Source organism: Streptomyces sp. AF1A, assembly GCF_047340315.1.
Lineage (GTDB): Bacteria > Actinomycetota > Actinomycetes > Streptomycetales > Streptomycetaceae > Streptomyces.
The window spans coordinates 55,164-110,655 of record NZ_JBLEBI010000003.1 but is presented as its reverse complement, the minus strand read 5'-3'; the positions used below and the strand labels follow the sequence as shown (position 1 = coordinate 110,655).

At 71.8% G+C, this 55,492-nt stretch carries 54 protein-coding genes and 1 tRNA gene (2 of these 55 only partly in view); 33 read left to right on the top strand and 22 right to left on the bottom strand.

Going from position 1 to position 55,492, the window contains the following annotated elements; translation table 11 throughout:
* The 3 genes from ACLU3S_RS02195 to ACLU3S_RS02185 all read left to right on the top strand — a co-directional run.
* Positions 1–273, top strand: the final stretch of a protein-coding gene (locus ACLU3S_RS02195; RefSeq protein WP_413949963.1) for a GntR family transcriptional regulator. It extends 654 nt beyond the left edge of the window; only the last 273 of its 927 coding nucleotides appear in the window; the start codon falls outside the window, past its left edge; the stop codon is at positions 271–273.
* A 233-nt stretch (positions 274–506) separates the two neighbouring features.
* Entirely contained in the window at positions 507–2,795 is a 2,289-nt protein-coding gene (locus tag ACLU3S_RS02190; protein WP_413949962.1) for a phosphotransferase, read from the top strand.
* Between the two features lie 42 nt (positions 2,796–2,837).
* On the top strand, positions 2,838–3,317 hold the full coding sequence (locus ACLU3S_RS02185) for an HAD domain-containing protein (RefSeq protein ID WP_413949961.1): 480 nt from the start codon (positions 2,838–2,840) through the stop codon (positions 3,315–3,317).
* Positions 3,318–3,417: 100 nt separating this feature from the next.
* Here the strand turns inward: ACLU3S_RS02185 and ACLU3S_RS02180 are convergent, their stop codons facing one another.
* The 3 genes from ACLU3S_RS02180 to ACLU3S_RS02170 all read right to left on the bottom strand — a co-directional run bounded on the left by ACLU3S_RS02180 (position 3,418) and on the right by ACLU3S_RS02170 (position 8,366).
* Positions 3,418–5,787 carry an ATP-binding cassette domain-containing protein gene (locus ACLU3S_RS02180; protein ID WP_413949960.1) on the bottom strand — a complete coding sequence of 790 codons (2,370 nt, stop codon included), beginning with the start codon at positions 5,785–5,787 and terminating at the stop codon, positions 3,418–3,420.
* A gap of 252 nt (positions 5,788–6,039) precedes the next feature.
* Positions 6,040–7,116 carry a class I SAM-dependent methyltransferase gene (locus tag ACLU3S_RS02175; protein WP_413949959.1) on the bottom strand — a complete coding sequence of 359 codons (1,077 nt, stop codon included), beginning with the start codon at positions 7,114–7,116 and terminating at the stop codon, positions 6,040–6,042.
* A gap of 338 nt (positions 7,117–7,454) precedes the next feature.
* Entirely contained in the window at positions 7,455–8,366 is a 912-nt protein-coding gene (locus ACLU3S_RS02170) for a LysR family transcriptional regulator (RefSeq protein ID WP_413949958.1), read from the bottom strand.
* Between the two features lie 176 nt (positions 8,367–8,542).
* Here ACLU3S_RS02170 and ACLU3S_RS02165 point away from each other — a divergent pair, with 176 nt between their 5' ends.
* Positions 8,543–9,121 (top strand): DUF6817 domain-containing protein, encoded by a 579-nt coding sequence (locus tag ACLU3S_RS02165; RefSeq protein ID WP_413949957.1) that lies wholly within the window; start codon positions 8,543–8,545, stop codon positions 9,119–9,121.
* A 115-nt stretch (positions 9,122–9,236) separates the two neighbouring features.
* On the opposite strand, the gene ACLU3S_RS02160 is transcribed toward ACLU3S_RS02165, so the two are convergent.
* Positions 9,237–9,407, bottom strand: coding sequence for a hypothetical protein (locus ACLU3S_RS02160; RefSeq protein ID WP_413949956.1), 171 nt, complete (start codon positions 9,405–9,407; stop codon positions 9,237–9,239).
* A 157-nt stretch (positions 9,408–9,564) separates the two neighbouring features.
* Here ACLU3S_RS02160 and ACLU3S_RS02155 point away from each other — a divergent pair, with 157 nt between their 5' ends.
* The 4 genes from ACLU3S_RS02155 to ACLU3S_RS02140 all read left to right on the top strand — a co-directional run bounded on the left by ACLU3S_RS02155 (position 9,565) and on the right by ACLU3S_RS02140 (position 12,063).
* Positions 9,565–10,149, top strand: coding sequence for a DUF4240 domain-containing protein (locus ACLU3S_RS02155; protein WP_413949955.1), 585 nt, complete (start codon positions 9,565–9,567; stop codon positions 10,147–10,149).
* Positions 10,150–10,432: 283 nt separating this feature from the next.
* Complete coding sequence (locus ACLU3S_RS02150; RefSeq protein ID WP_413949954.1) at positions 10,433–10,924, top strand: helix-turn-helix domain-containing protein; 492 nt, start codon at positions 10,433–10,435, stop codon at positions 10,922–10,924.
* Positions 10,925–11,006: 82 nt separating this feature from the next.
* On the top strand, positions 11,007–11,600 hold the full coding sequence (locus ACLU3S_RS02145; RefSeq protein WP_413949953.1) for a hypothetical protein: 594 nt from the start codon (positions 11,007–11,009) through the stop codon (positions 11,598–11,600).
* Positions 11,601–11,718: 118 nt separating this feature from the next.
* Positions 11,719–12,063: a DUF2516 family protein gene (locus ACLU3S_RS02140; RefSeq protein ID WP_413949976.1), complete on the top strand. Its 345-nt coding sequence runs from the start codon at positions 11,719–11,721 to the stop codon at positions 12,061–12,063.
* A gap of 451 nt (positions 12,064–12,514) precedes the next feature.
* Here the strand turns inward: ACLU3S_RS02140 and ACLU3S_RS02135 are convergent, their stop codons facing one another.
* The 4 genes from ACLU3S_RS02135 to ACLU3S_RS02120 form a co-directional block, all read right to left on the bottom strand.
* Positions 12,515–13,816: a PP2C family protein-serine/threonine phosphatase gene (locus ACLU3S_RS02135; protein WP_413949952.1), complete on the bottom strand. Its 1,302-nt coding sequence runs from the start codon at positions 13,814–13,816 to the stop codon at positions 12,515–12,517.
* A 281-nt stretch (positions 13,817–14,097) separates the two neighbouring features.
* Positions 14,098–15,171, bottom strand: coding sequence for an NlpC/P60 family protein (locus tag ACLU3S_RS02130; protein WP_413949951.1), 1,074 nt, complete (start codon positions 15,169–15,171; stop codon positions 14,098–14,100).
* Positions 15,172–15,364: 193 nt separating this feature from the next.
* The gene (locus ACLU3S_RS02125; RefSeq protein WP_413949975.1) at positions 15,365–16,150 is read right to left on the bottom strand and encodes a class I SAM-dependent methyltransferase; all 786 of its coding nucleotides are present in this window, start codon (positions 16,148–16,150) and stop codon (positions 15,365–15,367) included.
* Positions 16,151–16,346: 196 nt separating this feature from the next.
* Positions 16,347–17,030 (bottom strand): LAETG motif-containing sortase-dependent surface protein, encoded by a 684-nt coding sequence (locus tag ACLU3S_RS02120; RefSeq protein WP_413949950.1) that lies wholly within the window; start codon positions 17,028–17,030, stop codon positions 16,347–16,349.
* Between the two features lie 257 nt (positions 17,031–17,287).
* Between ACLU3S_RS02120 and mshA the strand changes: the two genes are divergently transcribed.
* Positions 17,288–18,625 carry a D-inositol-3-phosphate glycosyltransferase gene (mshA, locus tag ACLU3S_RS02115; protein WP_413949949.1) on the top strand — a complete coding sequence of 446 codons (1,338 nt, stop codon included), beginning with the start codon at positions 17,288–17,290 and terminating at the stop codon, positions 18,623–18,625.
* Entirely contained in the window at positions 18,618–19,118 is a 501-nt protein-coding gene (locus ACLU3S_RS02110; RefSeq protein WP_413949948.1) for a YbjN domain-containing protein, read from the top strand. Before mshA ends, ACLU3S_RS02110 begins: the two co-directional genes overlap by 8 nt.
* A 91-nt stretch (positions 19,119–19,209) precedes the next feature.
* Here ACLU3S_RS02110 and ACLU3S_RS02105 read toward each other — a convergent pair whose 3' ends face one another.
* Entirely contained in the window at positions 19,210–20,007 is a 798-nt protein-coding gene (locus ACLU3S_RS02105) for an AraC family transcriptional regulator (RefSeq protein ID WP_413949947.1), read from the bottom strand.
* A gap of 49 nt (positions 20,008–20,056) precedes the next feature.
* Between ACLU3S_RS02105 and ACLU3S_RS02100 the strand changes: the two genes are divergently transcribed.
* Positions 20,057–20,500 (top strand): DUF2000 family protein, encoded by a 444-nt coding sequence (locus ACLU3S_RS02100; protein ID WP_413949946.1) that lies wholly within the window; start codon positions 20,057–20,059, stop codon positions 20,498–20,500.
* A 15-nt stretch (positions 20,501–20,515) separates the two neighbouring features.
* Here ACLU3S_RS02100 and ACLU3S_RS02095 read toward each other — a convergent pair whose 3' ends face one another.
* Entirely contained in the window at positions 20,516–20,989 is a 474-nt protein-coding gene (locus ACLU3S_RS02095) for a carboxymuconolactone decarboxylase family protein (protein ID WP_413949945.1), read from the bottom strand.
* A 107-nt stretch (positions 20,990–21,096) separates the two neighbouring features.
* Positions 21,097–22,359, bottom strand: coding sequence for an MDR family MFS transporter (locus tag ACLU3S_RS02090; RefSeq protein ID WP_413949944.1), 1,263 nt, complete (start codon positions 22,357–22,359; stop codon positions 21,097–21,099).
* Between the two features lie 179 nt (positions 22,360–22,538).
* Between ACLU3S_RS02090 and ACLU3S_RS02085 the strand changes: the two genes are divergently transcribed.
* Positions 22,539–23,300 (top strand): phosphoglyceromutase, encoded by a 762-nt coding sequence (locus tag ACLU3S_RS02085; protein ID WP_413949943.1) that lies wholly within the window; start codon positions 22,539–22,541, stop codon positions 23,298–23,300.
* Between the two features lie 401 nt (positions 23,301–23,701).
* Positions 23,702–24,508, top strand: a complete 807-nt coding sequence (locus tag ACLU3S_RS02080; RefSeq protein WP_413949942.1) for a GAF and ANTAR domain-containing protein — start codon at positions 23,702–23,704, stop codon at positions 24,506–24,508.
* A 150-nt stretch (positions 24,509–24,658) separates the two neighbouring features.
* Here ACLU3S_RS02080 and ACLU3S_RS02075 read toward each other — a convergent pair whose 3' ends face one another.
* Entirely contained in the window at positions 24,659–26,983 is a 2,325-nt protein-coding gene (locus ACLU3S_RS02075) for a SpoIIE family protein phosphatase (RefSeq protein ID WP_413949941.1), read from the bottom strand.
* Positions 26,984–27,340: 357 nt separating this feature from the next.
* Between ACLU3S_RS02075 and ACLU3S_RS02070 the strand changes: the two genes are divergently transcribed.
* Positions 27,341–28,531 carry a GAF domain-containing protein gene (locus ACLU3S_RS02070; protein ID WP_413949940.1) on the top strand — a complete coding sequence of 397 codons (1,191 nt, stop codon included), beginning with the start codon at positions 27,341–27,343 and terminating at the stop codon, positions 28,529–28,531.
* Between the two features lie 84 nt (positions 28,532–28,615).
* Here the strand turns inward: ACLU3S_RS02070 and ACLU3S_RS02065 are convergent, their stop codons facing one another.
* Both ACLU3S_RS02065 and phoU read right to left on the bottom strand, forming a co-directional pair.
* Positions 28,616–28,771, bottom strand: a complete 156-nt coding sequence (locus ACLU3S_RS02065; RefSeq protein ID WP_413949939.1) for a hypothetical protein — start codon at positions 28,769–28,771, stop codon at positions 28,616–28,618.
* A 136-nt stretch (positions 28,772–28,907) separates the two neighbouring features.
* Positions 28,908–29,576 (bottom strand): phosphate signaling complex protein PhoU, encoded by a 669-nt coding sequence (gene phoU / locus ACLU3S_RS02060; protein ID WP_413949938.1) that lies wholly within the window; start codon positions 29,574–29,576, stop codon positions 28,908–28,910.
* Between the two features lie 180 nt (positions 29,577–29,756).
* Here phoU and ACLU3S_RS02055 point away from each other — a divergent pair, with 180 nt between their 5' ends.
* Positions 29,757–31,001, top strand: coding sequence for a sensor histidine kinase (locus ACLU3S_RS02055; protein ID WP_413949937.1), 1,245 nt, complete (start codon positions 29,757–29,759; stop codon positions 30,999–31,001).
* The gene (locus tag ACLU3S_RS02050) at positions 30,998–31,678 is read left to right on the top strand and encodes a response regulator (RefSeq protein WP_413949936.1); all 681 of its coding nucleotides are present in this window, start codon (positions 30,998–31,000) and stop codon (positions 31,676–31,678) included. Before ACLU3S_RS02055 ends, ACLU3S_RS02050 begins: the two co-directional genes overlap by 4 nt.
* Positions 31,679–31,765: 87 nt before the next feature.
* Here ACLU3S_RS02050 and ACLU3S_RS02045 read toward each other — a convergent pair whose 3' ends face one another.
* Positions 31,766–32,479: a DUF461 domain-containing protein gene (locus tag ACLU3S_RS02045; RefSeq protein ID WP_413949935.1), complete on the bottom strand. Its 714-nt coding sequence runs from the start codon at positions 32,477–32,479 to the stop codon at positions 31,766–31,768.
* Positions 32,480–33,084: 605 nt separating this feature from the next.
* Here ACLU3S_RS02045 and ACLU3S_RS02040 point away from each other — a divergent pair.
* The 7 genes from ACLU3S_RS02040 (at position 33,085) to ACLU3S_RS02010 (ending at position 40,011) form a co-directional block, all read left to right on the top strand.
* Complete coding sequence (locus ACLU3S_RS02040; protein WP_003953493.1) at positions 33,085–33,567, top strand: CarD family transcriptional regulator; 483 nt, start codon at positions 33,085–33,087, stop codon at positions 33,565–33,567.
* A gap of 278 nt (positions 33,568–33,845) precedes the next feature.
* Positions 33,846–34,598: a 2-C-methyl-D-erythritol 4-phosphate cytidylyltransferase gene (gene ispD, locus ACLU3S_RS02035; protein WP_413949934.1), complete on the top strand. Its 753-nt coding sequence runs from the start codon at positions 33,846–33,848 to the stop codon at positions 34,596–34,598.
* Entirely contained in the window at positions 34,588–35,082 is a 495-nt protein-coding gene (gene ispF / locus ACLU3S_RS02030) for a 2-C-methyl-D-erythritol 2,4-cyclodiphosphate synthase (protein ID WP_413949933.1), read from the top strand. Before ispD ends, ispF begins: the two co-directional genes overlap by 11 nt.
* Before the next feature lie 56 nt (positions 35,083–35,138).
* Positions 35,139–35,543, top strand: a complete 405-nt coding sequence (locus ACLU3S_RS02025; protein WP_413949932.1) for a PPOX class F420-dependent oxidoreductase — start codon at positions 35,139–35,141, stop codon at positions 35,541–35,543.
* A 185-nt stretch (positions 35,544–35,728) separates the two neighbouring features.
* The gene (gene cysS / locus ACLU3S_RS02020) at positions 35,729–37,129 is read left to right on the top strand and encodes a cysteine--tRNA ligase (protein ID WP_413949931.1); all 1,401 of its coding nucleotides are present in this window, start codon (positions 35,729–35,731) and stop codon (positions 37,127–37,129) included.
* A 137-nt stretch (positions 37,130–37,266) separates the two neighbouring features.
* Entirely contained in the window at positions 37,267–38,205 is a 939-nt protein-coding gene (gene rlmB / locus ACLU3S_RS02015) for a 23S rRNA (guanosine(2251)-2'-O)-methyltransferase RlmB (protein ID WP_413949930.1), read from the top strand.
* A 153-nt stretch (positions 38,206–38,358) separates the two neighbouring features.
* The gene (locus ACLU3S_RS02010; RefSeq protein ID WP_413949929.1) at positions 38,359–40,011 is read left to right on the top strand and encodes a DoxX family membrane protein; all 1,653 of its coding nucleotides are present in this window, start codon (positions 38,359–38,361) and stop codon (positions 40,009–40,011) included.
* A gap of 149 nt (positions 40,012–40,160) precedes the next feature.
* On the opposite strand, the gene ACLU3S_RS02005 is transcribed toward ACLU3S_RS02010, so the two are convergent.
* The 3 genes from ACLU3S_RS02005 to ACLU3S_RS01995 all read right to left on the bottom strand — a co-directional run bounded on the left by ACLU3S_RS02005 (position 40,161) and on the right by ACLU3S_RS01995 (position 42,782).
* Positions 40,161–40,892 (bottom strand): nucleotidyltransferase family protein, encoded by a 732-nt coding sequence (locus ACLU3S_RS02005; protein ID WP_413949928.1) that lies wholly within the window; start codon positions 40,890–40,892, stop codon positions 40,161–40,163.
* A 100-nt stretch (positions 40,893–40,992) separates the two neighbouring features.
* A complete protein-coding gene (locus ACLU3S_RS02000) occupies positions 40,993–41,451 on the bottom strand; it encodes a hypothetical protein (RefSeq protein ID WP_413949927.1) in 459 nt (152 codons plus the stop codon).
* 194 nt (positions 41,452–41,645) lie between these two features.
* A complete protein-coding gene (locus tag ACLU3S_RS01995) occupies positions 41,646–42,782 on the bottom strand; it encodes an ABC transporter ATP-binding protein (RefSeq protein ID WP_413949926.1) in 1,137 nt (378 codons plus the stop codon).
* Positions 42,783–43,859: 1,077 nt separating this feature from the next.
* Here ACLU3S_RS01995 and ACLU3S_RS01990 point away from each other — a divergent pair.
* Positions 43,860–43,933: transfer RNA gene (locus tag ACLU3S_RS01990), tRNA-Thr, on the top strand.
* Between the two features lie 69 nt (positions 43,934–44,002).
* Here ACLU3S_RS01990 and ACLU3S_RS01985 read toward each other — a convergent pair.
* Entirely contained in the window at positions 44,003–45,640 is a 1,638-nt protein-coding gene (locus ACLU3S_RS01985) for an FAD-dependent oxidoreductase (RefSeq protein ID WP_413949925.1), read from the bottom strand.
* Positions 45,641–45,848: 208 nt separating this feature from the next.
* Between ACLU3S_RS01985 and ACLU3S_RS01980 the strand changes: the two genes are divergently transcribed.
* The 7 genes from ACLU3S_RS01980 to ACLU3S_RS01950 all read left to right on the top strand — a co-directional run bounded on the left by ACLU3S_RS01980 (position 45,849) and on the right by ACLU3S_RS01950 (position 51,132).
* Complete coding sequence (locus tag ACLU3S_RS01980; RefSeq protein WP_413949924.1) at positions 45,849–46,928, top strand: SchA/CurD-like domain-containing protein; 1,080 nt, start codon at positions 45,849–45,851, stop codon at positions 46,926–46,928.
* A gap of 72 nt (positions 46,929–47,000) precedes the next feature.
* Positions 47,001–47,453 carry a cupin domain-containing protein gene (locus tag ACLU3S_RS01975; protein ID WP_413949923.1) on the top strand — a complete coding sequence of 151 codons (453 nt, stop codon included), beginning with the start codon at positions 47,001–47,003 and terminating at the stop codon, positions 47,451–47,453.
* Positions 47,450–48,709 (top strand): beta-ketoacyl-[acyl-carrier-protein] synthase family protein, encoded by a 1,260-nt coding sequence (locus tag ACLU3S_RS01970; protein WP_413949922.1) that lies wholly within the window; start codon positions 47,450–47,452, stop codon positions 48,707–48,709. Before ACLU3S_RS01975 ends, ACLU3S_RS01970 begins: the two co-directional genes overlap by 4 nt.
* A gap of 7 nt (positions 48,710–48,716) precedes the next feature.
* Entirely contained in the window at positions 48,717–49,961 is a 1,245-nt protein-coding gene (locus ACLU3S_RS01965; protein ID WP_413949921.1) for a beta-ketoacyl synthase N-terminal-like domain-containing protein, read from the top strand.
* A gap of 75 nt (positions 49,962–50,036) precedes the next feature.
* The gene (locus ACLU3S_RS01960; RefSeq protein WP_413949920.1) at positions 50,037–50,291 is read left to right on the top strand and encodes an acyl carrier protein; all 255 of its coding nucleotides are present in this window, start codon (positions 50,037–50,039) and stop codon (positions 50,289–50,291) included.
* Between the two features lies 1 nt (position 50,292).
* On the top strand, positions 50,293–50,772 hold the full coding sequence (locus tag ACLU3S_RS01955) for an SRPBCC family protein (RefSeq protein WP_413949919.1): 480 nt from the start codon (positions 50,293–50,295) through the stop codon (positions 50,770–50,772).
* Between the two features lie 30 nt (positions 50,773–50,802).
* A complete protein-coding gene (locus ACLU3S_RS01950; protein ID WP_413949918.1) occupies positions 50,803–51,132 on the top strand; it encodes a TcmI family type II polyketide cyclase in 330 nt (109 codons plus the stop codon).
* Positions 51,133–51,211: 79 nt separating this feature from the next.
* Here ACLU3S_RS01950 and ACLU3S_RS01945 read toward each other — a convergent pair whose 3' ends face one another.
* From ACLU3S_RS01945 to ACLU3S_RS01935, 3 genes are read right to left on the bottom strand one after another with little or no spacing between them, the layout of a single operon-like run.
* Positions 51,212–52,240, bottom strand: coding sequence for a methyltransferase (locus tag ACLU3S_RS01945; protein WP_413949917.1), 1,029 nt, complete (start codon positions 52,238–52,240; stop codon positions 51,212–51,214).
* A 59-nt stretch (positions 52,241–52,299) separates the two neighbouring features.
* Complete coding sequence (locus ACLU3S_RS01940; protein ID WP_413949916.1) at positions 52,300–53,400, bottom strand: nitrous oxide reductase family maturation protein NosD; 1,101 nt, start codon at positions 53,398–53,400, stop codon at positions 52,300–52,302.
* A gap of 59 nt (positions 53,401–53,459) precedes the next feature.
* Positions 53,460–54,353: an aminoglycoside phosphotransferase family protein gene (locus ACLU3S_RS01935; RefSeq protein ID WP_413949915.1), complete on the bottom strand. Its 894-nt coding sequence runs from the start codon at positions 54,351–54,353 to the stop codon at positions 53,460–53,462.
* 10 nt (positions 54,354–54,363) lie between these two features.
* Here ACLU3S_RS01935 and ACLU3S_RS01930 point away from each other — a divergent pair, with 10 nt between their 5' ends.
* Both ACLU3S_RS01930 and ACLU3S_RS01925 read left to right on the top strand, forming a co-directional pair.
* Positions 54,364–55,029 (top strand): rhomboid-like protein, encoded by a 666-nt coding sequence (locus tag ACLU3S_RS01930; RefSeq protein ID WP_413949914.1) that lies wholly within the window; start codon positions 54,364–54,366, stop codon positions 55,027–55,029.
* A 10-nt stretch (positions 55,030–55,039) separates the two neighbouring features.
* Positions 55,040–55,492: the beginning of an NAD(P)/FAD-dependent oxidoreductase gene (locus tag ACLU3S_RS01925; protein WP_413949913.1), read on the top strand. The gene runs 954 nt beyond the window's last position; only the first 453 of its 1,407 coding nucleotides appear in the window; the start codon lies at positions 55,040–55,042; the stop codon falls past the right edge of the window.

Sequence of the window (55,492 nt, the reverse complement as noted above, 5' to 3'; positions counted from 1 at the left end):
TACGTCATCAACGGCTCCGAGGTGCTGCACGGTCCCTACATCCCGCTCGTCCGCCCGGTGATGCTCGACACCGGCGAGGAGGTCGAGGCGGTGGACGTCCTGGGACTCGGCGCGACCCTCACCCACCACGTCCGCGACGGCCGCGCCGACTCCCCGGGGACGACCTTCGTGGACGGCATGACGGCGTGGTTCGAGGCCACGTGGGAGCTGCTGACGGACGAGGCCGCGGGCGCCGGCGGCGCGCACGGCGCCGACGGGCGCAAAGGCCCGTGACCGGGCGGCCATGCGGTAACATCCGCGCAACCGTCTGAGCGACCGCTCGGATTCATGCGTAAGGGATGGCGAACGAGCCAACCTCGGCCGACCCGGGACGTACGAGCGGCGGACCACCCGCCCGGCTGCTCGTCCGGCCCTCTGGTCGTGTCGTCCGTCACCAGGGGAGTTAACGTTTCCCCGACCCGTTTCGTCCCCCTTCAGCGCAGCGCGATCGAACCACGGAGCGGCCAGTGGGCGCACCACCCGTCCCCCGCGACACGGCCGCAGGGCGTGCGGCATTCGAGCAGCCGCACGCCGTCCGCCAGGCGTTCCTGGCGGAGGCCGCGGCGCGGGGGCGCCCCAGCGGTGGTTTCCACAACCAGAACTACGTCATCGAGCTCACCGAGCCGATGGCCCGGCTGCTGGGCCGCAAGCCGGGCACCCTGGTGACCGTGCGGCTGCCGCGCACCGACACGCTGCCGGTGGTGATCCGCACCTGGCAGAGCGAGCCGGAGATCCTGCGGGCCATCCACGGCGTGCTGCCCAACGTGCCCGAGTGCCTGGCCGAGGGGGACGGCTTCGCCATCCACAGGTATGTGGAGGGAGTGCCGCTCTCCAGCGTCTGCGGAGACGGCAAACCGGTCGACGGCCTGCTGGTCGGGGCACTCGCGGACCTGCTCGCCCGGACGGCCCAGGTGCGCAGCGCCGCGCTGCCGCCCCTGCCGAGCCTGTGGCCGCGCAACCACACCGACAGCCAGGGTTTCCTGCAGACCCTGGCCCGCATGGCCGACCTGCAGATCCGCAGGCCCAACTGGCCTCGCTTCGGCGGCCTGTTCGCCGCACTCGGCATCCCCGAGGACGCACTGGCCCGGCTGGCCGAACGGGTCCCGGCCATGTCCCGGCGCCCCTACAGCCTGCTCCACGCCGACCTGCACCGCGACAACGTGATCATGTCCTACGGCGGGGACTCGCACCTGATCTGGGTGGACTGGGAGCTCGCCACCTACGGCGACCCGTTGCACGACCTCGCCGTCCACCTGGTCCGGATGCACTACCCGGAGCACCAGTGGGACGAGGTCGTCGAGGCGTGGGTGCGCGCCATGCGCGAGGTGCGGCCCGCGGCGGTCCACGGCGTGGGCCGGGACCTGCGCCACTATGTCGCCTTCGAGCGGGCGCAGTCCGTGTACCCCGACGTGATGCGGGCCGCGAAGTCGCTGGAGGAGTCCTTCGACCAGCAGGCCCTGGACGAGGCCACCGCGAGGGTGGAGCAGGCCCTGGAGGCGGGGGCCGAGCCGCTGCGGCTGGCCCATGTGCCGGGGCGGCGGGAGATCGAGCGGATCCTGTTCCGCTGGCGGGCGTCCGTGCGTCCGGTCGCACGGACGGCGACCGGTACCGCGGCGCCCGCCGCCGGCGGGGCGTGGCGGGGGCCGGTGGCCCGGACGATCGACTGGACACCGGACCGGCGCGTGCCGGAACACCCCGACTTCCCCCACTCCGCCGTCGCCGACGCGCTGATCCTGGAGGGCGCGGCCCCCGCGGACCGGGTGTTCAAGGGCACCGCGCACCTCACCACGGTGCTCCGGGTCCCGGGCATCGCGTTCCCGGTCGTCGTCCGCCGCAAGGTCGCGAACGTCACCCGGCGCGAGCCCAGCTTCCTCAGCGAGCACGTCGTCCTCCAGGCCATCGAGCGGGCCGGGGCGGTGGTGGCGCCCCGGGTGCTGGCGCTCGGGGAGAGCCACTCCGAGGGCCTGTCCGGCATCCGGACCTACTCCGGGGACGTCTTCGCCATCCATACCTACGAGGGCCCGCCCGACGTGGAACGGCGGCCCGAGCACCCGGTGCACGGGCTGCGGCCGCACGAGGCGGACTGCCTGGTCGACCAGCTGGCCGCGCTGACCGGGGTCGACCACGCCGAGATCGACCCGGTGGGCGACCGCCCCACCTTCTACTCCTGGCTGAGCGAACAGCTCGTCACGCTGGTCGCGGGCCTGCCCAAGGAGTCGCAGCAGCTGGCCCGGTTCCTCGGCCTGCCCGACGCGCCCCGGCTGCGCGAGATCCTCGCCCGGCACCACGTCACCGAGCGCGACGCCGCACTGCTGCACGGCGACCTCAACCCCTGGAACCTGGTGCGCCGCGACGACGGGCCGGCCCTCGGTCTGATCGACTGGGAGATGGCCCTGGTCGGGGACCCGCTGTACGAGCTGGTCCGGCACATGCACCTCACACCGACCCGGCCGGAGATCCGCGACCGCATGTTCCGCCGCTGGGAGAGCCGGCTGGAGGAGCGATTCACCCGCGACTGGCGGCGGGACTGGCGGGTGTACCGGTGGATCGAGATCGTCCGCTCGGCCTACGTCGACCTCGACCGCCTGGTCACCGGCGCGAGCCTGGACGCCCCCAACGTCCGCCGCGCGGTGGAGTCGTACGCGATGACCCTGGCGGCGGCCACCGCCTCCCTGGGGCTGTCGTCCCGGCGCCGGACCAACCCGTACCTCACCCGCGCCCTGGCCTGGCCGACCCGACCAGGCGGCGCTGCGTAGGCTCCTGGCCGCGCGCGCTCCACTGGCCGATCATGGACCGTGATGCTGCTCTTCCTCGACGTCGACGGACCGCTCGTCCCGTTCGGTGCACCCGACCGGGCCTACCCGGAGTACGACGGCCCGCCGGCGCCCGCCGGCCACCCGCTGCTGGCCCGCGTCGACCCGGCGCTCGGCCCCCGGCTGGCGGCGCTGGGCTGTGCGCTGGTGTGGGCCACGACCTGGATGGACGACGCCAACACCTGCCTCGCGCCCCGGCTGGGCCTGCCGCCGCTGCCGGTCGTGCGGTGGCCGGACGAGGACGAACCCCCCGGCCTCCTGCACTGGAAGACCCACCCCCTGGTCGACTGGGCGGCGGGCCGCCCTTTCATCTGGGTCGACGACGAACTCACCGAGGCCGACCGCGCCTGGACCGCCGTCCACCACCCCGCCCCCGCCCTTCTGCACCGCGTCGACCACCGCTACGGCCTGACGGACACCGACTTCGCCGTCCTGACGGACTGGCTCGCGGCGACCGGCCGCTGACCCGGGGGCGCGGCGGCGGGAGCGTCCGCGTCCGTGTCCGGCTCCGCCGGCCACGTCGGCCGGAGCGGCGGGCCCAGGGCCGCTGAGCCGTCCCCGGCGGTCAGGCGCCCACGTAGGCCGCCAGGTGCTCACCGGTGAGGGTGGAGCGGGCCGCGACCAGGTCGGCCGGTGTTCCCTCGAAGACGATGCGGCCGCCGTCGTGGCCGGCGCCGGGGCCGAGGTCGATGATCCAGTCGGCGTGCGCCATGACCGCCTGGTGGTGCTCGATGACGATCACCGACTTGCCCGAGTCGACGAGCCGGTCGAGGAGGCCGAGGAGCTGCTCCACGTCGGCGAGGTGCAGGCCGGTGGTCGGCTCGTCCAGGACATAGATGCCGCCCTTGTCGGCCATGTGCGTGGCCAGCTTGAGCCGTTGCCGCTCGCCGCCGGACAGGGTCGTCAGCGGCTGGCCCAGGGTGAGGTAGCCGAGGCCCACGTCGGCCATCCGCCGCAGGATCCGGTGGGCCGCCGGGGTGTGCGCCTCGCCCGCGCCGAAGAACTCCTCCGCGTCGGTCACCGGCATCGCCAGCACCTCGCTGATGTCCCGCCCGCCGAGGTGGTACCGCAGCACCGACGCCTCGAACCGCTTGCCCTCGCACTCCTCGCAGGTGGTGGCGACCCCGGCCATCATCGCGAGGTCGGTGTAGATGACGCCCGCGCCGTTGCAGGTGGGGCAGGCGCCCTCGGAGTTGGCGCTGAACAGCGCCGGCTTCACGCCGTTGGCCTTGGCGAACGCCTTGCGGATCGGGTCGAGCAGCCCCGTGTACGTCGCCGGGTTGCTGCGGCGCGAGCCGCGGATCGGGGTCTGGTCGACCGACACCACGCCCGCGTCGGCCGGGATCGACCCGTGCACCAGCGAGCTCTTGCCGGACCCGGCGACACCGGTGATGACGGTCAGCACACCGAGCGGGATGTCGACGTCGACACCCTGCAGGTTGTGCGTCCTCGCGTCCCGGATCTCCAGCGCGCCGCTCGGCTTGCGCACCGTCTCCTTCAGGGTCGCCCGGTCGTCGAGATGGCGGCCGGTGAGCGTGCCGCCCGACCGCAGCCCCTCGACGGTGCCCTCGAAGCAGACCGTGCCGCCCGCCGTACCCGCGCCGGGGCCGAGGTCGACGACGTGGTCGGCGATCGCGATGACCTCCGGCTTGTGCTCCACGACGAGCACCGTGTTGCCCTTGTCCCGCAGCCGCAGCAGCAGGTCGTTCATCCGCTGGATGTCGTGCGGGTGCAGGCCGATCGAGGGCTCGTCGAAGACGTACGTGACGTCGGTGAGCGAGGAGCCGAGGTGCCGGATCATCTTCACGCGCTGCGCCTCGCCGCCCGACAGCGTGCCCGCGGGCCGGTCGAGCGAGAGGTAGCCGAGGCCGATCTCCGTGAACGAGTCCAGGGTGTGCCGCAGCGAGGCGAGCAGCGGCGCCACCGACGGCTCGGCCAGGGCGCGCACCCAGTCGGCCAGGTCGCTGATCTGCATCGCGCACGCGTCGGCGATGCTGATGCCCTCGATCTTGGAGGAGCGGGCCGCCTCGGTCAGCCGGGTGCCCTCACAGTCCGGGCAGGTGGTGAACGTGACCGCGCGGTCCACGAACTCCCGGATGTGGGGCTGCATCCCCTCCCGGTCCTTGGCGAGCATCGACTTCTGGATGCGCGGGATCAGCCCCTCGTAGGTCATGTTGATGCCCGCGATCTTCATCCGGGTCGGCTCGCGGTGCAGGAGGTCGTGCAGCTCCCGCTTGGTGTACCTGCGGATCGGCTTGTCCGGGTCGACGAGGCCGGACTCGGCGTAGAGCCGGTGGTTCCAGCCGCCCGACTTGTAGCCGGGCACGGCGAGCGCGCCCTCGTTCAGCGACTTGGAGTCGTCGTAGAGCTGGGTGAGGTCGAGGTCGGTGACCGTGCCCCGGCCCTCGCAGCGCGGGCACATGCCGCCGGTGATGCTGAAGCTGCGGCGCTCCTTCACCTTCTGCCCGCCGCGCTCCACGGTGACCGCACCCGCCCCGCTGATCGAGGCGACGTTGAAGGAGAACGCCTTGGGCGAGCCGATGTGCGGCCGGCCGAGCCGGCTGAAGAGGATGCGCAGCATGGCGTTGGCGTCGGTGGCGGTGCCGACCGTGGAGCGCGGGTCGGCCCCCATCCGCTGCTGGTCGACGATGATCGCGGTGGTCAGCCCGTCGAGCACGTCCACCTCGGGACGCGCCAGCGTCGGCATGAAGCCCTGAACGAAGGCGCTGTAGGTCTCGTTGATCAGCCGCTGAGACTCGGCGGCGATGGTGTCGAACACCAGCGAGCTCTTGCCCGACCCGGAGACGCCGGTGAACACGGTCAACCGGCGCTTGGGGATCTCGACGCTGACGTCCTTGAGATTGTTCTCGCGTGCTCCGTGCACCCGGATCAGGTCGTGGCGGTCGGCGGCGTGCGGTGCGGTGGCGTCGTCCATGGCGGCCACGGTAGTCGGGGCCGCGACGCGGGCGCTTCTCGATTCCTGACCGATGCCCGACCGGTCGGTTTGTCCGCCCTCGGGAGAATCCGACCGAGCGGGCGAGCACGGCGAGCGGGTTTCAGCGGTCGAGGCTCGGTGCCGCGCCCACGAAGTCGTACACCGCCCAGTCGGTGAGCGTGCGCACAGCCGACTCGGGTCGGGTGGCGATGACGCCGGTCGAGTCTCTTGGGACCCACAACGGACCTGGGTTCAGACGCGGGCCTCGTAGAGCAGGTGGAAGGGTGTCTGCGCGGCCCGGCGGAACCGGCTGAACCCCGCCTCGGCGGCGACCTGGCGGGTCTGCGCCTCCCCGGCCTGGGCGCCGAGCGCGCGGCCCACCTCCTGGGACTGGGAGGCGGGGGTGCAGATCAGCGAGGACGCGCCGTAGAAGGCACGGCCGAGAGGGTTGAGGTTGTCGGAGAGGCTGTCCCCGGCGAAGGGTTCGACGAGCATGACGGTCCCGTCCGGGGCGAGCTGCTCCCTGGTGTGGGCGAGGGCTCCCACGGGGTCGCCCATGTCGTGCAAGCAGTCGAAGAAGGCGACCAGGTCGTAGGGGCCGCCACCGAAGTCCTTGTTTCCGGCGATCTCGAACTCGACCCGCTCCGCGGCGTTCGCGTTCGCGGCGAGCCGGCGGGCGGCGGCGATGGACGGTTCGTGGTAGTCGAAACCGGTGAAGCGGGAGTTGGGGAAGGCCTCGGCCATCAGCAGGGTCGAGTGTCCGAGCCCGCAGCCGACATCGGCGACCTTGGCGCCGGCTTCCAGCTTGGCGGTGACGCCTTCCAACGCGGGCAGCCACTCGGCCACGAGGTGGGCGCGGTAGGTCGGGCGGAAGAACCGCGCTGTCCCGGCGAAGAGCTCCGGCTGGTGCTCGTGCCAGCCGATGCCCTTTCCGTCCTGGAAGGCCCGGGTCAGGGCCTCGCGGTCGGCTGGTGCGGTGCAGGCGAGGAACGACTGGAAGCCACCGAGGACGAAGACGGGACTGTCTTCGTCGCTGAACGCGGCGATCTGCTCGGGCGCGAGGTGGAACCGCCCGTGCCCGTCATGGGTGACGTAACCGCTGGCGGCCATGGCGGACAGCCACTCCCGGACGTTGCGCTCCACGGTGCCGGTGCGGGCGGCGAGCTCGGCAGAGGTGGTGGACTGCCCGTCAGCCATCGCCCGGAACAGCCCGAGCCGTTCGCCGATCAGCGCGAGTGGCGCGATGGCCACCGCGCCGAGATCGGTGATGACCCGTCCGAGCAGAGCGTTCAGGCGGTCCGGGTCCAACGTGCTCATGTCCACAGCCATGCCCACGCCTCCTGCTTCAGGGCCCGCTTCGATACAGCAAGCGTGGCAGCAGGTGCAGATGCGGCAAAAGCGACACACTGGGCGGGCGAGGCGGCTGCTCGCTCCCCGGGAGTCGGCGGCTGTTGCGCCCGGCGGGCGACGAGTGGCTTCGGGAGGCGCTCGACGGCTGGGCCGGGACGCCGAACCCGAGCGGCTCTGCCGCGCCGACGAGGAGCGTCTCGCCGCCTCGCGGGGGCCGGGGCCGCCAGTTCCCACAACTCGTCGATGCGAGGGGAAAGTGGGCTGTCAAGACTCATGGGCCGAGCGTACTGATCAATGTCGGCAGGGCAGGCGGGCCGCTACCGGTGTGTATCGGCCGCCCTCTGCGTGCAACTGCCGGCGACGGTATCGGCGAAGACCTGGGCGAGCGGGGTGAGGGCGTCCCATCGGCGTACGGCCCAGCCTACGGGGAGCGGGGGCAGCTTGGGGATGGGGATGAGCCGGAGAGGGCCATCGTCTCCGGGTACCTGCCGGCCCGGCAGGGCGGGCACCACGGCGTGGCCGAGGCCGAGTTCCGCCAGCAGCAGGGCTGTGTCCCAGTCGGCGACGCTGGTGTCGGAGCTGCTTCGGACGCCCAGTTCGGCGAATGCTGCGTCGAGGCGGCCACCTGAGGTGGAGTTCTGCGGCAGCCGGATGAGGCGGATGTCGGCGAGGTCGGCCACGTTGATACGAGTCCGGCGTGCGAGCGGATCGTCGGCGCGGACGGCCAGTACCCAGGGCAGGTCGACGACGGTGCGCTGCTCGATGCCGCGCACCGGGTTGCCGATGGTGACCCAGGCGAGGTCCAGGTTGTCGGCGGTGAGGGCGTCGAAGCAACTGCGGCTGGAGGTCTCTGTCTGGAACTCCAGGTTCACCTTCGGATAGCGCTGCCGGAAGGCGACGATGGCTTCGGACATGAAGTGTCGTACGGTCGTTCCGCCCGTGGTGACGCGCACGGAGCCGCTGTCGCCGTTGACGAGGTCTCCGAGGCGCCGCAGGGCCAGATCCAAACCGGCGATGCCATCGGCGGCAGCGTCCCACAAGACGCGCCCCGCGGGGGTGGGCACGACACCGCGCGGCTGGCGCTCCAAGAGACTCACTCCGGTCTCCCGTTCCAACCGCTTCACATGCTGGCTCACCGCCGACTGTGTGCAGTCCAGCTCGCGGGCAACGGCGCTGAGGCTTCCGGCCCGGCACACGGCGACGAAGACACGCAGGTCGTCCAAGGTCATGGACCCAAGCTATAGCTTGGGTACTGCAAGAAAACCATAGGATTGACTGGGATCGAAGGGACCCGCGATGATCGACGCAGGGCCCAGGCGGCAACCCGTCCGGCGCTTTCGTGGGGTCCGGACCCCAGGCGAAGGCACGGACGGGTGCCGACCCGAGCGACGGAAGGATCCCGCCCGTGCCTGTTCCCCCTGCCGCTGCCGATCAGGCCATTGCTCTCCTGCACGAGCTCGGAGCAGCAGAGATCGCCCATCCGGGAGGCACTCTCCTGGCGCACCTCCAGCGCGTCCAAGAGCAACTTGCCGTATGGGGCGCCCGCCCCGCCCTCCGGCTTGCGGGCCTGTGCCATGCGTTCTACGGCACTGACGGCTTCCCCACGGCATTGCTGTCCCTGGAGCGCCGCGTCGAGCTCACAGCGGCGATCGGCGTCGAGGCCGAAGCCATCGTGTACCTCTATGCCTCGTGTGACCGGAAGGCCACCTATCCGGGGCTTGCGGACGCCGACGCTTCGTTCCGCGACCGGTTCACCGGCCGTGCCCGTACTCCCGAGCCGCAGCTCCGTCGGGACTTCGCCGAACTGTCGGCCGCCAACGAACTCGACCTTGCACGCATTGACCCATGCTTCCGCGAGAAGTGGGGAGCTGAACTCCTCGCCTTGTTCACCCGCTTCCGCCCACTGCTGAGCGAACCTGCTTGGTCGGCTTGCATTGCCGTGCTTGCTTCCGATCCCGGACGTCGCGAGGCGGACGACAGATAGCTCGCCAACACGACACTTGGCGTGATGTCCGGTCTCGCTGAAGGTGAGGCAGCGTGAGTCCTCGACCTGGGGGTGCCTCAGTTTGAGTGAGACGGGGACGGTTCGGTTGTCTCGCTCAATCCGAGGCAGTCTGGGTCGGGTTGGCGGCGATCAGCAGTGCGGCGAACGCGATGGGGGCGGCTGTCTGGTAGCCGATCCAAACTTCACCGCCGACGCTGCCGCCCTGCCATGCGATCAGCGCGCCGACGAGGGCCGTCAGCACGCAGCCGCTGTCGTAGGCGACCATGAGCCGGGTGTAGAGCTGTCCCGTCTCATCTGCCTTAGGCAGTCCGACAGGACCGGCACCTCATCGGAGGTGAGCTTGATGATGATCTGCAATTCACCATCACTCGAACGTAGTTCGTCGACCCTGCGCTGTCAGAGGTGCCTGGCACAGTGCCGCTGTGGACATCGATTCCTTCTGGGAGCTCATCGAGGAGTGCCGCCGACGGGCGCGCGGCCGGGACGGACGGCTCGCATGGCTGAGTGACGAACTGTCGCGACGGTCGCTGGACGAGGTCGTGCAGTTCCAGGTGCGCTTGGACGAGGCGACGCACGAAGCGTTCACGTGGGATCTGTGGGCAGCTGCGGACCAAATCTTCGGTGGCTGGTGTTCGGATGACGGGTTCTGTTGCTTCGGCCTGTGGATGGTAGGACTCGGCCGGGAAGCCTTCACGCGAGCGGTGGCTGATCCCGATGCCCTGGCCGCCACTCCGGAGGTCCAGGGCTTGATGGGCCGTCCGCGGGAGGTGTGGAACGACGACTGGCCCGGGTGGGAGTCGCTCGACTATGTCGCCATGGAGGCGTACGGGATCTTGGCTGGTGTGGACGACGAGTGCGGCGGAGCCTTCTACGAAGCCGTTGACGCCGAGCAGGTCGATAGGGGCGACAGGTCCGGACCGCTCGGGGAGCGTTGGGACGTCCGACGCGAGGACGAGGCAGCACGTAGGCTGCCGAGACTGAGCGCGATGTTTCCCCTGCGACAGTGACCCGGTGGCGCGAACGGACGTCGAACTCCACCAGGCACCTCCACTCGACGTGGACCAGGAGGGACGACCGTAGGCAGCCTGGTGCGGCGGTGGGCCGGAAGACGCGGACAGATCAGCAGACGGCTCAGGTCGGCTGAGACGCACGACCAGAGGGCTCCGATAGATCAAGAGTGGCTCACCTTCAGCGAGAAGCGTCACCCCGCCGTCGGACGGAAACCGGCGCGACACACTCTTGCAAGCAGGGTGCTTGCAATTGTTAGCGCGAGTGGGGCAAGGTGGGGGCATGGCATCGCTGAACGTCGGCAATCTCGGGGACTACCTGCGCGAGCAGCGGCGCAACGCCCAGCTGTCGCTGCGGCAGCTCGCCGATGCCGCCGGGGTGTCCAATCCGTACCTGAGCCAGATCGAGCGCGGGCTGCGCAAGCCCAGCGCGGAGGTGCTCCAGCAGGTCGCCAAGGCCCTGCGCATCTCCGCCGAGACGCTGTACGTCCGCGCCGGGATCCTCGACGCCGAGCGGGACCGGGATGAAGTGGAGACGCGCGCCGTCATCCTCGCCGATCCCTCGCTCAACGAGCGGCAGAAGCAGGTGCTGCTCCAGATCTACGAGTCCTTCCGGAAAGAAAACGGATTCGGGGTCGGCGAACCCGCCGCGGCGGAGCACGACGAGGACGGCACAGGGGTCACGGACGAGGGAACCGGCGGCGACACCGCCGTGCGCGGCATCCGCACGGCCGACGCGGACGACGATGCCGGCCCGCGGCGGACGGCCGGATAGCAGCCGGACCAGGGCTCCGGCCGCCCCACCGCGGACCAACACCAACCTCAGCCGAACGCGAATCCGGGAGGACCAGAAAACCATGGCCATCACCGACGACCTGCGCAAGACCCTCAGCGACCCGACCCCGCTCTACTTCGCCGCCGGCACCGCCGACCTCGCCCTGCAGCAGGCCAAGAAGGTGCCCGCCCTGGTCGAGCAGCTGCGCGCCGAGGCCCCGGCCCGCATCGAGAAGGTGCGCAACACCGACCCGAAGGCCGTGCAGGAGAAGGCCGCCGCCCGGGCCAAGGAGGCGCAGGAGACGCTGCAGACCAGGATCAACGAGCTGCTCGGCAACCTCGACGTCGACCTGAAGAAGCTGGGCGAGCAGGCCCAGGACCTCGCCCTGCGCGGGGTGGGCGTCGCGGCCGAGTACGCCGTGAAGGCCCGGGAGACCTACGAGAAGGTCGCCGAGCACGGCGAGCAGGCCGTGAAGACCTGGCGCGGCGAGGCCGCCGAGGAGATCGAGGACCTGGCCATCGCCGTCGAGGGCAAGCCCGAGGCGGCCGGGGCGCAGGCGGACAAGCCCGCCGAGGCCCGGACCGAGACGGACGAGGACAGGAAGCCCGCCGCGAAGAAGGCTCCGGCCGCCCGCAGGGCCGCCACCGCCAAGAAGACGGCGCCGCCGGCGAAGTGACCGCGCGCGACGAGGCGCACACGGGCCGGGCACCTTTGGGGTGTCCGGCCCGTTCTATGGGTACGGTGGCGGCGTACGGACCGCGACTGGGAGCGGGAGGCTACGGGCGGTGGGCAGCATGCTGATGTTGGGCTTCGCGGGGTTTCTGGGGATCTTGAAGATCATCCTGATGGCCCTGGCCGCGTTCGGGCTGTTCGACGCCGCGTTCCGGCGTGAGGACGCCTTCCGCGCGGCCGACAAGCAGAACAAGGTCTTCTGGTTGATCATCCTGGCCATCGCGCTGGTGGTCAGCTACCTGTTCTCGATCCTGTCGATCCTGCCGATCGCCGGTGTCGTGGCGAGCATCGTCTATATCGTGGACGTGCGCCCCGCCCTCAGGCAGGTCTCCGGCGGCAACGGCTGGGGCCGCCGCCGCGGCAGCAGCAGCGACGGCCCGTACGGCCCGTGGAACGGCGGCCGCTGACCCCTGCGTTTCCCTGCGAGGCTTTGGCGGTGCGGCCCCGACTACCCGGCCACGTCGAGTGGTGCGTTTGTCTGCGGGGCTTTGGCGGTGCGGCCCTGAACGCCGGCCACGTCGAGTGGTGCGTTTGCCTGCGGGGCTTCGGCGGTACGGCCCCGAGTGCCCGGCCACGCCGAGTTGCGCGTTTCCCTACGGGCCTTGGCGGTACGGCCCCGAGTACCCGGCCATGCCCTACGCCGCGGGAGCGTACCGCTCCGGTCCCGCACCTATCCGAAGCCTGTGACCTGGGCGATCGGCGCTGACAGGCGGTCGCCTCGACCTCGCGGGCCGCAGTGGCCCGCGGCCGTCCCCGCACGGCGGCGGTCACCCTGAACCGCGTCGGCCCGTAGCCCGTACATCCCCGCGCCGCGGCAGCCCCGGAACCCGCGGCGCGACCCGGGCGGCCGCGACGGAGTTACGGCGCTCGGTCCAGCAGGACGACTGCCACGTCGTCCGCCAGCTCGCCGCCGTTCAGTTCGCGTACCTCGTGCACCGCGGCCCGCAGCAGTTCCTCGCCCCGCAGACCCTCGGCGAGCTGGCGGCGGACCATGTCGACCATGCCGTCCTGGCCCAGCCGCTCGCCGTCCGTGCCCACCCGGCCCTCGATCAGGCCGTCCGTGTAGAGCATCAGGCTCCACTCGGCGCCCAGCTCCACCTGCATCCGCGGCCAGCGGGCGCCGGGCAGCATGCCGAGGGCGGGGCCGTTGTTGTCGTACGGCAGCAGGCCGGCGGGCCGGCCGGGGCGGACCAGCAGCGGGGCCGGGTGGCCGGCCAGGCACAGGCCCGCGCGGCGGCCGTCGGGTGCGATGTCCACCGTGCACAGCGTCGCGAAGATCTCCTCGTCGGCGCGCTCGTGCTCCAGCACCTCCTGCAGGGTGCCCAGCAGTTGGTCCCCGCACAGCCCGGCAAGGGTCAGCGCCCGCCAGGCGATGCGCAGCTCCACGCCGAGCGCGGCCTCGTCCGGACCGTGGCCGCAGACGTCGCCGATCATGGCGTGCACGGTGCCGTCGGGCGTGCGCACGGCGTCGTAGAAGTCGCCGCCGAGCAGGGCACGGGAGCGGCCCGGGCGGTAGCGGGCGGCGAACCGCAGCGAGGAGCCGTCCAGCAGCGGGGTGGGCAGCAGCCCTCGCTCCAGGCGGCGGTTCTCCTGCGCGCGCAGCCTGCCCTCGGCCAGGCGCCGCTCGGCGCTGTCGGAACGTTTCCTCTCCACCGCGTACCGGATGGCGCGGCTGAGCAGCCGGCCGTCCAGCTCGTCCCGGAAGAGGTAGTCCTGGGCGCCCACGCGCACGGCCTCGGCGCCGCGCTCGGCGTCGCCGGAGGCGGTCAGCGCGAGCACGGCGTGCCGGGGCGCGAGCCGGAGGACGTGCTTGAGCACGGCCAACTCGTCGTCCCCGGCGCCGCCGCCCGGCGCCGGGAGCGCCAGGTCCAGCAGGATGCAGTGGACGTCGTCGGTGAGCAGCCGCTCGGCCTCGGTGAGGTTGCGGGCGGTGCGGACGCGGATCGGCTTGCCGGACGCGTCCAGCAGATCGGGCACGATCGGCGAGCCGACCGGGTCGTCCTCGATCAGCAGCAGGGTGAGAGTGGCGCCGGTGCCGCTCGTCGGCGCGGCGTCGCGGTCGACCTCTTTCGTGAGGGGGCCGCCGTCTGCCGGGGCGGCCTGCGCCTGACCACTCTCCACGGCCGGGATCGCTCTCTGCCGCGGTACGGGTACGGGCATCGTCCTGGGTTCCTTCCCTCCCCCCGAGGGCACGGCGGTGTCGAGGGGTCTCGACCCACCGAGCGGGACCATAGCGGGTGCTGCCGCCTGGATGGAATGGCGTGAGCCGCACCGCTCGCGCGCAGGCCGCTGTCATATGCCGCGTTCCGTACCGCAGTTGGACAGCCTGCCCGCGAAGCGGGAATGACGAAGCTCACGTTCGGCCCGGGTGCGGGCGGGGGTTGGCGGTGCGGTGGGTCACATGGCGCACATCACGGGCGTCTTGCCGGACTTGACCTGGTTCACGCGTCCGGGCGTACGACCCCCAGGATCGGCATGGAGCCGGCGCCCGCGACCGTCACCGTTCGCCCGGGGCGCGGGGCCTGGATGATCGCACCGTCGCCGACGTAGAGGGCGACATGGCTGGCGTCGTCGAAGTAGATGATGAGGTCGCCGGGGCGCATGTCCTTGATGTCGACGTGCTTGAGCTGCTTCCACTGCTCCTGCGAGGTGCGCGGGATCGGATGGCCGGCCGCGGCCCAGGCCCGGGAGGTCAGCCCCGAGCAGTCGAAGGAGTCCGGGCCCTCGGCGCCCCACACGTACGGCTTGCCGAGCTGGGCGCTCGCGTACGCCACCGCCTTCTCGCCCTGCGCGGAGGCCTTGCCGTGGATCTTCTTCAGGATGCCGGTGTCCAGCCAGGCGGTCTGCGCCTTGAGCGCGGCCTGCGCCTCGAGCTGGGCGAGCCGCTCCTTGTCCCTCTTCTCCAGCTTCGACTCCAACTTCTGTGCGGCGTCGATCTGCTGCTGGATCCTCTTCTTCGCGGCGGCCTTGTCCTTGCGGTCCGCGTCCAGGTTCTTCCACTGCGCGGCGGCGTCGTCGGCGTATTCCCGCAACTCCTTCTGGGTGCTGGTCAGTTCGCCGATGAGGTGCTTCGTGGCCTGCTGTCCCTGGAGGACCAGGCCGGCGCCGTCGAGGAACTGGCCCGGGTCGTCGCTGAGCAGGAACTGGGCGGTGGGCGGCAGTCCGCCGCCGCGGTACTGGGCCCGGGCCGCCGCCCCCGCCTGGTCCTTCAGAGCGGCCAGCTTCCGCTGCCCCTCCACGATCTTCTTGGCCAGCGCCACGATCTGCGCGGACTGCTGCTTGGCCTTCTCCTCGGCCGCGTTGTAGGCGTCGGTGGCGACGGCCGCGTCGTGGTAGAGCTTGTCGAGCTTGGCGCGGACCTGCTCAAGATCCCTGCTGGGCGGGGGAGTCGGCGACCCGCTCGGCGCCGGTGTGGGCGCGGGAGCCGCGAACGCCGTGCCGGGCGCCGCCAGCACGGTCACCGCGCACACGACGGTCAGGGCGGCCGTGAGCAGACCGCGCTTGCCCGTACCCATATCTCGTCCCCCAACCTGATTTACCGTCAGTAACGTGCGGTTGCCTGGGGGATCGTGCCACGGCCGCGCGCAAAGCGACAGAGGTCGCCGGAAACCGGAATTCCCTCCTTCGCCGCCGCGTACGACGATCTCCCTGCCGATGTGACGAACGACGCACGGAGATCGTTCCGCGCCGGGCCCCTCGAACGGGTGATCAGCCGCGGGGCGCCAACGCTCCCCAGGTCACCGTGACTTCGCCCTGCCGCCAGCGGGCCGGGCCGTCCGTCACCGGCCAGTCGGCGGTGAGGGCGCGGACGGTGCGCAGCCAGCGCTGGCGGGCGCCATAGGCGGCGTAGGGCGCGGCGGCCGCCCAGGCGCGGTCGAAGTCGCGCAGGAAGGCGTGCACCGGCTCACCGGGGACGTTCCGGTGGATCAGCGCCTTCGGCAGCCGCTCGGCGAGGTCGGACGGCTGCCGCAGCGAGCCGAGCCGGGTGGCGAAGGTGACGGTCCGCGGCCCCTCTGGGCCGAGCGCCACCCATACGTGCCGGCGCCCGATCTCGTCGCACGTGCCCTCGACCAGCAGCCCGCCGCGCGAGCCCGCGCCCGCCGGGGCCAGCCGCGTACACAGCCGCTCCCACACGGGGGCCACCTCCGCCTCGTCGTACTGCCGCAGCACGTTGGCGGCCCGGATGAGCAGCGGGCGGCCGGGGACGGGGATTTCGAAGCCGCCGTGCCGGAAGGCCAGCCCGTCCCGCTCGTACGGCCGGGCCGCGGCCACCCGCTCCGGTTCGATCTCGACGCCGACCACGCTCGCGCGGGGGGCGACGGTGCGCAGCCGGCCGAGCAGTTCCACGGCGGTCCACGGCGCGGCGCCGTATCCGAGGTCCACCGCCACCGGCTCCTCGGCGCGCCGCAGCTCCGCGCCGTGCACCGCCGCGATCCAGCGGTCCATGCGGCGCAGCCGGTTGGGGTTGGTGGTCCCCCGCGTCACGTTTCCCACGACGGGGGTCCCCCCGCTCGCGCGGAGCCGGGCGTGGGGGAGGGACACTGCGCGGGCTGCCATGGCTACGAGGGTAAAGGGGCGCCGCAACGCGCCGGCCCGGCCGACGGATGTCGGCCGGGCGGGCGGCGGGGCCGACGGATGCCGGACGGGCGGGCGGCGGGGCCGACGGATGCCGGACGGGCCGGCGTCCGGGTCAGCCGGCCCGGCGTGCCGCCTTGCGGCGCAGGGCGAGGACGAGGCCGCCGCCCGCGACGACCAGTGCCGCGGCCGTGCCGGCGATCACCGGGGTGGTGCCGGAGGCGCCGGTCTCGGCGAGGTGGGTGCCGCCGCCCGCGGGGGAGGGGGCACTGCTCGCCACCGGCGAGGCGGCCGTGCTGCTGCTCTGCGCCGGGCTCGGGGTGGCGGAGGGCGCCGAGGACGGGTGAGTGGCGGGCGTCGTGGAGGCCGAGGGGGTGGGGGTGGCGGACGGCGTGCAGGTGGCGTCCTCCGGCACGACCACCGGCGGCTTGAGGTCCTCGTCGACGCGGCCCGCCTTGACGTGGACCACGAAGGTCTCGCCCGCGTGCCATTCCAGCGGGTGCAGGTCGACGCTCACGCCCTGCCCGGTCGGGTGGCCGATCGTCGCGGAGTCGACGTCCCGCTCCCCGCCCGGCATGCTCAGCTCGATCTTCAGGGTGACGGTGGCCGGGGTGCCGGAGGCGTCCTTGTCGGTGACGCGGATGACGGGCTTGCCCGAGCTGTCGCAGGCGGGGGCGGCGGAGAAGTCGCCGATGCTGCAGGCGAGCGCGGTCTGGGCGGCGGCGATCGAGAGCGCGGCCGCGGCGGCGGACGCGCCGAGGACGCGGGCCACCCCGGTGGCGCGGCGGGAGAGGGACACGCTGGGTCCTTGGGTTCGGGGGGAGAGGGACGCACAAGCGTCTACCGGCCCTGAACGTGTCCTGTCAAAGGTTGTATCGCCGCAGGTCAAAGCTCGGTGAAGGTCTGGTCAGGTCATCGAGTGGCGGACCGATCGGGGGTAATGATTGGGTAAAGCGGCGTGGCCGGGAAATGGCGGGGCACTCGTGCGCTGTTGCACTCCGTGGAGGGCGCCGCAGGTCCTCCGTTCGGCATGCCCGCAGCAAGGAGGAACGCCACGTGAGCCAGTACGTCAGCAGGCTCGGGCGACGCTCCCCGTCCACCGCTCCCCGGCTCCGGCTGCACCGCAGGCCGCGCCGGGTCGCGATGCTCTCCGTGCACACCTCCCCGCTGCACCAGCCGGGTACCGGGGACGCCGGCGGCATGAACGTCTACATCGTCGAGCTCGCGCAGCGGCTCGCCGCGCTGGGCATCGAGGTCGAGGTCTTCACCCGGGCGACCGCCGGCGATCTGCCGCCCACGGTCCCGCTCGCCCCCGGCGTCCTCGTCCGGCACGTCGACGCCGGCCCCTACGAGGGTCTCGCCAAGGAGGACCTGCCCGCCCAGCTGTGCGCCTTCACGCACGGCGTGATGCAGGCCTGGGCCGGCCACCGCCCCGGCTACTACGACCTGGTCCACTCCCACTACTGGCTCTCCGGCCACGTCGGCTGGCTCGCCGCCCAGCGCTGGGGCGTTCCCCTGGTGCACGCCATGCACACCATGGCGAAGGTCAAGAACGCCAACCTGGCCGCGGGCGACGCCCCGGAGCCCGCCGCCCGCGTCATCGGCGAGACCCAGATCGTCGCCGCCGCCGACCGGCTGATAGCCAACACCGCCGAGGAGGCCGGCGAGCTCGTCACGCACTACGCGGCCGACCCCACCAAGGTCGCCGTCGTCCACCCCGGCGTGAACCTGGACCGCTTCCGCCCCGCCGACGGCCGGGCCGCCGCCCGCGCCCGCCTCGGCCTCCCGCAGGAGGCGCTGATCCCCCTGTTCGCGGGCCGCATACAGCCCCTGAAGGCCCCGGACGTGCTGCTGCGGGCGGTCGCGGTCCTCCTCGGCGAACGCCCCGAACTGCGCTCCCGGATCCTCGTCCCCGTGGTCGGCGGACCCAGCGGCAGTGGCCTCGCCAAGCCCGAGGGCCTGCAGAAGCTCGCCGCCCGGCTGGGCATCGCGGACGTCGTACGGTTCTGCCCGCCGGTCTGCCAGGAGCAGCTGGCGGACTGGTTCCGGGCCGCATCCGTACTCGTCATGCCGTCCTACAGCGAGTCCTTCGGCCTGGTCGCGATCGAGGCGCAGGCGGCCGGGACACCGGTGCTCGCGGCCTCCGTGGGAGGCCTGCCGGTGGCCGTGTGCGACGGCGAGACCGGCTTCCTCGTCGAGGGCCACGACCCGGCCGACTACGCGCGGGTGCTGCGCCGCTTCGCCGACGAGCCGTCCCTCACGGCGCGCATGGGCGAGGCCGCCGCCCGGCACGCCGGGTGCTTCGGCTGGGACGCCGCGGCCGCGGCGACCGCCGACGTGTACACGGCCGCGACCCAGTCGTACCGCCGTCGCGTACGCTCCCACCATGGGTGATGTCGAGAAGGCCGGACAGGTCCTGGAGGGCGTCTTCAAGGACGCCGAACTGGAGTGGGAGAGCCCGGAGCAGGGGTCCTACGTCGTCAAGCTCCCCGGTACCCGCAAGCTCTCCACGACCGTGTCCTTCCTGGTGGGCCGGCACTCCCTCTCCCTCAACGCCTTCGTCGTCCGCCACCCCGACGAGAACGAGGCGGGCGTCCACCGCTGGCTGCTGGAGCGCAACCTCAAGCTGTACGGCGTGAGTTACGCCGTCGACCGCCTCGGCGACGTCTACGTCACCGCGCGGCTGCCGCTCACCGCCGTCACCCCGGACGAGGTCGACCGCCTGCTCGGGCAGGTCCTGGAGGCGGCCGACGGCGCCTTCAACACCCTTCTGGAACTGGGCTTCGCCTCCTCGATCCGCAAGGAGTACGCCTGGCGGGTGTCCCGCGGCGAGTCCACGCGGAACCTGGACGCGTTCAAGCATCTGATCGACCGCCCGGCGGAGTGACGCCCCCTCCTTCTCGTACCGGCGGCCCGCGCTCCCGCCCGGAGCCGTACCCCACCACCGGTGCCGTGCGCCCGCGCACCCCGCACCAGGCTCAGCGCGCGCTGCCGCGGTAGCGCCCCGGCGTCACCCCGACCAGCTTCTTGAAGTGCCGGGTGAGGTGGGCCTGGTCGCAGAACCCGGCCACCGCGGCCACCTCACCGGGCGGCACGCCCTCCAGCAGCAGCCGGCGGGCGCGCCCCACTCGCCGCGACATCAGGTACTGGTGCGGGGCGATGCCGTAGGCGGCGCTGAACGCCCGTACCAGATGTGCGGGATGGGCGTGCAGCAGTCCGGCGGCCTGCTCCAGCGAGACGCCCTCGACCACGCGCGCGTCGAGCAACTCCCGCAGCTCGCGGGCGAGCCGGGGGTCGGTGCGCCGCGGGCGCCCGCCGGGCCGGCGCAGCAGATGGTCGCGCAGCCGCTCCCCGACCAGGGTCAGCCTGCTCTCCGCCTCCAGTTCGTCGCCGGGCCGGGCGAGGGCGGAGTGCAGCTGGCCGACCCGCAGCCGCAGCACCGGATCGCGCAGATCGGGCCCGTCCACGGCGGCCCCGATCAGCTCCTCGCCCAGCCGGCTGCTGTCGAGGTACACCACGCGCTTGCGGAAGCCGCCGGGCGTGGCCGGGGAGCCGTTGTGCGGCACGTGCGGCGGCAGCAGGGAGACCGTGTCGTGCGGGGTGCCGTGCTCGTGCCGCTCGAGGTCGTAGCGCACGGCCCCGTCGTCCACGATGAGCAGCGTCCACGCGTCATGGACGTGCATCGGGTAGGCGTACTCGGTGAAGTGGGCGTGGAACACCTCGGTGACGCCCGGGACCCGGGGACGCCACGCGCTGACTTCCTGCCGGGCGGCCATGCAAAGAACGTACAAGACGGTCGCGCACGGCGGTCGGCAGTCTCATTCCATGAGCACCACGATCACCGAGACCACCGAACCCATCCGTTTCGACACGAAGATCGCCGTACTGCTTCGCGACGACCTGGAGCCGTGGCAGCGGCTGAACGTGACCGCCTTCCTGGTCAGCGGCCTGGGCACGACGGCGCCCGAGGTGATCGGAGAGCCGTACGAGGACGCCGACGCAGTGGCGTACCTGCCCATGTTCCGGCAGCCGGTCCTGGTCTTCGAGGGCACCAAGGAGGTCCTGAAGGCGGCCCACGGCAGGGCGCTCGCCCGCGCCCTGCCCCGCGCCGTCTTCACCGCCGACCTGTTCTCCACGGGCAACGACCGCGACAACCGCGCGGCCGTGCGCGCCGTGCCGACGGCGGAGCTGGACCTCGTCGGACTCGCGGTGTACGGCCCGCGCAACGGGGTGGACAAGGTGCTCAAGGGCGCGCGGATGCACCCCTGAGCCGGCCGCCGCGGGTCAGCCGAACATGCCGGGCACGTAGTCGCCGGCGGGCTGCTGGACGATGACGTTCGCACGGTTGTAGGCGTTGATCAGCGCGATGATGGCGATCAGCGCGGCGAGCTGATCCTCGTCGTAGTGCTTGGCGGCGTTCGCCCACACCTCGTCGCTGACCCCGCCGGCCGCGTCGGCGATCCGGGTGCCCTGCTCGGCCAGCTCCAGGGCGGCCCGCTCGGCGTCGGTGAACACCGTGGCCTCCCGCCAGGTCGCGACCAGGTTCAGGCGGGTGGGGGTCTCACCGGCCGCCGCGGCGTCCTTGGTGTGCATGTCCGTGCAGAACCCGCACCCGTTGATCTGACTGGCCCGGATCTTGACCAGCTCCTGCGTGGCGGCCGGCAGCGTGGAATTGGCGATCACCTTGCCGGCCGCGTTGAAGTGCTTGAAGAGCTGGGCGGCGAGGGGGTTGGTGTGGAGGTTCAGCCGAGCGTCCATGGTCTGCTCCTGAGTGGTTGTTCGCTGCTTGCACCACTTCGACGCAACGGCCCGGACGGAATGTGACACGGCCGGATGTGACACCCGTCACGTCCGTGACGCCCAGGTCAGGCCGCCTCCGCCGGCTGCACCTGTGCCCCGGTCTCCGCCCGCGTGCCGGCCGGTGCCTGGGCCTCCGGCGGAAGGCGGCGCATCAGCAGTGCGTACCCGAGTCCCGCGACGGTCCCGACGGCGGCGCACATGCCCCACAGCCACCGCGCGCCGAACCGGTCGATGACCGCGCCGGACATCAGGGGCGCGACCAGCGCGGCGACGGACCAGGACAGGGTGTACATGCCCTGGTAGCGCCCGCGCCCATGCACCGGCGAGAGCCGTACGACCAGCCCGGTCTGGGTCGGCGCGTTGACGATCTCGGCGAGGGTCCACACGCACACGGTGAGCGTGAAGGCGCCGACCGAACCGGCGAAGGCGGTGAGCCCGAAGCCGTACCCGGCCAGGAGCGAGGAGGCGACCAGCAGGCTGCGCGGGTCGCGGTGCTCGATGAACCGGGTGACGGGGATCTGCAGCGCGATGATCAGGATGCCGTTGACCGCCACGGCCATGCCGTAGTCGGCGGGCGAGAACCCGGCCCGCCCCATGGCCACCGGCAGCCCGACCGAGCCCTGTTGGAAGACCAGCGCGACCAGGAAGGACAGCCCGACGACGGCCATGTACCGCCTGTCGCGCAGCACCGTCCCGAGGCCGACGTCCACGTCCGCGTGCCGGGCCGTGGCCACGGGCCGCGACTCGGGCAGCTTCAGGAAGACCACGACCGCGCACACGGCCGTCATCCCGGCCTCGATCAGGAACCCGGCGAGATAGCTGTACTCGGCGATGAAGCCGGCGGCCGTGGAGGACACGGCGAAGCCGAGGTTGATGGCCCAGTAGTTGAGCGAGAAGGCCCGCACCCGGTCCTCGGGCCGGACGATGTCGGCCATCATCGCCTGCACGGCGGGCCGCGAGGCGTTGGAGGCCATGCCGACGAGGAAGGCGACACCGGCGATGGCGACGGGATCGGTCATGAACCCGAGCAGCGCGACGGAGCCGGCGGTCGCCGACTGGGCGAGGAGCAGGGTGGGCCGCCGCCCCAGCCGGTCGGCCATCACACCGCCGGCCAGCGAGGAGACGACGCCGCCCAGCCCGTGCAGCGAGGCGACGAGGCCGGCGTAGGAGGCCGAGTAGCCGCGGTCGAGCGTCAGATAGAGGGCCATGAAGGTGGCCACGAAGGCGCCGAGCCGGTTGACCAGGGTGCTGGTCCACAGCCACCAGAACTCGCGGGGGAGGCCGGAGACGGTCTCCCGGGCGGCACGTCTCAGACGGGCGGCGGACATGACAGGACCCCCCACGGATCGGCGGACGCCCGGGTACGGACGCTGTAAGCGGCTCAAGCGGTACGCACACCTTACGTGTGCCCGATCCGCGGAGGCCACCGGATTAACGGGCCGCGTCGGCGGTCCACCCATCGGGCGGCCCGGGCGGGGCCGCGAACCCGTGGATTACGCTCTGTCCCATGGCCGACGCACCGTACAAGCTGATCCTCCTCCGCCACGGCGAGAGCGAGTGGAACGCGAAGAACCTGTTCACCGGCTGGGTGGACGTCAACCTGAACGAGAAGGGCGAGAAGGAGGCAGTCCGCGGCGGCGAGCTCCTGAAGGACGCCGACCTCCTGCCCGACGTGGTCCACACGTCCCTCCAGAAGCGGGCGATCCGCACCGCGCAGCTGGCCCTCGAGGCCGCCGACCGCCACTGGATCCCGGTCCACCGCACCTGGCGCCTGAACGAGCGCCACTACGGCGCCCTCCAGGGCAAGAACAAGGCGGAGACGCTGGCCGAGTTCGGCGAGGAGCAGTTCATGCTCTGGCGCCGCTCCTACGACACCCCGCCGCCCCCGCTGCCGGACGACTCCGAGTTCTCCCAGGCGCACGACGCCCGCTACGCCTCCATCCCGCCGGAGCTGCGCCCGAACACGGAGTGCCTGAAGGACGTCGTCCTGCGCATGCTCCCCTACTGGTACGACGGCATCGTCCCCGACCTCCTGGCCGGCCGGACCGTCCTGGTCGCGGCCCACGGCAACTCGCTCCGCGCCCTCGTCAAGCACCTCGACGGCATCTCCGACGCCGACATCGCGGGCCTGAACATCCCCACGGGCATCCCCCTCTCCTACGAACTCGACGCCGACTTCAAGCCGGTCACCCCCGGCGGCACGTACCTCGACCCCGAGGCGGCCGCAGCGGCGATCGAGGCGGTGAAGAACCAGGGCAAGAAGAAGTAACCGCCCACGGACAAGCCCCCTGCCTGCGGTTTCCGCCGCCGGCAGGGGGCTTGCTCGTGGGCTGGGCCGTCAGGTCGGGTGCACGCCTCAGTGTCCGGCGGTGAGTGCGCCGCTCAGTTTGCCGAGCGGCGGAGAGCGGTCTCGCGGCCCGGCGGCCCGTGTGTACGGCGTCGTTCCGCACGGAGGTGCGATTGCTTTGCCGGGGCGGGGAACCCGGCAGGAAGCGGATGAGGCCGGACGGGATGCTGATGGATCATGTCTGCTGAGCGTGCGGCACGACGGGGGTGGTGAACATGCCGCCGGAGGAGCCCTGGCCGTCGGACGGCGCTGGTGTGCCGCCCGAGGAGCCACGGCCGTCGGACGGCGGTGGTGTGCCGCTCGAGGCCCGGGCACGTCTGCGGGTGAGCGAGACGCTGGCCGCCGCCGCACGGGACGTCGGCGACCCGCGGCAGGTCCCGGTGGCGCTGTGCGCGGCGTGCGCCCGGCTGCTGCCGGTCACCGGGGCCTCGGTGTCGATCTCCGGCGGGACCGGTGTCCGCGTCACCTGGTGTGCCAGCGACCGGGTCGCCGCCCGGCTGGCCGAGTTGCAGTACACGGTGGGCGACGGCCCCTGCCAGACCGCCCTCGACCGGGGCGCCCCGGTCATCGCGGTCGATCTCGCGCAGGGCCGCGACGCCCGCCGCTGGCCGATCTTCGCGCACGAGGCGGTGGCACTCGGCGTCCGCGCGGTGTTCTCCCTCCCCCTCGGCGTCCACGGCGCCGCGATCGGCACCCTCGACCTGTACAGCGACCGGGCCGGCGGGCTCGCGGACCCGGATCTGCGGACCGCGCTGTGGGTGCGGGACGCGGTGACCTGTGCCCTGATGAGCCTGCCGACCGCCGGCCGGGACGGCGCCGGTCAGGACGCGGAGGACGACGAGGTGGCGTCCTGGGTGACGGCCTCGGAGGCCGACCACACCGAGGTCTACCAGGCCGTCGGCATGGTCATGGTCCAGTTGGGGGCGGATCCCGAGGAGGCCCTGGACCGGCTGCGGGCCCGCGCGTTCGCCGACGGCCGCACCGTCACTCAGGTGGCCCGGGAGGTCCTGGCCCGCACACTCCGCTTCCGGCCGGAGCCGGACGGCGACGCCGGCGCCGGGCAGGGCGGGGCCGGCCTGGGCGGGGACGGACGTGACGGCGGTGGCGAGGGACGGAGAGGCGGCCGGTGACGGGCCGTGATGCGGCTCGCGGAAGTCGTTGGTCCGGCTGGGGCCGGTCACGTGACCGGGCGGGTGTGCCGGTGGTGGAGGGGAGGTCAGGCGGCCGGTGACGGTTGTGCCGCGGCTCGCGGTATCGCTCGCCGGGGCGGCCGGCGCCCCTCACATGACAGGCAGCGCGTCGAACAGGTCGATGTCCTGGTGCGGGCCGACCCGCTGCTCGCACCAGATCGTCTTTCCCCGGCGCGAGTGCCGTGTGCCCCACCTCTCGGTGAGCTGCGCGACCAGCAGCAGCCCTCGTCCCCCTTCGTCGGAGAGGCGGGCCCTGCGCATGTGCGGCGCGGTGCTGCTGCCGTCGAACACCTCGCAGATGAGGGGCTGGTCACGGATCAGACGCAGTTGAATCGGCGGCCGACCGTAGCGGATGGCATTGGTGACGAGTTCGCTCACGAGCAGCTCGGTGATGTAGCCGGAGTCGACGAGTCCCCAGTCGTCCAGGTGCCGGGCGGTCCAGGAGCGGGCCTCGGCGACGAACGAGTCCTGCCGCGGGACATCGAGTACGGCGACCTGCTCGGCGCCGAGCGCACGGGTACGTGCCAGGAGGAGCGCCGCGTCATCCGTCGGCCGGGGCGGCAGCAGCTGTCGCAGCGTCTCCTCGCAGAGCTCGTCCAGGGAGAGCCCAGGGGTCCGCAGCACCTGCCCGAGCTTGTTGAGCGCGAGGTCGACATCGTGGTCGTGGGCATGGAGCACACCGTTGGAGTAGAGCGCCAGCACAGTGCCCGCGGGGAGAGCCAGCTCCGTGCATTCGAAGGGCAGTCCGCCGACGCCGAGGGGCGGTCCGCACGGTGCGTCCAGGAAGGTGGTCGTGCCGCTCGGAGGGACCACGGCGGGAGGCGGGTGCCCCGCGGAGGCGATGGAGCACACCTGGGATACGGGGTCGTACACGGCATAGGTGCAGGTCGCCCCCACGTCGCCGCTCGCCTCGGGATGCCGGTTCTCCGTACGGAGCCGGGTCAGCACGTCGTCGAGGTGTGTCAGGAGTTCGTCCGGGGGCAGGTCCACATCGGCGAGGGTGCGTACCGCCGTCCGCAGTCTGCCCATGGTCGCCGCGGCGCTGATGCCGTGGCCGACGACATCACCCACCACCAGCGCGACGCGCTTGCCCGACAGCGGAATCACGTCGAACCAGTCGCCACCGACTCCGACATGGGAGTCGGCGGGCCGGTACCGGCCCGCGGTCTGGACCGCGGTCTGATCCGTCCGCGTGTGCGGCAGCAGGCTCTGTTGCAGAGCGAGCGCCGTGGCCCGCTCTCGTGTGTAGCGCCGCGCGTTGTCGAGGCACACCGCTGCCCGTGAGACGAGTTCCTCGATGAGGAGCCGGTCGTCGTCCGTGAATGCGCCCTGCTTGTTCCGGAACAGGACGACGACTCCGATCACTGCCCCTCGCGCCCCCACCGGGGTGACCATCACCGAGCACCAGCCGTATTTCTTGAACCTTCTGGCTCGCCTCGGGTCTTCGGCGAGCCAGGCCGCCATCTCCGGATCGCCCGACGACAGAACAATGGTCCGGTTCATTATCATGCTTTGGACCGGGGGCGAATGGGCGGGATAGAAGGCGACCTCACCGACATCGCTCGTCGTTTCCGGGGCACCGGGGCGCACCGACGAGTGCGCCCCGCGCCGGAGGGCCACCTTGTCGCTGAACGGACCGGGCTCTTCACCGCGAAGCATGCTGTCCAGCAGATCCAGATGGCACCAGTCGGACAGCTGAGGGCACAGCAGATCGACGAGTTCACGAGCGGTGACCGACACGTCGAGTGTCGTACCGATGCGCTCACTCGCCTCGCTCAGGAGCATGAGCCGCTGCCTGGCGCGGCGCTGCTCCGTCACGTCGGAGAGCGTGGAGCAGAGGCCGACGGCACGGTCCGACGAGTCGAACATCGGGCCGGCCGCCGCGACGAATACGCGCTCGCGATCCGGGGAGTCGGGGACGGGGGTCCGAACTTCCCGACTGGTTATTTCAGAACCTTCGGCAAGGGCACGACACAATTCCGCTTCCCACTCGACGCCGCCGTCGCCGGTGAGGGTCTGGCTCGAGATCTCATCGAGGCATTCGCAGTTCGGCGACCCGGTCAGACGCACCATGGCGGCATTTTTTCGCAGGCAGCGGAGATCTTTCCCGTACACGGTGAGCGCCATCGGCGCACTCTCGTAGAGCCAGCGCAGAACGGCCTCGTCGATCTCCTCGTTCTCCACGTCCACCGGGAGTCTGAAGGAGAGAAACGACCAGGGCGGTCCGCCGGCGACCACGGCGGCCCGCTGAGTGCGCACCCAGAGCGGCAGGTCCTCTCCGCTTTTCGCCCGGAACGACAAAAACCCCGTCCAGCTGTCCGGCGACTTCGCGGATCGCTGGAAGGACGGGGACGGCGTGGCGAGTATGTGGTCCAGATGCTGCCCGAGGACCTGATGGGCAGCGTATCCGAGCACGGACTCCGCTTCCGGTGTCCATGCCCTGACGTGCCCCTGCTCATCGAGCACGAGCAGGCCCTGAGCCGGTTGTGCCGTATGGCGATTGCCGTAGCGGCTCATGTCACCACCCACTCCGGTGAAGCACGCGCCTGCGTAGCACCAGTGTGCGCCACCGGGCGTGGCACAGCCACGACACGGTGCCCCGGGGGGAATCCCGCAGTGACGTGGGACATGCCGCCGAGCGGCGGGCCGGGAGCGGGTGTCAGGTGGCAGCGCCCGCCCACCGGCTGACGCCCCCCTGCGGCGCGACTAACCTGAGAGGGGGACGAGCCAGGGGACGAGGGGATCCCGTGGCACGCAGGCAGGGGGCCCGCGATGGAGCACTTCACCTGCCGGACCGTGGCGGATCTGGCCCTGCCGGGGCCCACGACGGGCCGCTTGACCATCCTGGCTCTCTACGGCGACGCCGATGCGGGCTCCGATCTGTACTCCGCCCTCCACGCGTCGGGACCCGCCCAGCTCGTCCTCGACCTCGGCGGCCTGCACCGGCTGTCCCCCACCGCGGCCGAGACCCTGTACCGGTTCGCCGCGTCCGCCGCCGCGCACGGCCGCCCGATGCTCCTCGTCGGCTGCCCGGCCGAGGTCGCGGCCGTCCTCGCGCGGGCACGGCCACCGGGTGTGTCCGGACACGAGCAGTTCCCGACGGTGTCCGAAGCGCTCGCGGCCGTCCTCGCCCGCACCCTCGTGAGCGCGGCGCCGTCCGGTGCCCGCCCGCCCCCGCTGGAACTGCGCCCGCACGTCCTGCTGTTGCGCCACGCACTGCTCGCCCGCGCCCTCGTCGGCCGTGCGCAGGGCATGCTCATGGAGCGCTACGGCCTGCGGGACGCCCGGGTGGCCGGCGCGCTGCTGTGGGCCGTCGCCCGGGAGCACCGGGCGGCTCCCCTCCGGCTGGCGGCGGCGATCATCCAGGCCCCCGCGCCGCGGCCCGGCGCGCGGTGGTTTCCCGGGCGGGGGCCCGCCGCCCGGCCGGCCGTCGGCTTCGTCACCGCGCCGGCCGACCGGCCGCTGCCGCTGCCGGTGTTCCTGGATGCGCTGCGCGACGCCGGCTGCGCGATCACGCACACGCACGCGGCCGGCGTCCAGCTCATCGATCCCAGCGACAACACGCTGTGGCTGGAGTCCAGTTGCGGTCTCCCGGCGGAGTTCGTGCGCTTCTTCGCGGTGACCGGCGACACCGGCACCTGCTGCGGGGAGGCCGCCCGCAAGAACGAGCGGATCGTCGTCGACGACGTCGCCTCATCCCCCTACTTCGACGAACCCTCCCGCGCCATGGTGCTCGCCGCGCACAGCCGCTCGGTGCAGAGCACCCCCGTCCCGGGTCCGGCCGGACGGCCGCAGGGCGTGCTCTCCACCCACCACGAGCGGCCGGGGCACGTCTTCACCGGGACCGAGCTCGGCGCGCTGGACGCCGTCGCCCGGGAGGCGGGGGCGTGGCTGGACTGGTACCGGACGACCACGCTGCTGGACGCGCTGGAGGATCTGCACCGGCGCGCTCGGGCCCGGTGACCGAACGGCCGGAGGCGGGCGCGGGAAAGGCCGGTGCGCACCCGGTGCACACCGGCCCCACGGGTCGTACGGTCGTACGACCCGTCAGCCGCACTGGCAGGTGCCGCCCGACTGGCATCCGCAGCCGCACCCGGAGCCGCAGCCGCACGCGGCGACCAGTGGCAGGCTCCTGATCTCGGCGGGCTGCTCGGTCTCGCGGTCCTGCGTGGGGTCGGGCGTGGTGCTGGGGGATTCGGCCATGGGTCCCTCCTAGACGCTGGGGCAGGGGTGCCCTCGCCCATTTCATGCCCGTTCCGCCCGGCGCATCAACGGCGCACGGAGGCGTCCGCGCTCCTGGCCGGCCCGCCGTGGCCCGGTTGCGCGCCCTCGGCTCCCGTCACGGCTGGATGTCCTGCTGGAGCTCGTCCGCGTGCTCGCCGGTGACCAGGTAGACCACGCGCTTGGCGACGGCCACGGCGTGGTCGGCGTATCGCTCGTAGTAGCGGCCGAGCAGGGTGACGTCGACGGCCGTCTCGATGCCGTGCTTCCAGCGCTCGTCGATCAGGTGCTGGAAGAGGGCGCGGTGCAGCAGGTCCATCTCGTCGTCGTCCTGCTCCAGCTGCAGGGCGAGGTCGACGTCCTTCGTGACGATCACCTCGGCGGCCTTGGCCATCAGGCGCTGCGCGAGCTGGCCCATCTCCAGGATGGTCGCGTGCAGGTCCTGCGGCACGGCCCGCTCGGGGAAGCGCAGCCGGGCCAGCTTCGCCACGTGCTGGGCCAGGTCGCCGGAGCGCTCCAGGTCGGCCGACATGCGCAGCGAGGTGACGACGATGCGCAGGTCCGTCGCCACCGGCTGCTGCCTGGCCAGCAGGGCTATGGCCCGGGCCTCCAGGTCGTGCTGGAGCTCGTCGACCTTCTGGTCCGCCTCGATCACGCTCTCGGCCAGCTTCAGGTCGGCGTCGAGGATGGCGGTGGTGGCGCGCCCGATCGCAGAGCCGACCAGCCGGGCCATCTCCACCAGACCATCGCCGATCGAGTCCAGTTCCTCGTGGTACGCGTCCCGCATCAGGCTTCCCTCTCATAGGTGTGCTTGGTCCCCACGCTCCCACGTTCCGTGGCGTACGCGTCCGTTTCCGCCACCCCGAATGAACCCGTGCCGGCTCCCAGGTGAACTCTGGGCGACGAGTGTCCGAGGTCGCACTCCGACGGCTGTGGTCATGTCGTACCCCATGCCTAACCTGGACGCATGGACGTGAACGCGGCGGTCGCCGCAGCGGCAGCGATCGCCGGGGTGCTCACCGGCGTCATCGCCATGCTGGCGCTCCGCTGGAGCGAACGCGACCAGAAGCGACCGACCAGGACCTCCCTGCACACCGATGCCGTGCTCCCGCCCGGCGTGGACACCGTCCTGTCGGTGCTGCGTTCCTCGGCCGTGGTCCTCGACGAGGGCGACGTCGTGGTCAAGGCCAGCTCCGCCGCCTACGCCCTCGGCCTGGTCCGCGGCGGCAGGCTCGCCGTCGACCCGATGCTGCAGATGGCCCGGGACACCCGACGCGACGGCGAGATACGCCAGGTCGAGCTGGACCTGCCCCGGCGCGGCACCGGCCGCGGAGAGGCCCTGGCCGTCTCCGCACGCGTGGCGCCGCTCGGCTCCCGCCTGGTCCTGCTGCTGGTCGAGGACCTGACCGAGGCCCGCCGCATCGAGGCCGTGCGCCGCGACTTCGTCGCGAACGTCAGCCACGAGCTCAAGACCCCGGTCGGCGCGCTCTCCCTGCTGTCCGAGGCCGTGATGGACGCCTCCGACGACCCCGCGGCCGTCCAGCGCTTCGCGGGCCGCATGCAGATCGAGGCCACGCGGCTGACCAACCTGGTCCAGGAGCTGATCGACCTCTCACGGGTCCAGAACGACGACCCGCTGGAGGACGCCGAGCCCGTCCGGGTCGACGAGCTGGTCGCCGAGGCCGTCGACCGCTGCCGCCACCAGGCGGGCACCAAGCAGATCACCATGGCCGCGGGGGGCACCGCCGACCTGCACGTCTGGGGCAACCGCGGCCAGCTGGCCGCCGCCCTCGGCAACCTGGTCGAGAACGCCGTCAACTACTCCCCGGCCCGCACCCGCGTCGGCATAGCCGCCCGCAGGGTCAGCGCCCCCGGCGGCGACATGATCGAGCTCGCCGTCACGGACCAGGGCATCGGCATCTCCGACAAGGACAAGGAGCGCATCTTCGAGCGCTTCTACCGCGTCGACCCGGCCCGCTCCCGGGACACCGGCGGCACCGGCCTGGGCCTGGCGATCGTCAAGCACGTGGTCGCCTCGCACGGCGGGGAGGTCACGGTCTGGAGCGCCGAGGGCCAGGGCTCCACCTTCACCCTGAGGCTGCCGGAGGCGGGCGCGGCCCGCGACCGCGCGCAGCAGCATCCGGACCTCGACGACGAGGCCGGCGAGTCATGCCCGTACGAACCGCTTCCCGCCCCGGAGGTCCTTCCGTGACCCGAGTGCTCGTCGTCGAGGACGAGGAGTCCTTCTCCGACGCCCTGTCGTACATGCTCCGCAAGGAGGGCTTCGAGGTCGCCGTGGCGGCCACCGGCCCCGACGGACTCGACGAGTTCGAGCGCAACGGCGCCGACCTCGTCCTCCTCGACCTGATGCTGCCGGGCCTGCCCGGCACCGAGGTGTGCCGCCAGCTGCGCGGCCGCTCCAACGTCCCCGTGATCATGGTGACCGCGAAGGACAGCGAGATCGACAAGGTCGTCGGCCTCGAGATAGGGGCCGACGACTACGTCACCAAGCCGTTCTCCACCCGTGAGCTGGTCGCGCGCATCCGCGCGGTGCTGCGCCGCCGCGGCGAGCCGGAGGAGGTCACCCCGGCCGCGCTGGAGGCCGGGCCGGTCCGCATGGACGTCGACCGCCACGTGGTCACCGTCGGCGGCACCAAGGTCGACCTGCCGCTGAAGGAGTTCGACCTGCTGGAGATGCTCCTGCGCAACGCCGGCCGCGTGCTGACCCGCATGCAGCTCATCGACCGTGTCTGGGGCGCCGACTACGTCGGTGACACCAAGACCCTCGACGTCCACGTCAAGCGCCTGCGCGCCAAGATCGAGCCGGACCCGGGCGCGCCCCGGTATCTGGTGACGGTGCGCGGCCTCGGCTACAAGTTCGAGCCGTAGACCGCGCGCACCCGCGGCACGGCGAAGGGCGGCACCCCAGAAGGGGCGCCGCCCTCACGCGTACGGCTGTTCGGCCGGTGCGTTCGCTCAGCGGCCGGCGGACGACTGCGACGCGGAGTCGCTCGGGGTCGCGCCCGTGCCGGCGTCCGCGCCTGTGCCGGCGTCCGCGCCCGTGGTGGCGCTCGCCGTCGCCGACGAGGTGGCCTTGTCCTTGCCGTGCTTGGCCGGCTTGGTGCTGGCGGAGGCGGTGGCGCCGGGGGCCGGGGAGGCGGTGGCCGCGCCGGTCGGGAGCTGGCTCGGGCCCCACTTGTCGAAGTAGCTGGTGGCCGGGACCACGAAGGCGGGCAGGGTCACGTCACCCGTCTTGCTGAAGGTGAAGGTGACCTGCTGGTTGTTGCCGTCCTGGACCGCCTCGCGGCCGCTGGGCAGCTCGGCGGAGGCGTTGCCCTTGCCGCCGAGGATCAGGGAGCCGTGGGCCGGGACGGTCAGGCTCTGGCCCTTGGCCGCGGTCAGCTTCACGGTCTCGCTGCTGCCGGGGATCCTGATCGACTGCAGGGTCTGGTCGGTGCCGCCCGCGTTGAACACGGTCGCGGAGATCACCGCCGGGCCCGTCGCCTTCAGGTCGGGCTGGGTGATGATCGTGGCGTTCTGGATCTTGATGTCGCCGACACTGGTCGCCGCGTTGTCCGGCTTGACCTGCAGTGTCTGCGAGTTGTTGCCGGCACCGCAGGCGGCGAGCGAGGCGATCGAGAAGACAATGGCGGAGGCGGCGAGGGCGCCGCGTCGAAGGCTGCTGCTCACGGCGGCGGCAACTCCTTGAACGCATGGGGGGCGGCTCCCTTATAAAGCCGCCCTAAGTGTCTGTCAGCGGGCTTAGGTTACCGAGCCGTTCCCGAGCGGCCGCACCCGACCCTCCCCCTGGCCCCCGCTTCCCACCGGGTGGGGGTACCACGGCCCACCCGTCACTCCCGTCACAGGCGACTCTGCAGCACATTGCCCCCACGCTCGTCCGTCATTCACATAACCCCGCGCAAAATCTCCGTGAAGGAATGCGCGAGGGCTCCGATATTGATCACGGACCACCCCGCCGGCGGCCGCTGATCAATTCCTGATTCGGCTCACATCCGCCTCCTGCCACCGAACGGAGTAGCGGAAGTCGCACTCCTGGAACCGGACAAACCCGGACGTTCATCCACTTGGAGTGGGGTCCGGAGGTGTGTAACGTACGCGTTTCACCTCGCCCGGAGAGCCCCTCCGACCTGCGAATACCTGGTTCCGCGCACCCCTCGAAGCACGTTCCGGTTGCGGTTGTCAAGCCCCGAGATATGCCCTGACCTGCGAAAACGCCATTCAGAAGACGCGGTTTCCGTGTTACCCTGGATAGCCACGGAAGGGGTACCTGTCACATGACGTTCAAGGTTGGCGACACCGTGGTCTATCCCCATCACGGGGCCGCGCTGATCGAGGCCATCGAAACTCGCCAGATCAAAGGCGTGGACAAGACCTACTTGGTGCTGAAGGTCGCCCAGGGTGACCTGACGGTGCGTGTGCCAGCGGACAATGCGGAGTTCGTCGGCGTGCGTGATGTGGTCGGTCAGGACGGGCTGGACCGGGTCTTCGAGGTGCTGCGCGCGCCGTACGCCGAGGAGCCCACGAACTGGTCGCGCCGGTACAAGGCAAACCTGGAGAAGCTCGCCTCCGGTGATGTCATCAAGGTCGCGGAAGTCGTGCGTGACCTGTGGCGCCGCGAGCGCGAGCGCGGACTGTCCGCGGGTGAGAAGCGCATGCTCGCCAAGGCCCGCCAGATCCTGGTGAGCGAGCTGGCTCTCGCGGAGAACACGAACGAGGACAAGGCCGAGGCCCTGCTCGACGAGGTGCTCGCCTCCTGACACGCCGTGGGCAGCGATCCCTCGCTTCCCGTGCGTCGCTCAGCACAGCCGAAATGCCGCGGTGCCCGATGACACTCCTGTCGCCGGGCGCTGCGGCACGTCTGTCCCCGCCGCGGTCGGTACAACGGAAAGCCCGAGAAGCCCCCCGATACTTGACGTGCCGGGCCCGGGCGGATGGCTCGACCAGGGTCACGGAAAGGGTCCGGTCAAGGCGTCGCGCCCGGCACTCCTCCAGGCCATACCCACCTAGGTCGAGCACACAAACCTGACAGGAACCGATGTCTGACGAATCGCGCCCCTCGCCTGCGCAGACTCCCGTCGCCGCCGTGATTCCCGCCGCCGGCCGGGGCGTACGCCTGGGCCCGGGCGCCCCCAAGGCGCTCCGCGCGCTGAACGGCACGCCCATGCTCATCCACGCGGTCCGTGCCCTCGCCGCGTCCCGCCACGTCTCCCTCGTGATCGTCGTCGCCCCGCCGGACGGCGCCGCCGAGGCCAAGTCCCTGCTGGACGCGCACGCGCTGCCCGAGCGGACCGACTTCCTGATCGTCCCCGGCGGGGACAGCCGGCAGGAATCCGTCCGGCTCGGCCTGGACGCCCTGCCGCCGGAGTACGGCATCGTCCTGGTCCACGACGCGGCCCGCCCGCTCGTCCCGGTCGACACGGTGGACGCGGTGATCGAGGCCGTACGCGACGGCGCGGCGGCGGTCGTCCCCGCGCTGCCGCTCGCCGACACCGTCAAGGAGGTCGAGCCCGCGGCCACGGCCGGCGACCCGGAGCCGGTCGTGGCCACGCCCGAGCGGTCCCGCCTGCGCGCCGTCCAGACGCCCCAGGGCTTCGACCGCGCGACCCTGGTCCGGGCGCACGAGACGGTCACCGAGAACGTCACCGACGACGCGAGCATGGTGGAGCAGCTGGGCCTGACGGTCGTCGCCGTCCCCGGCCACGAGGAAGCCTTCAAGGTCACTCGCCCCCTCGACCTGGTCCTCGCGGAGGCGGTCCTGGCCCGCAGGAGGCTCAACGATGGCTTCTGAGACACCGCTGCTGCCCCAGGTCGGGATCGGCACCGACATCCACGCCTTCGAGGAGGGCCGCGAACTGTGGTGCGCCGGCCTGCGGTGGGAGGGTGAGGGCCCGGGCCTGGCCGGCCACTCCGACGCCGACGTCGTGGCGCACGCCGCGTGCAACGCGCTCTTCTCCGCCGCCGGGCTCGGCGACCTGGGCCACCACTTCGGCACCGGCCGCCCCGAGTGGTCCGGCGCCTCGGGCGTCACCCTGCTCGCCGAGGCCGCGCGGATCGTCCGCGAGGCCGGCTTCACCGTCGGCAACATCGCCGTGCAGGTGGTCGGCCCCCGGCCGAAGATCGGCAAGCGTCGCGACGAGGCCCAGAAGATCCTCTCCGAGGCGGCCGGCGCACCCGTGTCCGTCTCCGGCGCCACCACCGACGGACTCGGCTTCCCGGGCCGTGAGGAGGGCCTGATGGCCGTGGCGACGGCACTCGTGGTGCGGGTGAACTGAGCGCGTGCGAGGGTACCCGGAGAGTCACCGTTGACCATGGCTTTCCGGAGGTACCCATGTCCGCCGCCCTGTCCGACCGGCTCAAGTCCCTGCTCGACGGCAAAGTGTTCATCGTCGTCGGCACCGTCCAGCCCGACGGAAGCCCGCAGATGTCGCCCGTGTGGGTGAAGCGCGACGGCGACGACCTCCTGTTCTCCACCACGGTCGACCGCCGTAAGAAGAAGAACCTGGACCGCGACCCCCGGGTGTCCGTCGTCGTCATGAACCCCGAACAGCCCTATGAGTACGCCGAGATCCGCGGCACCGCCACCATGACCACCGAGGGCGGCCAGGAACTCATCGACGAACTCAGCCTGAAGTACACCGGCAAGAAGTACGCGGAGTTCAACCCGGCCTCCGCGCAGGACGCCGAGCGGGTGGTCGTACGGATCTCGCCGCAGAAGGTCGTCGGGATGCTGTGAGCCTCCCGGGCCGGCGCAGGCGGTTCGCATGAACCGGCGCCCGATCGGTGGAGGGGGGCGTGCCCGCGAGATGTGCGCGACGTGCGGACGGAGCCCGGTGCCCCAGGTGCCCCCGGGCGCCGTGTGGCGCCCGGATCGGGGGGAAGGGGCGTGAGGCACTGCCTCGCGCCCACTACCCTGGAGTGGTGACCATTCGCCTGTACGACACCAGCGCCCGGCAGATCCGTGACTTCACCCCGCTCACGCCGGGCTGTGTCTCGATCTACCTGTGCGGCGCCACCGTGCAGGCGGCACCGCACATCGGGCACATCCGCTCGGGACTGAACTTCGACATCATGCGCCGCTGGTTCGCGTACCGCGGCTACGACGTCACCTTCATCCGCAACGTCACCGACATCGACGACAAGATCATCTCCAAGGCGGAGCAGCAGAACCGCCCCTGGTGGGCGATCGGGTACGAGAACGAGCGCGCCTTCGACGACGGCTACACCGCCCTCGGCTGCCTGCCCCCGACCTACGAGCCGCGCGCCACCGGGCACGTGCCCGAGATGGTCGAGATGATGCGCGCCCTCATCGAGAGCGGCCACGCCTACGAGGCCGACGGCAGCGTCTACTTCGACGTCCGCTCCTGGCCGTCCTACCTCGAGCTGTCCAAGCAGGACCTCGACGAGATGCGCCAGCCCGCCGAGGAGGGCATCAGCGGCAAGCGCGACCCGCGCGACTTCGCCATGTGGAAGGCAGCCAAGCCCGGCGAGCCCGACTGGGAGACCCCGTGGGGCCGCGGCCGCCCCGGCTGGCACCTGGAGTGCTCGGCGATGGCCCACAAGTACCTGGGCTCCGCCTTCGACATCCACGGCGGCGGCCTGGACCTGGTCTTCCCGCACCACGAGAACGAGATCGCCCAGGCCAAGGCCTACGGCGACGACTTCGCCCGGTACTGGGTGCACAACGCCTGGGTCACCATGAGCGGCGAGAAGATGTCGAAGTCGCTCGGCAACTCCGTGCTGGTCTCCGAGATGGTCAAGCAGTGGCGCCCGATCGTGCTGCGCTACTACCTGGGCACCCCGCACTACCGCTCGACCATCGAGTACAGCGAGGAAGCCCTGCGCGAGGCCGAGTCCGCGTTCGCCCGGATCGAGGGCTTCATCCAGCGCGTGGCGGAGAAGGCCGGAGGCGCCGTCGAGCCCGCCGCCGAGGTCCCGCCCGCCTTCGCCGAGGCGATGGACGACGACTTGGGCGTGCCCCAGGCCCTCGCCGTCGTGCACACCACCGTCCGGCAGGGCAACAGCGCCCTGGCCGCCGACGACAAGGAGGCCGCCGTCGCCCGGCTCGCCGAGGTGCGGGCCATGCTCGGCGTCCTCGGCCTCGACCCGCTCGACCCGCACTGGGCCGGCGAGACCGACCGGGGCGAGGATCTGCACGGCGTCGTCGACAGCCTCGTACGCCTCGTCCTCGACCAGCGCGAGTCCGCCCGCGCCCGCAAGGACTGGGCCACCGCCGACGCCATCCGCGACCAGCTCAGCCAGGCGGGCCTCGTCATCGAGGACAGCCCGCAGGGACCGCGCTGGACCCTCGGGTCCCGGTAGCCCCGGCCCTTGATCGATTGTGCCGCCCGGCCCTCCGGGCGGCACACTGCAAAAGACGTACGCACACTTTTTCGCCCGAGAACCCCAAGAACCCCAAGAACTCCAAGAACCCCGAGAACGCAGAGAACAGGTAGGTCATGGCCGCGAACAACCGCCGCATGTCCGGCAAGAAGGGCGCGCAGGTCGGCAGCGGCGGCAAGCGGCGCCGGGGCCTGGAGGGCAAGGGTCCGACCCCGCCCGCCGAGATGCGCAAGGGCCACGCCAAGCAGCGCGCCGCCGCCGCCAAGACCCGCCGCGCCCAGGGCCGCACGCCGCGCCGCGGCAGCGGCAGGTCCACCTCCGAACTGGTCGTCGGCCGCAACCCGGTCGTGGAGGCGCTGCGCGAGGGCGTCCCCGCCTCCACCCTCTACGTACAGCAGTTCATCGACAACGACGAGCGCGTCCGCGAGGCCCTCCAGCTCGCCGCCGAGCGCGGCGGCATCAACCTCATGGAGGCCCCGCGCCCCGAGCTGGACCGCATGACCAACGGCCTCAACCACCAGGGCCTGGTCCTCCAGGTCCCGCCGTACGAGTACGCGCACCCCGAGGACCTACTCGACGCCGCCGCCGACGAGGGCCAGGACCCGCTGGTCGTCGCCCTCGACGGCGTCACCGACCCGCGCAACCTCGGCGCGGTCGTCCGCTCCGTGTCCGCCTTCGGCGGCCACGGCGTCGTCGTGCCCGAGCGCCGCTCGGCCGGCATGACCGCCGGCGCCTGGAAGACCTCCGCCGGCACCGCCGCGCGCACCCCGGTCGCCCGCGCCACCAACCTCACCCGCACCCTCGAGGCCTACAAGAAGGCCGGCCTCACGGTCGTCGGCCTCGCGGCGGACGGCGAGGCCGCACTCGGCGACCTCGAAGCCCTGGACGGCCCGGTCGTCATCGTCGTCGGCAGCGAGGGCAAGGGCCTGTCCCGTCTGGTGGGCGAGACCTGCGACGTCCGGGTGCGCATCCCCATGCCGGGCGGCGCCGAGTCCCTCAACGCCGGTGTCGCCGCGGGCATCGTGCTCTACGAGGCGGCCCGCAGGCGCAGCTGACCACACGCCACGCCGACCGGATGGAACGCCTGTCCGGAATCTCACCCGTGCGGGCTAATTTCGGCGTCCATACGGCGCTCCGCGCTGCTTTGACGCGGTCCGGACACATCCGCCCGCCGAAGGCAGTGTCCTAACTCCGCGTCACTCGGTTAGATGCGTGTGGACACCAGAACACCCCGCACACCCACGGGGGACCGCTCGTCGGGATACGACGACGCTCCCGCGCTGAGCATGGTGAAGGTGCCGAGCGATCCGGCGCAGGTCATCGTCAATCACGCCAGCTTCCGCGTACAGCTGGGCGCGGCGGCGAGGCGCACCCAATCCCCGCGGATCGCACGGCACCTGAGCGCCACCTACGACGCCGCCCGGTCGCCCGTCGTCGGCACCGCGGGCCGGACGGGCGCCACCGCCGGACGCCGCCGCCCCGTCGTCTGGAGCGGCAGGTCCGCCCCCGACGACACCGGCGCCCACCGGCTCCTGCAGGCCGTACGGGGCAGCAGCGTCCGCCACGCCGACGACTCCGGCGTCACCCAGGTCATCCCCCGCGTCGGCACCACCGGCCACGCCGACTCCTACGACGCACTCGACCAGACCGTCGAGACCCCCGTCGTCGGCCACCAGCGCACAGCCGCCGACGGCACCCGCCTGCTCCCGCACGTGCGCACCGTGACCGGCGCCTACGACGACGAACCCCCCTACCGCGACACCGACTTCGAGCCCTACGACACCTACGACGACCCCGCGGACCCAGACCGCGACACCGCGCGCCCCGCCCGGCGCCACGGCGACGACCCCGCCCGGCACGCCTACTACCCCGGCCGCCGGATGAACCTCGGCGTCGTCATCCTCCCGCTGCGCGTCTTCCTCGGCTTCATCTCCATCTACGCCGGCATGGGCAAGCTGTGCGACCCCGTCTACTTCGACGGCGGCAAACGCGGCTCCATGGTCAAGTGGCTCAACACGCTGCACCCCTGGGCCGTCGCCGAACCGCTGCGCCAGTTCGCCCTGCACCACCCGGTCGGCTCCGGCCTCGTCATCGCCTTCCTCCAGGTCGTCGTCGGCGTCCTCACCATCCTCGGCTGCTGGCAGCGCGTCGCCGCCGTCGTCGGCGCCCTGCTCTCCGCCGCCCTGATCGTCACCGTCAGCTGGAAGACGGTCCCCGCCTACGACGCCCCCGACATCATCTACCTGGCCGCCTGGTCGCCGCTGATCATCGCCGGCGCACCCGTCTACTCCGTCGACGGCCGCCTCGCCGGCAGCGCCTGGCGCCGCCTCGGCCCCCGCTCCGACATCTGGGAACTGCGCCGCTATGTCCTGCGCCGCGGCGCCCTCATCACCGCGGTCACCGTCGGCCTCACCCTGCTCGTCGGATCCCTGCTCGGCGGCGCCGTCCGTGACTCCAGCCGGGTCGTCGTCCCCGGCCCCGGCGAGGCCCCCCGCAACAACCTCCCCGGCTCCCCGCTCCCGCAGCAGTCCGGCACCCGGCACAAGCACACCCCCTCGGCCTCCACCTCGCCCTCCGGCGGCGCCACGGCCGGCGCCAGCCCCTCCGGCGCGGCCACCACCCCGGGCGCCACCCACAGCGTGGGCGGCACCATCACCCCGAGCCAGACCCAGGGCACCACGGGCCGGATCCCGCCCCGCCACTCCTCCCCGACGGGCGGCGCCCCCAGCACCAGCGCCGGTCCCACCAGCACGGGCGGCTCCGGCAGCTCCGGCGGCGGCTCGTCCACCGGCGGCACCGGCAGCTCCGGCGGCACCTCCTCCTCCGGCCAGCCCGGCCTGGTCGGCGGCCTGCTGGGCTGACCGAGCCAGGACACCGAAGGCCCCGCACCGCTTGGGTTCTAACGGTCCTCGCAACACCCGCGATCTGTGGGAGTTGCGAGGACCGTGGCCGTTGGACGCGATGATCTTGTGGGGTTGCGGGGCCTTCTCGGTGCGGGTCGTGCGGACCGTCAGCGGCCGAGCGCCGCCAGCTCCTTCGCCGCCTCGGTCAGATCCTTGGCCGTGTCGATGGCCCGCCAGTAGGCGCCCTGCGGAATCGGGAAGCCGGCGAGCTTCCGCTCCCGCGCGAGCCCCGGGAACGTGGTCCGCTCGTGATCCCCGCGCTCGGGAAGCATCGCGTGGAACTCCGGCGAGAAGACGTACACACCGGCGTTGATCTCGAACGTCGACGGCGGAGCCTCGATGAAGTCGGTGATGTGCCCGAACCCGTCGGTCTGCACCGCGCCCCAGGGAATCCGCGGACGCGCCAGCGCCAGGGTCGCGACGGCGTCCCGCTCGGTGTGGAAGTCGGCCATGTCCCGCAGCGAGAAACGGGTCCAGATGTCCCCGTTGGTGGCGTACCACGCGCTGTCGGGGCGGGGGAGATGCGCGGCGGCGTACTTCAGGCCGCCGCCGCGGCCGAGAGGCTCCGTCTCCACGACGGTCTTGACGGAGAGGGGCAGATCGGCAGAGGCCAGCCACTTCTGCAGAACCTCGGCGAGGTGGCCACAGGAGACCACCACGTCCGTCACACCCTCCTCGGCGAGCCAGGCCAGCTGGTGGCCGATGATCGGAGTGCCCGTGCCGGGAATCTCGACCATCGGCTTGGGCCGGTCGTCGGTGTACGGACGCAACCGGGACCCCTGGCCACCGGCCAGGATCACGGCTTGAGTGGGGCGCGACGCGGCGTTCGGATCGGTCATGACCGCACTGTACGTGGCGCCCCGTCGGGCGACGCCGGCCGAGGCGGGCACGGGGGAAGCCGTGACCGGCTTCCCGGCCCGTCGCCGGCCGGCCGCCGGGTCAGCTGTGCGCGGCCAGCACGCCCGAGGCGAAGGCGGTGTCGCACACCGGCCGGGCGTACGACTGCGCGCGCGGGGCGCCGTAGATGCGCACCGCGGCCCTGCCCAGCGCGCGGGCGATGGAGGAGCAGTGCCGGGCCAGCGACGGGTGCCCGTTGACGGCCTGCTGGAGGTGGGTGAGGACCACGCCCGGGTTCTTGTCCTGCAGCTCGCTCATCAGCTGGTCGCGCAGCACGTCCTCCGGGGCGCGGGCGACCGACTTGGCGGACACCTCCGCGGAGGTGACGTCCGTGGCGGTGAGCACCGAGCTGGAGGGGCCTCCCGTCCAGTTGACCCGGGTGACCGCGAGGGTCCCGGAGAGCACCAGGAAGACGGGCAGAACAAGGGCGAGGGTGCGGCCGACCCGGCGGGCAGGGCCCCGGTGGCTGCGTCGCGTCTGTGCGGTGATGGAGTGCTTCACGCGTGTGAGGGTAGCGCCCGGTAGTGATTTGGAGACATTCCGTCACCCTTATGGGGGATGAGACGGCGCACGTTTCCGGGTAGGGGGTTGACGGCGTCCGCCCGGAATGGCCCTCTGCCGGGGTATCCGCCGACCTCGCCCGGACAACGACGGAGGGCCCCGCGGCAGACCGCGGGGCCCTCTCGGTGTCCGGATCAGTCGGACAGACGCTCACCGGAGGACGTCGAGAACACGTGGGTCTCGCCCGGCCGCGGCACGACGTGCAGCGTGGAGCCCTTCTCCGGAACCTGGCGGCCGTTGACCCGGACCACCAGGTCCTTCAGCTCGCCGCCGACCTCGGCGCTGCCGTACACGTAGCCGTCGGCGCCCAGCTCCTCCACGACGTTCACGGAGATCGCCAGACCGGCCGGCGCGTCGGCGCTGTCCTTGGACAGGGACGCCGCGGCGCCGCCGTTGTGCTCGACCACGTCGAAGTGCTCGGGGCGCACACCCACGGTCACCGTGCGGTCACCCTTGTCGGTGGCGGCCTTCAGGGCGTCGCGGTTGACGGGCACGACGCTGTTGCCGAACTTCACACCGCCGTCGGTGATGGGGACCTCGACCAGGTTCATCGCGGGGGAGCCGATGAAGCCGGCGACGAACAGGTTCGCGGGCTTGTCGTACATGTTGCGCGGCGAGTCGACCTGCTGGAGGAGGCCGTCCTTGAGCACGGCCACCCGGTCGCCCATCGTCATGGCCTCGACCTGGTCGTGGGTGACGTAGACGGTGGTGATGCCGAGACGGCGCTGCAGGCTGGCGATCTGCGTACGGGTGGACACACGCAGCTTGGCGTCCAGGTTGGACAGCGGCTCGTCCATGAGGAAGACCTGCGGCTCGCGCACGATCGCGCGGCCCATGGCGACACGCTGGCGCTGACCGCCGGAGAGCGCCTTCGGCTTGCGGTCCAGGTACTCGGTGAGGTCGAGGATCTTCGCGGCCTCCTCGACCTTCTGCCGGATCTCCGCCTTGTTCACGCCGGCGATCTTGAGCGCGAAGCCCATGTTGTCGGCGACCGTCATGTGCGGGTACAGGGCGTAGTTCTGGAACACCATGGCGATGTCCCGGTCCTTGGGCGGCAGATGCGTGACGTCGCGGTCACCGATGCGGATGGCGCCGGCGTTGACGTCCTCGAGCCCCGCGAGCATCCGCAGCGAGGTGGACTTTCCGCAACCCGACGGGCCGACCAGGACGAGGAACTCGCCGTCCTCGATCGCGATGTCGAGACCGTCGACGGCGGGCTTGGTGGAACCCGGGTAGATCCGGGTCGCCTTGTCGAACGTGACTGTGGCCATGGTGAATGGGCCCCCTTCTACCGGCAGGAACGTGCCGGACGATCCGTTGTAGGAAGGTGGTGGTGTAGTCCACCGGAGTGAACCGGCTCATGACGGTACCCGGCGTTCACCGGATCTGTCAGCACCTGGACCCCTGTGAACTTCGCGGAAACTTTCGACGGGGCAGAGCATCGCACTTTTGACCTCGCGCAAGGCTTCCTGCTTCACCGCCCATGGCCGACCGCCTGCAGCCCTGTCGAACTGCATCCGGCCGGTCTTGCGTGGACTCCACAGGCATGACGGCCGACGGCCCATCGGGCCGCAGCACGCCGGCCCTCGTGTGCGGCCGGCGGACACCCCTCCAGTTCCGGCGCCCGGATCACCGGCGGCGTCTTCTGTCCCGGGGGAGTGCGGCCGCGACCAGCCAGTAGAGCCGCATCCCTTCGTCGCTGTACCGTCGTCCAGCGTGACGAGCGAGGCCAGCCCGAGATCCACTCCCACGGCCTTCGGTTCCCGGGAACCGGGCACGAACAGGGTGGGCAGCGGCGCCATCCGCTCCTCCACGAGCGCGGACACGAAGTACGGGCCGCCCTGTCCCGCGTCACCGACAACCGCACAGGAACCGTCCCGGCGGGCGACGCCCGCGACCAGCGCGCGGTGCCGCCTTCCGCGCCTGGTGCTTCCGGCGGTCACCGATGCCAAGGACCTCGCGCTTGAGACGCCCGGCCGCCAGGTCCCCCATGCTTCCCCCTCGACGATCCGATCTTCGGAACAGCACGTCAGACCGATCAACGAACGGGTGCGCGGATGGTTACGGACGGATGTGCGCGGCGGCCGTGCGGCTGCCCCGGGGTGTCCAGCCCCGCGGCACCCCTCGTGCGATCCGTGGCCAGTGATCTTCGCCGGGGCCATCGGGGTTACCTGAACGGACGGACCAGGGGCACCTCGCGCGCGTCGACGAACTCGAGCCGCCCACCGGCGGCGTCGCCGGCTGCGCACCTGCGCGACGTGACCCATGAGTGGCGAACTTCGTGGCTTGGAGAAACGGGCTCTGTGTACAGTGGAGCAGCCTTCGCGTGCTGCGTTGCGGTGCGCGATGCCTCCTTAGCTCAGCTGGCCAGAGCGGGGCCCTTGTAAGGCCTAGGTCGTCGGTTCGAATCCGACAGGGGGCTCGACAGGGGATTCGAACACAGGGCCACCCGCGTCGGTGACGCGGGTGGCCCTCTGGTTTTCGCGGGTCGTCATCTGCGCAGCACCCTTGTCACGACTTCCCGCAGTACCGCCACCGGGTCCGGGGCGGCGTGGGAGGCGCGCCAGGCCACGAAGCCGTCGGGGCGGACGAGGACGGCTCCGTCGGCGGTGACGCCGTGGAGCCGGGCCCAGTCGTGGCCGTCGCCGTCGTAGCCGAGGTCGGCGTCGGCGCCGGGGCCGATGCGGTAGGCGTCGAGGCGTACGCCGTCCGTCGCGGCGATGCGCCGGGCGGCGTCGTGCCAGCCGGCGTCGTCGGGGGCGTCGGTGAGCAGGACGAGGGAGCGCTCGTAGAGGTCGAGGGTGGACAGGCGGCGGCCGGCCTGGCGCAGCCACAGGTGGGGGGCGCGGGTGCCGGGCCGTCCGGTGAGGTCGAGGTGGTCGGGGACGACGGGGGCGGTGGGGTCGGTGCCGAGGACGGCGCCGCTCGGGTAGTGGTAGCCGAGGACGACGTTGAGGATGCCGCCGCGTTTGGCGCCGCCGACGCCGGGGGCGGGGGCGAAGCCGGGGTGGCTGTGTTCGACGGAGCGGGCGGAGGCGCGGGCGCTGGTGGCGAGGGCGACGGGGCGGCGCTCGGTGTCGTAGGTGTCGAGGAGGGCGGGGGCGGCCCAGCCGTCGAGGACGGCGGCGAGTTTCCAGGCGAGGTTGTGGGCGTCCTGGATGCCGGTGTTGGAGCCGAAGGCGCCGGTGGGTGACATCTCGTGGGCGGAGTCTCCGGCGAGGAAGACGCGGCCGGTGCTGTAGTGGTCGGCCACTCGTTCGGCGGCGCGCCAGGAGGCCATGCCGGTGATGTGGACGTCGAGGCCGGGGACTCCGACGGCCTGTGCGATGTGCCGTTGGAGGCGTTCCTCGGTGAACTCGTCGAGGGATTCGCCGCGTTCGGGGTGCCAGGGGGCGTGGAAGACCCAGTGTTCCTTGTTGTCGACGGGCAGGAGGGCGCCGTCGGCGTCGGGGTGGGTGAGGTAGCAGCAGATGAACCGGCGGTCGCCGACGACTTCGGCGAGTTGGGTGGAGCGGAAGGTGACGCTGACGTTGGCGAAGAGGTCGCCGGGCCCGCTCTGGCCGATGCCGAGGGCGCGGCGGACGGGGCTGCGGGGGCCGTCGGCGGCGACGAGGTAGTTCGCCCGGACGGTGTAGCGCCGGCCGGTGGTGCGGTCGTGGACGACTGCGGTGACTCCTTCGGGGTCCTGTTCGAAGGATTCCATCTCGTGGTGGTAGCGCAGGTCGCCGCCGAGTTCGCGGGCGTTGTGCAGGAGGACGGGTTCGAGGTCGTTCTGGCTGCACAGGCACCAGGCGGTGGGGCTGAACTTGCGCAGGCCGCCGCCCGGGTCGATCTCCTTGAACAGCCATTCGCCGGCGTCGCCGACGAGGGTCGGGGTCTGCAGGATGCCGTGGTTGTCGGCGAGGAGCGAGGCCGCGGTCTTGATGTCCGGTTCGATGCCGGCGACCCGGAAGAGCTCCATGGTGCGGACGTTGTTGCCGCGTCCGCGGGGGTGGATGGAGGTTCCGGAGTGCCGCTCGACGAGCAGGTGGCGCACGCCGAGTCGGCCGAGGAACAGGGACGTGGACAGGCCCACGAGTGAGCCGCCCACGATGAGGACGGGTACGCGGTGGTCGGCTTTGTGATGCATCGGGTTCTCCAGGGGCAGGGTGCGTGGGGGCTCCTGTGAGTTTCATGCCCGATGCAAGGTGTTTTGGGCCCGTTTGCGCGCCGGATCACCCGCGTGGTTCCTACGAGTCGCGGGGTTTCGGCCATCGGCACAGGATCAAGGAGCGCTGACGTCGCGTCACGGCGGCGAGCGCCGTGACCGAGCCCCCTCGCCAAGGAGTGACCGCAGGATGACCACTACGTCTGAACGTCTTTCAGAAACGGCACGCGAGGTGTCGAAGCGTGTCTCCCAGTCCGTGTTCGACGGCTCCCGGCTCCGGGTCGTCCTGCTGGTCGACGTCTACGACGGTGCGCAGCAGCAGTTCCTGGAGGCGTATGAGCAGTTGTGCAACCAGGTTGCGTCGGTGCCGGGCCATGTCAGCGACCAACTCTGCCAGTCCATCGAGAATCCATCCCAATGGCTCATCACGAGCGAGTGGGAGAGTGCGCCGCCGTTCCTCACATGGGTGAACAGCGAGGAGCACGTGCGGATGGTGGAGCCGCTGCACTCGTGTGTGCGGGACACCCGTTCGCTGCGTTTCCACATCGTCCGGGAGACGGGTGCCGCGCAGGCCGCGATGTCGGGCGGGCGCCGGCTGCAGTCGCAGCCGCGGATCGGTGACGGTGTGATCCGGCACGCGCTGACCTTCACGGTGAAGCCGGGCACGGAGGAGAAGGTCGCCAAGATCCTCGCGGACTACCGGTCGCCCGAGGCGCGGGTGGACGAGACGACGCGGCTGTGCCGGACGTCGCTGTTCATGCACGGCAACCGGGTGGTGCGGGCGATCGAGGTGCGCGGGGACCTGCTGGCGGCGCTGCGGCACGTGGCCCGGCAGCCGGAGATCCGGGCGGTCGAGGAGGCCATCAACCCGTATCTGGAGCAGGACCGGGATCTGGACGACCAGGAGTCGGCGCGGTCGTTCTTCACCCGGGCGGCGCTGCCGGCGGTGCATCACGTGCTGGTGGACGACCGGCCGGAGGGGACGCGGCAGGCGCTGTACTACCCGGCGCGGCCGGGCTGCGGGATGAAGCTGGCCGAGCTGCTGGCGCGGCACGACTCGGCGGCCGTGGACGATCCGGCCGCCTCGGTGCTGCGCAGCACGGTCTTCGAGCGCGAGGACGTGGTGGTGCGGCTGGTGGATCTGCGTGAGGGCCGGGACGCGGAGCCGTTGCCGCGGGATGCCGGGCAGGCCGCCGCGGTGCGGGAGCTGCTCGCGGGTGAGGCCGTCCGGATGGCGCTGATCACCGACCGTCGTTCGCCCGGGGCCTGAGCGCGGTCTCCCGGCCCGTCCAAGTTTCCTGGCCCGTCCAAGAAGCCCGATCACATCCATCGGAGGAATGTCGTGATCAAAACTCGTCCGAGAATCGTGGACCTCAGTGAGGTCGAGCCCAACACCCGGCGCGGCGGTGATCTGCGCGCCATGCTCACTCCGGCCACGGTCGGCTCGACCAGCGGCTTCATGGGTGTGGCCATCGTGCAGCCCGGTGACCGCATCGGTGAGCACTACCACCCGTACTCCGAGGAGTTCGTGTACGTCGTCTGCGGTCGGCTGGAGGTGGACCTGGACGGCGAACCGCATCCGCTGCGGCCGGAGCAGGGGCTGATGATCCCGGTGAACATGCGGCACCGGTTCCGCAACGTGGGTGACGTGGAGGCGCGGATCGTCTTCCACCTGGGTCCGCTGGCGCCGCGGCCGCAGCTGGGCCATGTGGACACCGAGGAGACGTCGGTCATCGGGGCGGCCGCGGTGGTGACGGAGCCGGCCGGCGCCGATGGGGGAGGGGTCCGGTCATGAGCCGGCGCGTGGCGGTGACCGGCATAGGCATCGTGGCTCCGGGTGGGATCGGCGTTCCGGCTTTCTGGGATCTGCTCGCCCGCGGCCGGACCGCGACGCGGGGCATCACGTTCTTCGACCCGGCCGGGCTGCGGTCGCGGATAGCGGCGGAGTGCGATTTCGACCCGGCGGCGCACGGTCTGGATGCGGAGCAGGTGTCCCGGGCGGACCGGTACATACAGTTCGCCCTGGTCGCCGGTGAGGAGGCGGTCCGGGACTCGGGGCTGGACCTGGCTCAGGAGGATCCGTGGCGGGTCGGGGTGTCGGTCGGCACCGCGGTCGGCGGCACGACCCGGCTGGAGCACGACTACGTGCTGGTCAGCCATCGGGGTCAGCGCTGGGACGTGGACCACGCGGAGGCGGAGCCGCAGCTGCACCGGGCGTTTTCGCCGAGCACGGTGGCCTCCGCGGTGGCGGAACGTTTCGGCGCACAGGGTCCGGTGCAGACCGTGTCCACCGGCTGCACGTCCGGCCTGGACGCGGTCGGGTACGCCTTCCACACCGTGCAGGAGGGCCGGGCCGACATCTGCATAGCCGGTGCGTCGGACTCGCCGATCTCCCCGATCACCATGGCGTGCTTCGACGCGATCAAGGCCACGTCCCCGAACAACGACGACCCCGAGCACGCATCGAGGCCCTTCGACAACAACCGTGACGGCTTCGTCATGGGCGAGGGCGGCGCGGTGCTCGTCCTGGAGGAGCTGGAGCACGCGCGGGCCCGCGGGGCGCACGTCTACTGCGAGTTCGGCGGCTACGCCACCTTCGGCAACGCCTACCACATGACCGGTCTGACCAAGGAGGGCCTGGAGATGGCACGTGCCATATCGTCCGCCCTCAACCAGGCCCGGCTGGACCCGACGGCGATCGACTACGTCAACGCGCACGGCTCCGGCACCCGGCAGAACGACCGCCACGAGACGGCGGCCGTGAAGAGGGCGCTCGGCCAGCACGCCTACGACACCCCGATGAGCTCCATCAAGTCCATGGTGGGGCACTCCCTCGGGGCGATCGGCGCCATAGAACTGGTGGCCTGCGTGCTGGCCCTGGCCAAGCAGGTCGTACCGCCGACCGCGAACTACGAGATTCCCGACCCCGAGTGCGACCTGGACTACGTCCCGCGTGTCGCCCGCGAGCGGAAGCTGAGCAGCGTGCTGTCCGTGGGCAGCGGGTTCGGCGGCTTCCAGTCCGCGGTGATCCTGACCCGGCCGAGGGAGTGAGGACACGATGAGCGAACCGCAGGACCGGCGCGCGGCCGTCACCGGCATCGGGGTGATCGCGCCCAACGGCACCACCACCGACGCCTTCTGGAAGGCGACCCAGGAGGGCGTCAGCGTCCTCGACCGGGTCACCCGCGAGGGCTGCGAGCACCTTCCGCTGAAGGTGGCCGGCGAGGTCCGCGCCTTCGACCCGGCGGCGGCGATCGAGGAGCGCTTCCTCGTCCAGACCGACCGGTTCACGCACTACGCCATGGCGGCGGCGGACCTCGCGCTGGACGACGCCCGGCTCCGGCTGGCCGACACCCCCGACGCGCCGTACTCCATCGGCGTGGTCACCGCGGCCGGCTCCGGCGGCGGCGAGTTCGGCCAGCGCGAACTGCAGCGGCTGTGGGGCAAGGGCAGCCGGTTCGTCGGGCCGTACCAGTCGATCGCCTGGTTCTACGCCGCGAGCACGGGCCAGGTCTCCATCCGCCGCGGCTTCAAGGGCCCCTGCTCGGTCGTCGCCTCCGACGAGGCCGGCGGTCTGGACGCCCTCGCGCACGCGGCCCGGGCGGTGCGGCGGGGGACCGACGCGATCGTGGCCGGCTCCACCGAGGCGCCCCTCGCGCCGTACTCGATGGTCTGCCAGCTCGGCTACGACGAGCTGAGCCGCGAGGAGGACCCCTCCCGGGCGTACCGGCCGTTCACGGACGGAGCGTGCGGGTTCGTGCCGGCCGAGGGCGGCGCGATGCTCGTGGTCGAGGCGGCGGGCCCGGCGCGTGAGCGCGGCGTCGAGGTCCGCGCCGTCGTCGCGGGGCACGGGGCCACCTTCACCGGCGCCTCCCGCTGGGCGGAGTCCCGCGAGGGCCTCGCCCAGGCGATCCGGCTGGCCCTGCAGGAGGCGTGCTGCGCACCGGAGGAGGTCGACGTCGTCTTCGTCGACGCCCTCGGGGTACCGGAGGCGGACCGGGCCGAGGCGCTGGCGCTGGCCGACGCCCTCGGCGAGCACGGCACCCGGGTGCCGGTCACCGCACCGAAGACCGGGACCGGGCGCGGCTACTGCGCGGCCCCCGTGCTGGACACCGCCTCGGCGGTGCTCTCGATGGAGCACGGACTGATCCCGCCGACACCGAACGTCTTCGACGTCTGCCACGACCTCGACCTCGTGACCGGCGGTGCCCGGGTCGCCGAGGTGCGCACCGCGCTGATCCTCAGCCGCGGGCTCATGGGGTCGAACTCGGCGCTGGTGCTGCGACGCGGCGCCGGCGAGTGAGCCCGCGGGGCCGGCCCTGGCGTCCCGCGGGCGAACGACCGAAACAGCTGTGAACACAGCAAAGGAGGAAGGCACATGTCCCAGATCACCGTGGAAGAACTCGCCGCGCTCATGAAGAAGGCTGCCGGAGTCACCGTCAGCCCGCGCCAGCTCGAGGAGAAGCCCGACACCGGCTTCGACGTCCTCGGCGTCGACTCGCTGGGCCTGCTCGGCATCGTCGGCGAGCTGGAGAACGAGCACGGCACCGCGATGCCGGTCGACGCCGAGCGCTGCAAGACGCCCCAGCAGTTCCTCAACCTCGTCAACAGCACTTTGATGGCAGGAGCCTGACATGGCAGGACACACCCAGAACGAGATCACCATCGCCGCCCCGCTGGACCTGGTCTGGGACATGACCAACGACCTGGAGCGATGGCCCCAGCTGTTCAGCGAATACGCGTCGGTGGAGGTGCTGAAGCGGGAGGGGAACAAGACGACCTTCCGGCTCACCATGCACCCGGACGACAACGGCACCGTCTGGAGCTGGGTCTCCGAGCGCGAGCCGGACCGCGACAGCCTCACCGTCACGGCGCGCCGGGTGGAGACCGGGCCCTTCGCCCACATGAACATCCACTGGCGCTACGAGGAGGTCCCGGCCGGCACCCGGATGGTGTGGACCCAGGACTTCGAGATGAAGCCGGACGCCCCGGTCGACGACGACTGGATGACCGACAACATCAACAAGAACTCCAAGGTCCAGATGGCGCTGATCCGCGACAAGATCGAGAAGGCCGCCGCCGGGCAGCGGACCGCGCCGGCGCTCGCGGACTGAGCCGGACGAGACGGGACGAGAGGACGACACGTGACGCACCAGGCCCTGATCGTCGCCCGGATGGCGCCGGGCTCCGCCCCCGACATCGCCAAGGTGTTCGAGGAGTCCGACCGCGGGGAGCTGCCCCACCTCGTCGGGGTCACCCGGCGCAGCCTCTTCCAGTTCGGCGACGAACTGTACCTGCACCTCATCGAGTCCGAGCGGGAGCCCGGGCCCGCCATCGCCAAGGTGACGGAGCACCCCGAGTTCCGGTCCGTCAGCGAGCGTCTGTCGGCGTACGTCAGCGCGTACGACCCCGAGACCTGGCGGTCGCCCAAGGACGCCATGGCCCGCCGCTTCTACCTGTGGGAGCGTGACTGACACCCGTACGACCTCGCGTACGCTACCGGCCGCCGGGCCCGCTTCCTCGCGGGCCCGGCGGCCGGTTGTCGTGCCGCTGTCAGGCGGGCACGTGGCAGTCGAACGCGTCCAGGTACGGGTTGACCGGACGGGTGTCGTCCACGACGAGGCCGGCCGCGGTGAGCCGGCTCACCATGCTGTCGGTGGTGTGCTTGGCGCCGCCGACGTTGAGGAGCAGCATCAGGTCCATCGCCGTGCTGAACCGCATCGACGGGGTGTCGTCGACGAGGTTCTCGATGACCACGACCCGGGTTCCGGGGCCGCCCGCCCGGACGACGTTGCGCAGGGTGCGCGCCGTGCTCTCGTCGTCCCACTCCAGGATGTTCTTGATGATGTAGACGTCGGCCCGGACCGGGACCGCCTCCCGGACGTCGCCGGGCACGATCCGCGCGCGGCCGGCGAGGTCGCCGCCGTCGCGCAGCCTCGGCAGCGCGTTCTCCACCACCCGGGGCAGGTCCAGCAGACTGCCGTGCATGGCCGGGTACTTGTCCAGCAGGCAGGCCACCACGTGGCCCTGGCCGCCGCCGATGTCCGCGACGGACGTGGCGCCGGACAGGTCCAGCAGGGCCGCGACCTCGCGTGCCGACTGCTCGCTGGAGCGGGTCATGGCCCGGTTGAAGACGTCGGCGGACTCCGGGGCGTCCTCGTTGAGGTAGGTGAAGAACTCCTTGCCGTAGAGGCCCTCCACGACGTTCTTCCCGGTGCGCACCGCCTCGTCGAGCCGGGGCCAGGCGGCCCAGGTCCACGGCTCGGTGCACCACAGCGCGATGGCGCGCAGGCTGTTCGGGTCGTCCTCGCGCAGCAGCCGGGACATGTCGGTGTGTGCGAACCTCCCGTCCGGCTCCTCGGCGAAGACGCCGTAGCAGGTCAGGGCCCGCAGCATCCGGCGCAGCGGCTTCGGTTCGGTCTTCACCGCGGCCGCGAGGTCCTCGGCGGTCATCGGTGTGTCCCCGAGGGCGTCGGGAACACCCAGCCGGGCGGCGGCCCGCACGGCGGCGGCCAGGGCCGCTCCGAACGCGAGTTCGCGCAGTCGCATCGACGGGGGCGGGGCTGTCTCAGCGGTGGTCATCTGCCGCCTTCTTTCCTTCTTCGGCCTGCGTCGGTCCAGCAGGGGCAGCGGTCGGGCGGTCAGCACAGCCCCGCGGGCTTGGAGACCCGGCAGGCGTTGTGCTCGAAGGTGTTGCCCTTGCTGCGGGTCTCCGTGTTGATCAGGTCCGCGGGCGAGTTGCTGTCGAGCGTGTTGTCGCTGATCCGGTTCTGGTCGCTGGTGACCCCGACGAAGCTCTTGAACAGCACGATGCCGCCGGACATCGGGGACTTGCCCCGGTTGCCGGTGACCCGGTTGCCGTCCACCACGGTCTTCTCGGTGCCCGTCAGGACGATCCCGGAGCCCTGCAGGACGGGCAGCCGGTCGGTCTTCGGGCAGGTCTTGTTGTTGCTGGAGATGTCGTTGGCGGCCACCTCCAGGTGTCCGGCCTTGGGCTTGTTCTCGTCGCCGACGACGAACACACCGGCGCAGTTGCCCGTGATGCGGTTCTCCGCGACGGTGAGGTCGCGCAGCCGGCGCACGGTGACGCCGATCCGGTTGCCCTCCAGCCGGTTGCGCTCGACCAGGGTCTGCCCGGCGTCGGCCGCGCCCGCCTCCTCCTTGATGGTGTTGGCGAGGAACACGCCGGCGTCGCCGTTGCCCTGGGCGTAGTTGCCGTAGATGTGCGAGTGGACGGACCGCTCCTGGGCGATGCCCCACACGCCGTTCTTCACGGACTGCACGCCGCGCACGGTCAGGGTGTCCGTGGCCATGCCGAACACGCCCGCGTGGCTGAAGCCGGTCACCTTCAGGTCGGCGACGGTGACGCCCCGGACGTTTCTGGTCTTGGTGCCCAGCACGCAGATGCCGTTGCCGGCCTCGGCGCAGGTGGGGAAGGCCTTCCTGCCCTTGTGCGCCGCCTTCCCGGACTTCTTCGCGTGCTTCGCGCCGGGTTTGATGACCGTGCTGCCGCCCATCCCGCGCAGGGTGACCCCGGGCGTCCTGATGGTGACGCTCTCCTTGTAGGTGCCGGAGAGCACCAGGACGGTGTCGCCCGACCGGGCGCTGTTCACCGCCTTCTGGATCGATTCGCCCTGGTGGACCACGTAGGTCCGGTGGGCGGCAACCGCCGGGGAGGCGCCCATTCCCGCGCCGAGGAGGGTGACGGCGCACACGGCATAAGCGAGGTGACATCTCTTCATATCGCGTACGATATGACCGATTGATCAGAATCTGTCCCGATAGGCCGTTCGGCGGCGTGTCAGGCGGCGCGCAACGCCCGGCCGATCTCCAGCTGCACCGCCGTCAGCGGCCGGCCGTCCCCGGCCTCCCACAGGCAGGTCTGCAGGACTCGCCCCAGCGTCCAGGCGCGGGCCCGCTCCCGGTCCAGGCCCAGCGCGTCCGTCAGCGCGTCGAAACGCCAGACGGTCTCGGCCGGGTCGTAGCGGTTGAACAGCGCGGGCAGCAGCTCGAAGCCGGGGTCGCCGGCCAGCGGCTTGGGGTCGATGGCCAGCCAGGCGGCGCGCTCGGCGGCCAGTACGTTCTCGTAGTGCAGGTCCCAGTGCAGCAGCCGGTCGCCGGGCTCGCCGGCCACCTCGCGCACGGCCGCCGCGCAGTCCGCCACCAGCCGGCGGTCCGCCGGGTCCGCGATCCGCCCCAGCGCCGAGGGGACCTGCTCCAGCATCGTCCGCGCCGTATCACCCAGCCGGCGCAGCCCCGGCGGGGCGGGCACCGATGTCAGCCGGGCCAGCAGGGCGCCGATCACCGCCACGGCACGCCGCGCGTCCGGCACCGTCGCCAGCGTCCGCCGCCCGTCCAGCCGCTCCAGCAGCAGCGTGCCCGTGGGCTCGTCGTGCGCGAGCAGCCGTACGGCCCCGTCCCCGTCCCACGTGCGCAGGGCGAGCGGCTCGCCCGCGTTCTCCTCGTCCAGCAGCTGCAGCTTGAGCGCGGCCGGGGTGCCGTCGGCCCGGACCACCGGCAGCACCAGCGCGCACACCCCGTACATGGCGGGCCCGTCGAGCCGCAGCTGCCAGCGCGCGAGGAACTCCGCGGCCCGCCGGGGCAGTCCGGCGACGAACGCCCGCCCCGCCGCGCCGTTGAATTTCTCCTGAGAAGCGGCCAGCTCGCCGGGCACCTCGATCATCTGCCCGACCATACTGACGGATGTGCACCGGGGCATCCCTTTCAGGCGAGGGCTCGGGGCGGTCGCGGCCTTCGTCCGCAGCGCCCCGGGCACCTTTGTCTGGCTGGCGGTCCTGTTCCTGACGACGGTCGCGCTGCACCGTATGTCGCCCGGTTTCGAGCAGCACTTCCTGCGCCGCAGGTCGACCAACATCCACGAACTGTCCCGCGACCCGGTGCGGGTGCTCATCACCAGCGCGATGTGGATCGAGGACGGCCACTGGGTGCCGTACGTCCCCCTGTACGCGGTCTTCCACGCGCCCGCCGAGCGCTGGCTGGGCACCGCCCGCTGGCTCACGGTGTGCGTGGCGGCGCACGTGCTGGCATCCCTGATCAGCGAGGGACTGCTGCTGAAGGCGATCCACGACGGCCTCGCTCCGCACTCGGCGGTCAACACCCTGGACATCGGGGTGAGTTACGCGCTGGCCGGGGTCGTCGCGGTGCTCACCTACCGGTTCGCGGCGCCCTGGCGGTACGCCTACCTCGCGATGGTCCTGCTGGTCTTCGCGCTGCCGCTGACCGAGTCGCCGACCTTCACCGACGTCGGGCACCTGGTGTCGGTGCTGATCGGGCTCGCCTGCTACCCGCTGGTCAGGGGCCGCGGAAAAGCATGGGATCCGAAGGAGACACTGGCCGGTCCGAGGGGTTAACGTCCCGCGCATGAGCAGCTGGGCGAGCAGTGTCGTGAACGGTGGCATCTCCTTCTGGTACGCGGACGACGGCCTCCCCGCGGTACGCGAACCGCTGCCCGGGGACGCCACGGCCGACGTGGTGATCGTCGGCGGCGGGTACACCGGCCTGTGGACCGCGTACTACCTGAAGAAGGCCGCCCCCTTCCTGCGCATCACCGTCCTGGAGCAGAAGTTCTGCGGGTACGGCGCCTCCGGCCGCAACGGCGGCTGGCTGTACAACGGGATCGCGGGCCGCGACCGCTACGCGAGACTGCACGGCCGGGAGGCCGCCGTACGGCTGCAGAAGGCGATGAACGACACCGTGGCCGAGGTGATCGCGGTCGCCGGGACGGAGGGCATCGACGCCGGCATCCACCGGGGCGGCGTCCTCGAAGTCGCCACCACGCCCGCCCAGCTGGCCCGGCTGAAGGCGTTCCACGAG

Bases quoted from the DNA above. Each gene is read 5' to 3' on its own strand.
- ACLU3S_RS02185 (WP_413949961.1), top strand. From the start codon at position 2,838: ATGCTGCTCTTCCTCGACGTCGACGGACCGCTCGTCCCGTTCGGTGCA.
- ACLU3S_RS02180 (WP_413949960.1), bottom strand. From the start codon at position 5,787: ATGGACGACGCCACCGCACCGCACGCCGCCGACCGCCACGACCTGATC.
- ACLU3S_RS02175 (WP_413949959.1), bottom strand. From the start codon at position 7,116: ATGGCTGTGGACATGAGCACGTTGGACCCGGACCGCCTGAACGCTCTG.
- ACLU3S_RS02170 (WP_413949958.1), bottom strand. From the start codon at position 8,366: ATGACCTTGGACGACCTGCGTGTCTTCGTCGCCGTGTGCCGGGCCGGA.
- ACLU3S_RS02160 (WP_413949956.1), bottom strand. From the start codon at position 9,407: ATGGTCGCCTACGACAGCGGCTGCGTGCTGACGGCCCTCGTCGGCGCG.
- ACLU3S_RS02150 (WP_413949954.1), top strand. From the start codon at position 10,433: ATGGCATCGCTGAACGTCGGCAATCTCGGGGACTACCTGCGCGAGCAG.
- ACLU3S_RS02145 (WP_413949953.1), top strand. From the start codon at position 11,007: ATGGCCATCACCGACGACCTGCGCAAGACCCTCAGCGACCCGACCCCG.
- ACLU3S_RS02140 (WP_413949976.1), top strand. From the start codon at position 11,719: ATGCTGATGTTGGGCTTCGCGGGGTTTCTGGGGATCTTGAAGATCATC.
- ACLU3S_RS02135 (WP_413949952.1), bottom strand. From the start codon at position 13,816: ATGCCCGTACCCGTACCGCGGCAGAGAGCGATCCCGGCCGTGGAGAGT.
- ACLU3S_RS02130 (WP_413949951.1), bottom strand. From the start codon at position 15,171: ATGGGTACGGGCAAGCGCGGTCTGCTCACGGCCGCCCTGACCGTCGTG.
- ACLU3S_RS02110 (WP_413949948.1), top strand. From the start codon at position 18,618: ATGGGTGATGTCGAGAAGGCCGGACAGGTCCTGGAGGGCGTCTTCAAG.
- ACLU3S_RS02105 (WP_413949947.1), bottom strand. From the start codon at position 20,007: ATGGCCGCCCGGCAGGAAGTCAGCGCGTGGCGTCCCCGGGTCCCGGGC.
- ACLU3S_RS02100 (WP_413949946.1), top strand. From the start codon at position 20,057: ATGAGCACCACGATCACCGAGACCACCGAACCCATCCGTTTCGACACG.
- ACLU3S_RS02095 (WP_413949945.1), bottom strand. From the start codon at position 20,989: ATGGACGCTCGGCTGAACCTCCACACCAACCCCCTCGCCGCCCAGCTC.
- ACLU3S_RS02090 (WP_413949944.1), bottom strand. From the start codon at position 22,359: ATGTCCGCCGCCCGTCTGAGACGTGCCGCCCGGGAGACCGTCTCCGGC.
- ACLU3S_RS02085 (WP_413949943.1), top strand. From the start codon at position 22,539: ATGGCCGACGCACCGTACAAGCTGATCCTCCTCCGCCACGGCGAGAGC.
- ACLU3S_RS02070 (WP_413949940.1), top strand. From the start codon at position 27,341: ATGGAGCACTTCACCTGCCGGACCGTGGCGGATCTGGCCCTGCCGGGG.
- ACLU3S_RS02065 (WP_413949939.1), bottom strand. From the start codon at position 28,771: ATGGCCGAATCCCCCAGCACCACGCCCGACCCCACGCAGGACCGCGAG.
- phoU (WP_413949938.1), bottom strand. From the start codon at position 29,576: ATGCGGGACGCGTACCACGAGGAACTGGACTCGATCGGCGATGGTCTG.
- ACLU3S_RS02055 (WP_413949937.1), top strand. From the start codon at position 29,757: ATGGACGTGAACGCGGCGGTCGCCGCAGCGGCAGCGATCGCCGGGGTG.
- ACLU3S_RS02040 (WP_003953493.1), top strand. From the start codon at position 33,085: ATGACGTTCAAGGTTGGCGACACCGTGGTCTATCCCCATCACGGGGCC.
- ispD (WP_413949934.1), top strand. From the start codon at position 33,846: ATGTCTGACGAATCGCGCCCCTCGCCTGCGCAGACTCCCGTCGCCGCC.
- ispF (WP_413949933.1), top strand. From the start codon at position 34,588: ATGGCTTCTGAGACACCGCTGCTGCCCCAGGTCGGGATCGGCACCGAC.
- ACLU3S_RS02025 (WP_413949932.1), top strand. From the start codon at position 35,139: ATGTCCGCCGCCCTGTCCGACCGGCTCAAGTCCCTGCTCGACGGCAAA.
- rlmB (WP_413949930.1), top strand. From the start codon at position 37,267: ATGGCCGCGAACAACCGCCGCATGTCCGGCAAGAAGGGCGCGCAGGTC.
- ACLU3S_RS02010 (WP_413949929.1), top strand. From the start codon at position 38,359: ATGCGTGTGGACACCAGAACACCCCGCACACCCACGGGGGACCGCTCG.
- ACLU3S_RS02005 (WP_413949928.1), bottom strand. From the start codon at position 40,892: ATGACCGATCCGAACGCCGCGTCGCGCCCCACTCAAGCCGTGATCCTG.
- ACLU3S_RS01995 (WP_413949926.1), bottom strand. From the start codon at position 42,782: ATGGCCACAGTCACGTTCGACAAGGCGACCCGGATCTACCCGGGTTCC.
- ACLU3S_RS01985 (WP_413949925.1), bottom strand. From the start codon at position 45,640: ATGCATCACAAAGCCGACCACCGCGTACCCGTCCTCATCGTGGGCGGC.
- ACLU3S_RS01980 (WP_413949924.1), top strand. From the start codon at position 45,849: ATGACCACTACGTCTGAACGTCTTTCAGAAACGGCACGCGAGGTGTCG.
- ACLU3S_RS01970 (WP_413949922.1), top strand. From the start codon at position 47,450: ATGAGCCGGCGCGTGGCGGTGACCGGCATAGGCATCGTGGCTCCGGGT.
- ACLU3S_RS01965 (WP_413949921.1), top strand. From the start codon at position 48,717: ATGAGCGAACCGCAGGACCGGCGCGCGGCCGTCACCGGCATCGGGGTG.
- ACLU3S_RS01960 (WP_413949920.1), top strand. From the start codon at position 50,037: ATGTCCCAGATCACCGTGGAAGAACTCGCCGCGCTCATGAAGAAGGCT.
- ACLU3S_RS01955 (WP_413949919.1), top strand. From the start codon at position 50,293: ATGGCAGGACACACCCAGAACGAGATCACCATCGCCGCCCCGCTGGAC.
- ACLU3S_RS01945 (WP_413949917.1), bottom strand. From the start codon at position 52,240: ATGACCACCGCTGAGACAGCCCCGCCCCCGTCGATGCGACTGCGCGAA.
- ACLU3S_RS01940 (WP_413949916.1), bottom strand. From the start codon at position 53,400: ATGAAGAGATGTCACCTCGCTTATGCCGTGTGCGCCGTCACCCTCCTC.
- ACLU3S_RS01935 (WP_413949915.1), bottom strand. From the start codon at position 54,353: ATGGTCGGGCAGATGATCGAGGTGCCCGGCGAGCTGGCCGCTTCTCAG.